Origin of the sequence: Actinomyces bovis (assembly GCF_900444995.1) — a bacterium.
Classification (GTDB): domain Bacteria; phylum Actinomycetota; class Actinomycetes; order Actinomycetales; family Actinomycetaceae; genus Actinomyces; species Actinomyces bovis.
Genome location: NZ_UAPQ01000001.1, coordinates 115,344 through 173,014, shown reverse-complemented (window position 1 = coordinate 173,014; position 57,671 = coordinate 115,344). Strand labels below are relative to the sequence as shown.

The window sequence follows — 57,671 nt, the reverse complement described above, 5'->3', positions numbered from 1 at the left end:
ACGTCTGGCAACTCGCCGTGATCTATCAGCCAGCGCACCACGCCCTCCCAGAAGTATCCGTTTGGCTCATGCCCCAGCGACTGAATAACCTCCTGGTTGAAGGCTTCAACATCAAAGAAGCAGGTTGTAAAGCTGCCGTCTGCGGCGTCTCGCAGCCGGATGCGGTTAGGGCCTGGAGGTGCCACAGTCGTCATCGCTAAGCCTCTCGTGGGTGCGTGAGCCGGATGGTGAATCTGGGGAAACTAACCACCGGAATGCGTAACTGCAACCAGATTGTAAGGACTCGTTAGGGTGTCGCAATATCCTCCGATCGGATGGGTGTGCAATCCGGATGCGCCCGGGACCTAGCTCTGTGCCGCTGTGCGAGCGTGAACTATTGCCTTCCAGGGCGCGATACTGGGGGCATGTCGATGGATGAGGCACTGTGAGCCCGCGTGGGCGCCGTCGTGCAGGGAGTCCGGATGCGCGCGAGGCCATATTGGTAGCTGCCCGAAAGGCTTTCGGACGCGATGGCTATGACACCTCCCTGCGGGGTGTGGCGCGAGATGCTGGTGTAGATCCGGCTTTGGTGCACCACTATTTCCCGGAGCGCGCCAAGCTCTTTGTGGAGTCTGTATTGGGCTCTGCCCTGGGGGAGGGGATGGATCCCTCGCTCCTGGCAGGCCTGGATAAGCTGCCGCCCGAGCAACGCGGAGCGGAGTTGGTGCGCCTGTTCATTACCCAGTGGGACAAACTGGGGGCTGATCGCTTTGCCGCGGTGATTCGGGCAGCCTTGGGAAATTCGGTGGTGCTGGCGCGGGTGCGCACCTTGATTGTTGGTGCCCTGGTGATGCCAGTGGTGGCGCGCGTGGCCCCCGACCGGGCGCAATTGCGTGCGCATTTGGTGGTCAGTCAGCTCATTGGGCTTGGTCTGGCGCGTTGGGTGGCCAAGCTCGACGCCGTCGCCGGTGCTTCTGCGGAGGTGTTGGTGGCGGCGGTTGGTCCCACGATTCAGCGGTATATGACGGGGGAAATCGGTGGGCAGGCTGATGTGGAGGTAGGCGCTGCTGAGTGAGGCTGTTGCTCTTGCGTGAGCTGCGTCTCAGCGGTATATTCATCACATGATGAAAAATGCTGCTGGGGGTGAAGTCACCCACCAGGCCGAGCCTCACAGCCGACACGCGGCGCCCTCGCTCGCGCGAGCCGACAGTCTCGCGGCAGCGCCGCAAGTGCAGGATGGGACGCACGCCGTCAAAGTCCGCGCCTTGCGGGTGACCCGACGCCGCAACCAGATTCTGCACGGCATTGACTTGGAGCTGCCCACGGGCTCCATCACTGGCCTGCTGGGCCCCTCAGGCTGCGGCAAGACCACGCTCATGCGCACCATCGTTGGCGTGCAGCGCTACGAAGGCGAGGTAGAGGTGCTGGGCCAACGTCCCGGAGTCCCAGCAACGCGTGGGCGCGTCGGGTATGTCACCCAGGGGGCGGCGATCTACACCGACCTGAGCGCCCGGCAAAACCTCGCCTACTTTGCCCGCCTAGCCGGAAACCGCGCCCGCGACGTGGACGAGATCCTGAAAATTGTGGGCCTATCCGCCTTAGCTGACCGCCCCTTGCACACCTACTCCGGCGGCGAGGCTAGCCGCGCCTCACTGGCCTGCGCCCTTGTGGCAGGCCCGGATCTACTGGTACTCGATGAGCCCACCGTGGGTCTGGACCCAGTTACCCGTGAAGACCTGTGGCTTGCCTTCCGGGCCATCGCCGATACCGGCGCCACGCTCCTGATCTCCAGCCACGTCATGGACGAAGCCTTTCGCTGCGACCGGGTGCTGCTCATGCGCGCTGGCCGCCTGCTGGCCACCACAACAGCAGCTGAACTGCTCGCTGGCACAGGGGAGGCCACCCTGGATGCTGCCTTCCTGGCCGTTATCCGCGCCGACTCCACCGGCACCGCAGCCATTGACAGCTCTGCAAGGACGGAGCCAGCTGGCAAGCCCAGCACGATGTTGACGGAGGAAGCCCGATGAGCCCCCGCACCTACCTGGCAACGACCCAGCGCATACTCGCTCAGCTGGCTGCCGACCGACGAACCGTGGGACTCATCATCGTGGTTCCATCCCTGCTGGTAAGCCTGCTGTACTTCGTCTACCTGGACTATCCAAACGGAGTGCTGCTCTTCAACCGAGTGGCCGTCACCATGGTCGCCGTGCTGCCCATGCTCGTAATGTTCCTAGTAACCAGCGTGGCCATGCTCCGCGAACGCCGCTCAGGCACCCTCGAGCGCCTGTGGACTACACCCCTGCACCGTGCTGACCTACTGCTGGGCTATGGCACAGCCTTCACCCTGGCGGCCTGCGTCCAATCCCTAGTCCTTTCTGCCGTCTGCGCTTGGATGCTAGGAGTGGAGCTTGCCGGTTCCTGGGCCTGGCTGGTGCTCGTGGGCCTGCTTGACGCCTTCGTTGGCGTCGCCATGGGCCTGTTCACCTCCGCCTTCTCCCGGTCGGAGTTCCAGGCTGTCCAACTCATGCCGGTGGTGATCTCCCCACAAATCTTCCTATGCGGTCTGCTTGTCCCGCGCCCGCGATTGCCCAGTGTCCTGGAAGTTATAGGCAACTACCTGCCAATGAGCTGGGCCGCTGACACTGCTTCGCACCTGGCCATAGCCAATGACATGCCCTGGGAAGTGTCTCGCAATGTGCTGTGGCTCGCGCTCTTCGGATTGGCAGTGCTAGTGGTAGCCGCCATAACGGTTCCGCGTCAGAGTCGCTGAAAATACCGCCGGGATTCGCCGTCACAAGGGCAGTTAAGCGATTTGCGACGGCGTCTGGCGGACCGGATTTAGGCGGCAAATGCGACCGGCCTAGCGGGGCAGGCGCGGGCACTAAGTAGGATCAGCAGCGATGACGAATCCTCCCCGCACCGCAGCCGATGCCACACGGCAGCCCGAAGTCGTGACCCGCACCCTCGTGTTGCCCCCGGACCTGGCCCCCGTTGCCTTCCTAGGGGCCCGCGACGAGGTCCTGCGGGCGATGGAGCGTGGCTTTGCCGACGTGGATATCCATGTGCGAGGCGATTCCCTGGCCGCCACCGGCCCCAGCCAGCGCGTGGACATGGTTATCCAACTGGCCACTGAACTAGTCGACGTCGCCCGCGCGGGCACCCCCCTCAACGCCGACTCAGTGGAACGCGCCATCAGCCTCCTAGACGCCGCCACCCGCCCCACTGAAGTCTTTGGCGAAGATGTCTTCACCAGCCGCGGCAAGTCCATCCGTTCCAAGTCAATCGGGCAAAAGGCCTACGTCGACGCCATTGAGGCCTCCACTATCACCTTTGGCATCGGCCCTGCGGGAACCGGCAAGACCTACCTGGCCATGGCCAAAGCCGTGGCGGCTCTAGAACGCCGTCAAGTTTCCCGCATTATCCTGACCCGCCCCGCCGTTGAGGCCGGAGAAAACCTAGGTTTCCTGCCCGGCACTCTCACAGACAAGATCGACCCCTACCTACGGCCCCTCTACGACGCCCTACACGACATGCTTGAGCCCGAGGCCCTGCCTAAGCTCATGGCTGCCGGAACCATTGAGGTAGCGCCCCTGGCCTATATGCGCGGACGCACCCTCAACGACGCCTTCGTCATCCTGGACGAGGCCCAGAACACCAGCCCCGAGCAGATGAAAATGTTCCTCACTCGTCTGGGCTTCGGCTCCAAAATGGTGGTCACCGGGGACGTCTCCCAGATCGACCTGCCCGGTGGGCGCCCCTCCGGACTGCTGGTGGTCCGCCGCATCCTGGACGGGGTGGAAGGCATTAGTTTCTGTCAGCTGAGTAGTGAGGATGTGGTCCGCCACCGGCTGGTGGGGCGCATCATTGATGCCTACGCAGAATACGACGCCGCACAAGCCTCACTGCAGGCAGGGCCCGCCGGTGCCAGCGGCGCGCCCGACAGCCGCGGTGAGCTAGCAGGCCGCCGTTCCCATCGCAGCTCCGCCCGCATTGGCAACCGCCCAGGCCGCACCCCCCAGGAGTTCAGAGGAAGGAACCGCGTATGAGCATCGAGGTCAACAACGAGACCCAGGTGGAGATTGACGCCACCGAGTTTGTGGCCCTGGCCGAGCATGTCCTGGCCAATATGCACGTCAACCCCCGCGCGGACCTCAATATCTTGTTCATTGAGCCCGAGCCCATGGCCGAGCTCCACCTGCGCTGGCTGGACCTGCCGGGCCCCACCGACGTCATGAGCTTCCCCATGGACGAGCTGCGCCCAGGCACACCTGAGGCTGAGACGCCCGCCGGAACCCTGGGGGATGTGGTGCTTTGCCCGCAGGTCGCCGCCCAGCAGGCCCTGGCTGCCGGGCACTCCGCCGTGGAGGAAATGCTGCTGCTAACCACCCACGGCATCCTGCACCTGCTCGGCTATGACCACCAGGAGCCCGAGGACGAGAAGGAGATGTTCGCCCTCCAACGCCGCCTCCTATTGACCTTCTTGGCCAAGCGCTGAGGCTCGCCACACCGTGACCAACACACCCGTCGCACTCCTAGTCTTCCTAGCCTTGCTGGCCCTGGGACTGGGGGCCGTGCTCTCTGCCGCGGAGGCCGCCCTGTCGCGCACCACCCGGGCAGCCGCCGACGACCTGGTGGAGGCGGGACGGCGGGGCGCCCAGCAGGTGCGCGCTCTGGCTGAGCGGCGCGGCGAGGTACTAGGTGCCGTCTCTTCAGTGCGTGTGGCCATAGATATGTGCGCCGCCGTCTGCCTCACGCTTGCGGTGGCAGGCGTCGTGGAGAGCTGGTGGCTGATTCTGCTGCTTGCGCTGGCCCTCAACGCCCTCGTCCTGGGGGTGGTGGTGGGCCTGTCGCCACGCTCTATCGGCCGCCGTAACCCCGATGCCACGCTTCTTGTACTGGCCCCGCTGCTAGGCCGGATCGACGCCGTCGGCCGCCCTTGGCGTTGGCTGGAGTCCCACTACGGCCACGCCTCCACCCTGACTGACGCCGAGGCGCGCGCGGAAGTCACCGAGGACCTTCGCGAGATGATCGATGAGATCGGTGAAGCCGACTCCATTGAGGACGAAGACCGCGAGATGCTGCGCAGCGTCGTCGAACTGGGGCAGACCCTCGTACGCGAAGTGATGGTGCCGCGCACCGATATGGTCACCATTGACGCCACCAAGCCCGCCCGCAGTGCCCTGCGCCTGTTCATCCGCTCCGGCTACTCCCGCGTCCCCGTGGTGGGGGAGGATGCCGACGACGTGCGCGGCATCCTGTACCTCAAAGACGTGCTGCGGCGTCTAGAGGCCCACCCGGAGCATGCCGCCCTGCCCGTGTCCGCCTTTGTGCGTGAAGCCGCCTTCGTCCCTGAGATGAAGCTGGCTGATGACCTGCTGCGGGAGATGCAAAGCGGGCAGGTGCATATCGCCCTGGCTGTGGACGAGTACGGTGGCACCGCCGGGCTGGTCACCCTGGAGGACCTCCTTGAGGAAGTCGTCGGTGACCTCACTGACGAGCATGACCGCGCCCTGCCTGAGGTCGAGGACCTGGGCGGCGGGGTCTACCGCGTGCCCAGCCGCCTGCCCATTGATGAACTAGGCGAACTCTTTGACCTAGACATTGAGGACGACGACGTCGACTCTGCAGGCGGGCTGCTCACCAAAGCCATTGGGCGAGTGCCTCTGCCTGGCGCCGTGGGGGTAACCCAAGGGGTGCGCTTGGAGGCAGAAGAGAGCACCGGCAGGCGCCGCCAGGTGGCGAGCCTGCTGGCCTCGCGCGCCCAGAACCAAGAGGATGAGGACAATGACTAAACAAACTGCCCCCCAGCCCGAAGCAACCGACGCCGTCGCCGCGGAAGCGAGCAAGACTGGCGCCCCGCTGGTGGAGTTCGACGCCGACGGCTTCCCCATCATCCCCGAAGGCCCCATGCCTGCCAGCGGCTCGCAGACGCCGGGCGCTGAGGACAACTTCGCTGACACTGAGGACGACGACTGGGAGCCTGGTGACTGGGACTCCACCCGCGCCCAGGTGATTGTTCCGGCTATCCCCGAGGGGTATCGGGCCGGATTTGCCTGCCTGGTGGGACGCCCCAATGCCGGCAAGTCCACACTCACCAATGCCATGGTGGGGCAGAAGGTAGCTATTACCTCTGGCCGCCCTCAGACCACCCGCCACAATGTGCGCGGCATCATCCATCGAGAGAACGCCCAACTGGTTCTGGTGGACACCCCCGGCATGCACCGCCCCAAGACACTTCTTGGCAAGCGCCTCAATGACCTGGTCCGCGAGACCCTCACCGAAGTGGACGTGGTCGCCTTCTGCATTCCCGCAAACGAGAAAATTGGCCCCGGAGACCGCTTCATTGCCCGCGACCTAGCTGATCTACGCCGTCCCGTGGTTGCCGTAGTCACCAAAGCGGACACCGTCTCCCATGAGGCCCTAGCCAAGCAACTGCTAGCTGTAGACGCCCTGGGGGACTGGGCCGATATCGTGCCCGTCTCCGCCAAGCGCGGCAAGCAGGTGGATGTGCTTGAGGAAGTGCTCATGAAGCATCTGCCACCCTCACCGCCGCTGTACCCCACCGGGGAGATTACCGACGAGCCCCAACAGGTCATGATCGGTGAGCTAGTCCGCGAGGCTGCGCTAGAAGGTGTACGCGATGAGCTGCCCCACTCCCTGGCCGTGGTGGTGGACGAATTGGTGGACCCTGCCGACAAGGAAACCGCCGGGCATATCAAGGGCGCCGGGCAGCGTCTGCAAGTGCGCGTCAGCCTCTATGTGGAGCGCGACTCCCAGAAAGCCATTGTGATCGGTCGTGGGGGCGCCCGTCTTAAGGAGGTGGGCGTGCGTGCGCGCCAAGGCATTGAGGAACTGTTGGGCCGCAAGGTCTACCTAGATCTGCATGTGCGCACCGCTAAAGACTGGCAGTCTGACCCTAAAGCCCTGGCCAAGCTGGGGTTCTAAGCGAGCATTCGGTCTGCCGTGAGCTCGCCGATGCTCGCCTGAGCCGGCGCACCATGCCAGTCGAGTAACTCACGGCACGTGCCGGTAAATAACTGCATTGCGTGCCAGGCTCGGGCAGACTTAGCTCATACCGCAGCGAGCGTCCAGGAGCCCCCATGCCGCACCCAGAGACCGAGTCAGCTTCGCGAGCGCACCCAGAGGCGGCGCACCGTTGCCCAGATGAGATGTGGCAAGCCGCGGGGAGGGCTCTGAAGCTGGCGGAGGGCTGGGCGCAGGAATGCGCCAAGCTTCCTGGCCGCCGTACCTATCGGCTGCTGGCCGAGCTGTTAGACGACCGAGAAGGCCTCATCTTCACAACCAGGTTTCTTGACCAGGTAATTGGGGCCTACGACGCCGAAGCCTCCGCCAAAGCCCTGTCCCGCCTGTCCGGCCAGCGCCCAGACGTCTTATCCTCACGACTGGCAGGCGCCCTAGGCCTAGGGAAGATGACCTCCCGTTTTGCGCCCAAAACCGCGCATATCCTGGCCCGCAGAGGAGTCCAGGAGCTCATTGGCGACTCCATCATCGTGGATCCCGCCAATGCCCCGCGCGCCCTTGCTCGCGCTCGTGGGGCAGGTAAGACGCCGGATTTAGTGCTGTTGGCTGGCGCCGCCCTAGGTAGCAAACAGGCCGCCACCCGCCGGGAAGCAGTTAGCTCCCTGCTTGAGCTGGAGGGTATGGAATGCCTGACGGTGCCGCTGACTGCCATCATTCGCCCCGCAGCCAAGTGGGGTATGACTAGCGCCAAAGCTGAGGCCCATCGTGTGCTGACCCCGCTGCTGCGCCACGCCCAGACGCTGTCTAAGCGGCTCAGTTTTGAGGCCGGACAGGCCGACGTGGCCCTAGTGGCAGACGCCCTCATGGCGGCGCTTGACCAACAGGAACTCTCAGCCTGCCCAGCTGGGCTAGCACTGCCAGCCTCCGCGCCGGGCGCTTTGGCTGCCCTGCGGCGACTTTCAGACTGGTCTGACCAACGGGCCGCAGCAGGTGGAGAACCGCTGCGCCTGCGCCTGCTGCTAGATCTGCCAACGATTGGGGACACCAACCAAGGGTTGCAGCCCCATCCCGCAGATGACGACCACGCGGAAGCTGAGACCCTCAGCAGTGCGCGGCCACGCGTGTGCATGGGCCGCGAAGGACTGCGGGTATTGGATTGGGCGCTCAGCCAGCAACGCAGCAGCGCGCTGTTGCTGTCACTGGCAACCGGCACGCTCTCCGCCACCGCCTTTGTGCATGAACTAGCTGCCTCACGCAACCTGCCAACCGGACTGCTGCCGCGTCAAGAACTTATGGCGGGGACACCCGCAGGCGTGGCAGAGATTCTGCGCCTAGACCTAGGTGACCTTGGCTGGCTCCAGCCGATTGCGGTCCCCGGTGAGCCCGAAACCCTGGTCCCACATGTCATTGGTTGGCTCCACGCTGCCCCCGAAGGGGTCCTCGGCGGCTCCACCGCCCCCACCCGTTTGCCGCAAGCCGTCACTCGCAACGGTGCCCGGCTGCTGGAAGACCTAGCCGGGCTGGACCTTGAGGCTAAGCCGCAGTCCGCCCCCGCAGGCGCCATTCGCCCAGAGGCCCCCAGCCCCGAGGTCCTGCAGGCCAGTCAACTCGCCTCCGGCAGTGAGCGCGGTGTAGCGGAGGTGGATAAAAACCGGGCGGAGCTGGCGGCCCCCGGCGCCGTCGAGAAGCTCCTTGGCGGCCTAGCGCGCAGCGCCCCATTTTGGCGGGTCCGCCCTGCCCCGGAGCGCGCAGCAATCCTTGAGCAGGCGGCTATGCTCATCGATTCCCGCCGCGCTGAGTTGCTGGAAGTGCTGGCCTCCGAGACCGGCATGGTGCTCAGCTGGGCTGAGCGGGAGGTGAACCGGGCCACCGTCATGTGCAGGTACCAGGCCCAGTTGGCGCGGGAATTAGAACAGGGCGCCTGCAGCCCCATGAGCCAGTTCCAGATGGCGGCACTGACCGCAATCGCTACCTCAAGCCACTCGCCATTGTCTGTGCCGGCGGCGGAAGTAGCGGGCGTGCTAGCCGCTGGAGGCGCTGCCGTCCTCAAACCCTCTCCGGCGGCACGCCGCTGCGCCGCAGAGCTACTGCGAGCCTTCTACGACGCCGGAGTGCCCCAGGAGGTCCTAGCCCTCGCCGCCGTCGACGACGCCGCCTCGCGCGCAGTTCTGACCAACCGGCACGTAGAGCGCGTGCTGCTGATTGGCTCGGCCCGTACCGCCAAGCTCCTGCGTTCCTGGAAACCGGACCTGGACCTGCGCGCTCGGCTGCGGGGGCGCAATAGCTTTGTGGTCACCGCCTCCGCTGACCCCGCCCGAGCGGTGCGCGACGTCGTCGCCTCGGCCTTTGCTCATGCGGGCCAGGCGGGCTGCGCCACCAGCCTGCTGGTACTGGTAGGCAAAGCTGGCTCCAACCCACGCATCGCCAAGGACGTGGTGGACGCGACAGCCTCCCTGTGGGTAGGCAAAGCCGAACAGCCCGGCACTGAGCTCGGCCCCTTGACTGCAGCGGAACCGCTCCCGGCAGCCCTGACTGAGCTCGCTGAAGGTGAGCACTGGGTTTTGCGCCCAGAAGATCTAGGCGGTGGCCTGTGGCGGCCTGGTGTACGCGCCCAGGTCAAAGCTGGCAGCGAGTTCCACCTCTCAGAGCACAGCGCCCCCGTGCTAGGCGTTATGCGAGTGGAAACCCTGGCTGAAGCGATTGCGGCCGTCAACGCGCCGGGGGCAGGGCCACTGGCGGTGCTGCACAGTCTGGACCCGACCGAACACGAGCTGTGGCTTAAAGAGGTCAAAGCCCCGAGCCTGTACATCAACCGCAGTGCGGCCGCCACCACCGTCGGCAGACAGCCTTTTGGTGGCGGCCTGCCAGCGATCGGCGGGTTGGCTAAGGCAGATGGCCCCAACCACCTGTTGAGTCTGGGCGAGGTGATCCCGGCGGATACCAAGCCCGAGCGCCGCGGTGGGGGAGAGGGCCTGCGCTCGCGCCTGGACACGCGCGTCTCGCGCATCTACGACGCCGTCCGCTCCCGCCTCAGCCACGACGACACGCTCTTCCTACACGAGGCACTGGCGGCTGACGCTGAAGCCTGGGACGAGCGCTACGGCGTCGAGGCGCCACTGCCAACTGCTGCCGGTGAGCGGGCAGTGCTGCGCTATCAGCCAGCGGGACCAGCACTGGTGCGTGCCTCTTGCGGCACCAATGAGGCTGACCTGGTGCGAATTATCTGCGCCGCTGCCCTTGCGGGCACCGCGATCGAACTGGTGGCAGAGGATTCGCTGCATCCATTACTGCGTGCAGCCCTGACCGCAGCGGGATTGCCAGTGACGGTCCAGCATGGTGACCTGCAAACCTGGGGGATTGTCTGCAAGAGTGGCGCAGCAGTGTCAGTGTTCCGAGCCCCCGAGTGCGCGTGCTTGGGCCGCGTGATGAGAGTCCCCGAGCCCGTTGGGACCAGGTCTGGCGGGTCCTTGGTGCCGAAGCTGAGCTAACTGTCCACGCTGGCGCGGTCACCGCCTGCCCACACAGTGAACTCGCCTTCTTGCTGCGCGAGCAGACCATCTGCGTGCGCAGCCATCGCTACGGCGTCGCCGTCTTCTGAGCGCCTCAGGCAGGTAGTGCTGGCAGCTAGCTATCCGTCCACACTGCGAACCACCTGACACGACGTCGTGATTCACGATACGGTCACTGTTATGCGAGCGACGGCGAGCCTGCTGCTTAGTCGCCGCGGCGGGGCCTGACAGGCTGGCACCCCGACCGCGGCTGACTCGTCGTGCCGGCCACACCCGGCCCGTCCTGCGGCATAGCTGCCACAGCGGGCCTGGAGCCAAAGTCAGCAGCCACAGGAGAACCCTATGCGTACCGCCCTCCCCGCCCCCCAGCAGCCCTCAGGCATGCCCTTTGCCAAATACCGGCCTTTCCGGGATACCGTCACCACCGACCTGCCCGACCGCACTTGGCCCAACAAGCACCTCAGCAAGGCACCCCGTTGGCTGTCCACCGACCTGCGCGATGGCAACCAGTCCCTGATTGAGCCCATGGATGCCGCTGCCAAGCGGGCCATCTTTGACCTACTAGTGCGCATCGGCTTCAAGGAGATCGAGGTTGGCTTTCCCGCCGCCTCCCAGACCGACTACGACTTTGTGCGCTCCCTAATCGACGACGGGGCCATCCCCGAGGACGTCACTATCTCCGTGCTCACCCAGTCCCGTGAGGACCTGATCGACCGCACCATGGATGCCCTGGTGGGCGCCCACCGCGCCACCGTGCACCTGTACAACGCCCTGTCTCCGCTGTTCCGGGACGTGGTCTTCCGCATGGATCAAGCCCAGATCCGTGACCTGGCCGCCGACGGCACCCGCATGGTCATGGCCCGCGCGGAAAAGATCCTGGGGGATGACACGATCTTCGGCTACGAGTACTCCCCGGAGATCTTCGTGGATACGGAGCGGGAGTACGCCCTAGAGGTCTGCGAGGCGGTTATGGCTGCCTGGCAGCCCGAGGCAGGCCGCGAGATCATTTTGAACCTACCCGCCACCGTGGAGCGCGCTACCCCCAATGTTTACGCCGACCAGATCGAATGGATGAGCCGCAACCTCTCACACCGCGAGCACGTCTGCCTATCCCTGCACAACCACAATGACCGGGGTTCCGGTGTGGCCGCCGCCGAGCTGGGACTGCTGGCCGGTGGAGACCGCGTGGAAGGCTGCCTCTTTGGGCACGGTGAACGCACAGGCAATGTGGACCTGGTGACTCTGGCACTAAACCTCATGAGCCAGGGCGTGGACCCGATGCTAGACCTGTCCGACCTAGATGAGTTGCGCCGCGTGGTGGAGCGGGCCACCCAGATGGATGTGCCCCCACGCACCCCCTACTCCGGCGAACTCGTCTACACCTCCTTTTCCGGCTCCCACCAGGACGCCATCAAGAAGGGCTTCGTAGCCCGCGCTGCCGCCGTAGAAGCTAAGAAGGCGCAGGGTCTGGACGCCGCTGCTGCAGAGTTAGCCGTGCCTTGGCAGATGCCCTATCTGCCCATCGACCCGCATGACGTTGGCCGCTCCTACGAGGCCGTGGTGCGCGTCAACTCCCAGTCCGGCAAAGGCGGGGTCTCCTACCTGCTCAAGCAGTCCCACAACCTGGACCTGCCGCGCCGCCTGCAAATCGAGTTCTCCCGCATTATCCAGCGCCACACAGACACCTACGGCGGGGAGGTTGCAGCAGACCAGCTGTGGACCATCTTCACGGACGAGTACTTGCCCGCCAAGGCCGCGCCGGAGGCTGGGCTGGGGACCTGGGGGCGCTTTGCCCTCAAGGGAGCTACCCTCACTTCCGCAGGCGACGGCGAAGAATCAGTGCTCACCGTTACTTTGACCGATAACGGCGAGAAGAAGCTCCTCACCGCCTTAGGCTCTGGTCCACTTGACGCCTTTGTCACCGCCTTGGAGACCCTGGGCTTAAGCCTGCGCGTGCTGGACTACGCAGAGCACGCCCTGAGCACCGGCCGGGACGCCCGCGCGGCTGCCTACGTGGAATGTGAAGTCGGCGGGCAGATCCTGTGGGGCGTGGGCATCGATCCCTCCATCACCACGGCCTCTTTCAAAGCGGTAATCTCAGCCGTCAACCGCGCCCTGCGCTGAGCCAGGGCATATGCCTGCTGGACCTGGGCGGTCAGCGGCCAGTACACCCCGCGCGTCAGGCTGCTGGCCGCCCGGCGTAGGTGAGAGGATCGGCCCGTGCCCATTCCCCTCTACCGTGACGAGGCGGTGGTGCTGCGCACCTACAAACTTGGTGAGGCCGACCGCATCATAGTGCTGCTGACCCGCGCCCACGGGCAGGTCCGCGCCGTCGCCAAAGGGGTGCGTCGCACGACTTCTCGCTTTGGTGCGCGCCTGGAGCCCTTCACCATGGTGGATGTGCAACTTCACCGGGGGCGCAGTTTGGACGTGGTCACCCAGGTGGAGACCATCACGCCCTTTGCCCGCGCCCTGACCTCCGATTACAGCGCCTTCACCTGTGCCTCCACCATGGTGGAGACCGCCGAACGCCTCACCGAGGACGACGCTGACTTAGACACCGCCGACACCTCGCAGCAGTTCCTGCTCCTCTACGGGGCCCTGCATGCTTTGGCCCGACGCCGTCACGCCCCAGGACTCGTGTTGGATTCCTACTTGCTGCGCGCGCTAGCTCTGGCTGGTTGGGCACCTTCTTGCTTTGACTGTGCGCGCTGTGGCGCCCCCGGCCCTCATACGAGTTTCCAGGTGCAGGTCGGTGGGGCCGTTTGTGCTGCCTGTCGGCCCGCAGGCAGCGTTGAGGTGGAGCCCGAAAGCATGGTTTTGCTGGGGGCCTTGCTCTCCGGTGACTGGGCGGTGGCCGATGTCTCTAGCATCCGTGCCCGCTCCCAAGCATCTAGCCTGGTCTCCGCCTACCTAACCTGGCATCTGGAGCGCCGCCTGCGCTCCTTAGCCCTAGTCGAAAGGTCCTGAGATGGACTTACACTCCGGTGCCCCGGCACCTGTCTACCAGGACCCACCGTCGCATCCCTCTGGTGCCCGTCCGCCAGCCCTGGACCCTGCGACCCTGCCCGCGCATGTGGCCGTGGTGATGGACGGCAATGGCCGCTGGGCCAACCGGCGGGGGCTACCGAGGACTGAGGGCCACAAGGTGGGGGAAGCCACTCTTATGGATGTGGCTGCTGGAGCTGTTGAGCTCGGCGTTAAGGAGCTGAGCGCCTACGCCTTCTCCACCGAGAACTGGAAGCGGTCACCTGCTGAGGTGCGTTTCATCATGGGCTTTACTCGCACCACCCTGCGCCGCCAACGCGACCAGCTCAACGATTGGGGGGTGCGCGTGCGCTGGGTGGGACGCACACCCCGACTGTGGAAGTCCGTTTTGTCTGAGTTGCGCGCCGCTGAGGAACTCACCGCAGGCAACACCCGCATGACCCTGAATATGTGCATTAACTATGGCGGCCGGGCGGAGATTGCCGATGCCACACGCGCCATCGCCGCCGACGTCGCCGCCGGACGCTTGAAGGCCTCAGCCGTCAACGAGGCCACAATCTCCCGCTACCTGTACGCCCCCAATATGCGCGATGTGGACCTGTTTATTCGCACCGGCGGGGAGCAGCGCAGCAGCAACTTCCTCATGTGGGAGTCTGCTTACGCCGAGTTCTACTTCTCAGACCTAGCCTGGCCCGACTTTGACCGCCGGGAGCTGTGGAAGGCCTGCGGCGCATACGCCAACCGGGAGCGGCGCTTTGGCGGCGCCGTCGATCAGGTAACCGGTAAGGGGTGACCCGCACGGGTCTCAGCCAGCAGCAGCTGCACCACCCTGGCAGTGCCACCTTGTGTAGCGACTGACCGCTGCCTGTGTGCACCTGAGCCCAGCTCCAGCACCTGCAGCACACCTGCCAGTTCCTCAACGCAGCCCAGGTCCGCCGCCACCGGCTCCAGACGACGCACCAGCTGCGTCAAGGACTCGCGCACCGGCACCGGATCCGCATCACGCCGCTCCACCAGCAAAGCCTCTAGGCCATAGCGGGCAGACCGCCACTTATTGGCCGCCAGCAACCAGTGCGGGAATCTGCGCAAGGACTCGCCCGCGTCCAGCAGGCGCAGCGCCTCCTCAACTAGACAGTGCGTAAGGGCCGCCACTGCCCCCACCTCTAGCAGGTTTGAGGAGGCATCGCAGGCACGGATCTCAATAGTGCCCAGACGGGGGGAAGGGCGCACATCCCAACGCAGTTCATTAAACTCACGCAGCGCACCGGCACGCACCAGGTCCGCCAACATCTGTTCCAGCTCGCCCCAGGAGTCCACCGGTTCCGGCAGCCCAGCAGTAGGCAGCTGTTGGAACATCATGGCGCGGTTATCCGCGTAACCCGTGTCCCGCCCGGCCCAGGAAGGTGACGCCGCAGCCAGTGCCTGGAGGTGTCCGATATAGCTGCACAGGTGGTTCAGCACAGGAATCACCCGGGTAGCGTCGTCAATCCCCACATGCACATGCGTGCCGAAGATCAACATCTGGCGTCCCCAGTCCTGAGTGCGTTCAACCAGCTCTCCGTAACGCTCACATTCGGTGACCGCCTGTTCAAGCGGATCAGCAAAGGGGTGCACTCCCGCGCTGGTGGCCGCTGCGCCCTGCGCCTCCAGCAGCGGCGCCAGCAGTTCAAAGCCTTCAGCCAGATCAGCTAGGCACTCAGCTACCCGTCGGCGGGGCCGTGATACCAATTCCAGCATGCACTGGTGCATCTCCGGGTGCACCAGCCCCCGGCTGCCGCCGCGCCACTCAAGCTCCTGCAGCACTGCGGGGGCCACCGGCAGTAGCTCACCAGTAGTAGGAGAGACCAGCTGCAATTCCCATTCCACGCCGATGCTGGCCCGGCTGGAGGCCGCAAATTCAAGCATCCTGCGCACCCCAAGTCGTCGATGAGTCCTGCCGGCACAGCTGAATGAAGCGGGCCACGAGGCTATTGGCCTCCGTGACAGCCGCGGCATCACAGCGCTCAATCACGGCGGCGCGTTCCTGCTCCGCATAGTAGGTGTCCCCGTAAGCTTCAATGCGCAAACGCATCCCGGCGGTGGTTATCTCCGGGTGGAACTGCGTGCCGTAGACCCGTTGGCCCCAGCGGGCCATCTGGATGGGGCAGCGCTCGCCTTGAACTAAGAGCACGCCACCCCCGGGCAAGCCAGACGCTGACTCTGAGTGCCCCACGTAGGCGCGGAAGCGCTCTGGTAGCCCGCCGGTGAGCGGGTCAAGGCGCCCTGCTTCCGTAAGGGTAAAGCTTGGGGCCTGCAATTCTTCACCGACGTCGTCGCGCAAGCTGCCACCAAGCGCCAGCACAATTGCCTGCAGGCCAAAGCACAAGCCCAGTGTGGGGATGTCCTCTTGTACGAGTCTGCGGCACAGGCGCAGGGCCCGACTGGTGAGGCGTTCCTGGTCCGGGGTGGTGGCAGCATGGCCGGCCAGGCTTAGCGGGGAGCCCGTAATGAGCACCCCGGCGTAGCTGCTGAGGTCAAGCTCTTCGGGCTCGGTGGCACTTGGGTCCAGCAGTTCCAGGCCCTCTAACTCGTCGTTGCGCAGTGGGCCTGAGGCGCGGATCATGGCTAATTCGTCGTCGGCGATGGCGCCGGGGTAGCGGCATACTGCCAGCAGGAAGGGCCGGCTGGCGGTAGCGGGTGGGACGGCAGGGACCGGGGCGATGCCTATCAGGACTCCTTGGCGCTGCATTCGGGGCACAGACCGAAGAACTCTGCAGTGTGCTCCAAGCCGGTGTATCCGGTCTCTGCGCTGATTTCAGCGATCCAGGCCTCTAGTGCTCCGCCAGAGACCTCCACGGTGCGCCCACAGTTATGGCACACCACATGGTGGTGGTGAGTTGCGGCCTCACAGCGCCGGTAGAGCGTCTCGCCGTCCGTGTTGCGAACCTGGTCTACTTCGCCAACCTCGGCCATGCCCGCGAGGGTGCGGTAGACGGTGGCTAGCCCCACCTTGGTGCCTTCTTCAGACAGTGCCGCGTGGATTTGCTGGGCGGAGCGGAACTCTTCTGTGCGGGAGAGGATATCGGCTACGGCGCTGCGCTGGCGGGTGGTGCGCGGTCGCGCCTGAGCCGACGCGGCTTCGTGGCTCTTGGCTGCGTGGTCGTGCGAGTGCGGCATAGGCGCCATCATGCCATCCGGGGGCGTTCTCGTGGCATTGGTTTTTGGTGTGGGGTCATTAGAAGGTCTTATTTTTCGCTCGCGCGGGCGCTGCGTGCCGCAGAAATCGCGGCCGTGGTGAGAGCTACCAGGGTGTATCCGCCAACCAAAAGCACCACGATCATGGCGCCAGGCGCAGCCCGCACGAAGTAGGTGATCGCTAGGCCGATGATGCATACGAGCACGCCGATGCCCATGGCTAGGTACATGGTGCGGGTGAAGGAGTGGGTGACCAGCTGCGCGATGGCCACCGGCACGATCATTACCGCCGAGACCAACAGGGCACCGACTACGCGCATGGATACGGAGACCGTCAGCGCTGCCACCACCGCCACCAGGATGTTGAGTGCGCCGGTGGAAAGCCCGATAGAGCGGGCGAATTCTTCATCATGAGACAGCGCGAAAAGTGGGCCCCGCAGGCCCAGCCCCACCACCAGGATGACGGCAGCCAGGCCAACGGTGAAAGCTACGTCTTCGGAGGAGACGGTGGAGATGGACCCAAAGAGGTAGGCGTTTAGGTTGGTGGTGGTGCCGCCCGCAAGCCCGATTAGGAGGACGCCGCCGGCGATGCCGCCGTAGAAGAGGATGGCTAGGGCTACGTCTCCGCGGGTGCGACCGCGCGCCCGGATTACCTCGATCAGCACTGCCCCTAGGACGGAGACCAGTATGGCTGCGGGCAGGGCTAGGGCGTCACGTGGGCTGATATTGGCGGCGCTGCCTGCCAGCCAGCCCAGGGCCACGCCGGTCAGGGCGATGTGCCCAATGCCGTCTCCCAGCAGGGCCAGGCCACGCTGTACCAGGTAGGTGCCTACGATCGGGGCGGTTAAGCCCACCAGGATCGCCACAATGAAGGCGCGCTGCATGAGCGGGCTGGACAGCATCTCAGCAATTGCGGCGCTCATGGCTCAGTTCTCCTGTTTACGGGTCTGGGTGGACAAGGTGGGGGCGTGGTGCGGCACAGGGGATGGGCTTTCGTGAGGGTGCTGACCGTTCAGGGCATCGGCAAGCGCTTGTTCGTGCTGGGCGGTTACCACCTCGCTTACGGGACCGTCTAGGAGCACCCGTCCCTCGCCGAGCAGCACGGCGCGGTCCACGACCTGGGCCAGCTCGCCCATCTCGTGCAGCACGGTGATGAGTGTCAGGCCCTGGCGGCGCAGGTCTCCCAGGATCTGAGCCAGCGACTCGCGGGAGGCGCGGTCGATCCCCGCCAGGGGCTCGTCCAGCAGCAGCAGTTCAGGCCTGCGCACCAGGGCCCTGGCAATGAGGACCCGCTGGGACTGCCCGCCGGAGAAGACCTGCACATGGTCCTTGGCGCGGTGCGCCAGGCCGACGGCGTCGAGTGCCTCCATGGCGCGAGCGGTGGCTTTGCGGCCCCGGTCTGCCAGTGGGCGGCGGGGGCCGAGCAGTCCGGAGCGCACGACCTCTAGGGCAGTCGCTGGTACTCCTGAACTGGCGCCGATGCGCTGGGGCACGTATCCGACCTGGTCCCAAGGCACTTGTGAGCGGTGCTTCAGGTCTACGCCAAAGAGCCGAGCCTGGCCCTCGCTGAGAGCCACGATTCCCAGGCAGGCGCGCACCAGGGTGGATTTTCCTGAGCCGTTGGCACCCAACAGGGCCACTGACTCCTGGCTTTCGACCTGTAGGTTCACGCCGGAGAGGATCAGGGTTGAGCCCAGGATGATGCTGGCGTCAGTCACTTGGACTGGGGGAGCGGGAGACGCCGTCTGGTCGGTGGGACTGGACGGCGTCTCCTGGGATGCTGGGCTCATGCCCACACCTGCCTGGCGGGGAGAGGCTCCCGTTTCTGGGCGTCTTGTGCGGCCATCACTTGCAGGAAAGAGCAGTTTTGAGGGCGGACAGGTTGGCTTCCATGCCAGCGGCATAATCTCCAGCCTCGGGCTTGGACTCCATGGGGGAGAGGACGGCGGTAGTGGCGCCGGTCTCCTGCGCCACCAACTCGGCAGTCTTCGGGTTGAGCAGCTCCTCGGTGAAGATCGTGGTGGTGCCAGTCTCCTGGACGACCTTCTTGACATTGGCCAGGTCGGCCAGGCTGGGCTCGGACTCCGGGTCCACACCGGTGATGGCGGTGCTGGACAGGCCGTAGCGGTCTGCGAGGTAACCGAAGGCGTTGTGGGAAGTCACGATGGTCTTGCGCTCGCAGGTGCCCAGGCTGGTGGTGTAGCTCTGGTCGATAGTGGTGAGCTTGTCTGTCAAGGTCTTGAGGTTGGCCTCATAGTCGGAGGCGTGCTGGGGGTCGGCCTTGGCTAGGGCTACTTCGATGGCTTTGGAGGCGGCGATCATGCGCTGCGGGTCTAGCCAGAAGTGCGGATCAGTGGCCTGGCCAGACTCGGCCTCGTGCTTGTGCTCGTCGCCCCCCTTGCCATGGTGGTGATGCCCGCCGATGCCTTCGTGGTGGACCAGTTCGACGTTGCTGGAAAGCTCGACCACGGTGGGGCCGGAAACCTTCTCCACGGCCTCATCGAGGGAGGTCTGAAAGCCCTTGACGTAGGTGATGACGTCGGCCTTGCCTAGATTGGCGACGTCGTTGGGGGAAAGCTCGTAGTCGTGAGGCTCCGTGTTTGCTGGGGTAACGGAAGTGACTTTCACATGGGAGCCGCCGATCGACTCAACCAGGTACTGCACCGGGTAGAAGGAGACAGAGACGCTCAGACCGTCCTTGGCGGCAGTGCCGGAGGTCTTAGAGCTACCGCAAGCGGCCAGGGATAGCGCCAGTGCGGTGGCGCCCAAGACGGCAACAGACCGGTTCAAGCGAAAGGCAATAGTGTTCATGGTAGTCATTCTCATGCATTGAGGTGCTCCGATCAATCGGCGCTGATGGTGTGTCTGTCGCACTCGTCTTAGGTAAGCCTCAGCCTGAAGGGGTGATCAAGCGGGTGCTGCGCGTTCTGTGTGCCGCTCGTTTTGGTGTCTGAGAAGCACGACCGCGCCGCGGATCAAAGGTGTTCCGGGCAATGCACGGGCAATGCAATAGTCTGCTGGCAGCCGGCGATGCTGGGGGGAGCGCTGCCGTGGCGATCCCCGAGGCGCTATCGGGTATCCCCAGTGCAGATACAACAATTACTGGAACTGCGAACAAGTAGGCGGAAGTGAATAGAGCTGAGATCGTGTCTCCCCGCTATATCCGAATAAAGGCATTCATGGCTTCTGGCCGTTCTAACCCTAGGTTGTGTGGGTGGTCTGTCACATAGCGGTCCTGATTGTCGCTCCAGGCCCTGGTGGAGGCACTCAGCTCCCCGGTCATCGGGAGTGGACCCAGTTAGGCGCATGCCGTCGGGCGGTTTTCGGCTGCGAGCTTAGGCCTCCTATGCTGAGGCCACTCGTTCCCGCCAACCAGGTGTGGACAACGACTAAAACAGGAGAATCACGGTGGCACAGACCCCCTCCAAGCTCGACAGCGTCATCAATCTCGCCAAGCGGCGCGGCTTCGTCTTCCCCTGCGGGGAGATCTACGGCGGTACCCGCTCTGCCTGGGACTACGGGCCCCTGGGCGTCGAGCTCAAGGAGAACATCAAGAAGCAGTGGTGGCAGCACATGGTCCGCTCCCGCGACGACGTCGTAGGCCTGGACTCCTCCGTCATCCTGCCGCGTGAGGTCTGGGTGGCCTCTGGGCACGTCGGCGCCTTCACCGACCCGCTGGTGGAGTCCCTGCACACCCACAAGCGCTACCGCGCCGACCAGCTCATTGAGGAGTACGCCGCGCGCAAGGGCCTGGACCCAGAGACTGTCAAACTCGCTGATGTCCCTGACCCGGTTACCGGTCAGCCCGGTTCTTGGACCGAGCCCCGCGAGTTCTCCGGCCTGCTCAAGACCTACCTGGGGCCCGTTGACGACGAGGCCGGCCTGCACTACCTGCGCCCCGAGACCGCCCAGGGCATCTTCGTGAACTTCGCTAATGTGATGAGTGCTGCCCGCAAGAAGCCGCCCTTCGGCATCGGCCAGGTGGGCAAATCCTTCCGCAACGAGATCACTCCCGGAAACTTCATTTTCCGCACCCGGGAGTTCGAACAGATGGAGCTGGAGTTCTTCTGCGAGCCGGGCACGGACGAGGAATGGCACCAGTACTGGATCGACTACCGCAAGGCCTGGTACGTAGGGCTCGGAATCGCAGAGGAAAACCTCCGCATGTACGAGCACCCGCAGGAGAAGCTCTCCCACTACTCCAAGCGCACCGTGGACCTGGAGTACCGCTTCGGCTTCCAGGGCTCGGAGTGGGGTGAGCTTGAGGGTATTGCCAACCGGACTGACTTTGACCTGTCAACGCACGCAGAACACTCCGGCAAGGACCTGTCCTACTTCGACCAGACCAAGAACGAACGCTGGGTGCCCTACGTAATTGAGCCTTCCGCTGGCCTCACCCGCTCTCTCATGGCCTTCCTGGTTGAGGCCTACACCGAGGATGAAGCCCCCAACACCAAGGGCGGAACTGACACCCGCGTGCTGCTCAAACTGGACCCGCGCCTAGCTCCCGTTAAGGCCGCCGTCCTACCGCTGAGCCGCAAGGAAGAGCTGACTGGCCCAGCCAAGGAGTTGGCTGCCCGCCTACGCCGCAACTGGAACGTGGATTACGACGACGCCGGCGCCGTCGGCCGCCGTTACCGCCGTCAGGACGAGATCGGCACCCCCCTGTGCATCACCTACGACTTTGAGTCGCCGGAAGATGGGGCCGTGACCGTGCGTGAACGCGACACCATGGCCCAGGAGCGCATCCCGCTGGAGCATGTGGAGCGCTACCTTGCGGAGCGGCTAATCGGCTGCTGACTTGCAGTTGCTGGCAAAGCTAGGCAAACGGACCCGGCCTAGTGAAGCACTCGCTCTGAGCGCGCACGAATATTGCCTTGCCAGCGTGAGCGCGGTCCGCTGACTGCGCAAATACGCGACACCGGGTGCCCCACCGTCGAAAATCGGTGGGGCACCCGGGCATGATGAAGCCGTGAGCACCCCAGCGGAACCACCACAGCACGATGAGTCAGCCCCCACCAGGCGCAGCAGGCGTGACCTTCAAGGGGCCGCCGAGCATGCGGTCCTCGCTGCGGACGAGCACTGGGAGCACGGAGGGCATTCACACTCCCACTCAGCTCCGCTGAAGCTTGGCCCCACCGAGCGGCGGCGCGTGCGCATCATCTTGGCTGCCATCGTGGTTCCGTTGATCCTGGCCACCCTCCTCGGCTTGGCAGTGCTGTGGCCAGGCAGTCGCTCGCTGATCGGCTCCCAGCCATTCGTGGGCAAAGATTCCTCGCTCGCCACTGCCACCATCACCTCCTTGCAGGTAAACGACTGCAAGCAATCCGTGGCGCAGCTAGGCGCCGTCGTCAATGAGGCCCTGCTGGCAGACGCCGTCTGCGCGCAGATTGACTCAGGCGATTTCAAAGGCCTGAATATGCCAGTCCATATCCCCGCTGAGTCCCGCGGGGCCGCGAAGGTGGGGGCCCCGCTGCGCGTTGCTTACTCGCCAGCCGCACTGGCTTCCGGCACTCCGTACGTGTTTATTGACTATGACCGGCAGACGCCGGTGCTGGCGCTGGCGATTGTCTACCTACTGCTGGTGGTTGCAGTGGCGGGCCGAAAGGGGGCTGCATCAGTCTTGGGACTGCTGCTGTCCTCCGGGGTGCTGGTTGGCTTCATGATTCCTGCTCTCTTGGCAGCACATTCACCCTTAGCCGTGACCCTGGTGGGCTCCAGCGCCATGATGCTTCTGGCCGTCTACGTGGCCCATGGCATCTCCGTGCGCACTACGACGGCGCTGCTGGGCACCCTCGTAGGGGTCGCAGTCACCGTGCTGCTGGCACTGTGGGGGGTGGAAGCTGCGAACCTGACCGGTGCGAATGAAGAGTCCGCACTGGTTTTGAACAGCTTGGTCAAGGGACTAGACCTGCGCGCCCTGCTGACCTGCGGCATGGTGGTAGCAGGCCTGGGAGTGCTTAACGACGTCACCATCACCCAAGCCTCCTCAGTATGGGAGCTGCACGCAGCCAACCCAGCCTTGGGTTGGGGACGGCTCTTTGCTGGCGGCATGCGCATTGGTCGCGACCACATCGCCTCCACCGTCTACACCCTGGCTTTCGCCTATGCCGGCACCGCCCTGCCCCTGATCCTGGCTGCTGCCGTCATTGACCGGGCCGTGGTGGACACCATGATGTCTGGTGAGATCGCGGAGGAGATTGTGCGCACTCTCGTCTCCTCAATCGGCCTAGTGCTGGCGATCCCAGCGACGACGGCGATTGCCGCCATGCTTTGCCGCACCACACCGGTCGATTATGAGGACGATGAAGAACTCTGGGACGAGAACGAGCTGGCGCCCGCCGTCGGCAATAACTCAGCCCCCAGAGACGTCTGATTCAGCGTCGAGCAACAGCACCCGCTGTTCCGCGCTGAGCACAGGGGAGTCCAGCCAGCCGTCGGGCAGATGCGTCCGCTTAGGGCTGCCTGCGCGTCCACGCGGTCCTTCCACCCGCTCACCGGGATAGGGCACCTGTTCGGGCAGTCTGGCGCGCATAGAAGTCAGCGCGCAGTGCAGGCCCTCCAGGCTATCAACATGCATGAGCTCGTCCCGAGCCCGGCCACTCACCGGGTAGCCCTTGAGGTACCAGCCGATGTGTTTGCGTAGGTCCCGCACGCCCCGGCTTTCACCCAGTTCTGCAGCCAGGAGCCGGCCATGCGCTGCAATCACTGCGATTACCTGGTCTAAATCCGGGTGAGTGCGCTGCGCTGAGCCGTGGAAGGCAGAGACGATATCCGCGAAAAGCCAAGGGCGTCCTTGGCAACCGCGCCCAATTACGACGCCGTCGGCACCGGTCTGCTCCATCATGCGCAAGGCATCACTGCCGGTCCAGATATCGCCATTGCCCAGCACCGGTAGACGAGTGGAATCCTTAAGTCGAGCGATAGCCTGCCAGTCTGCATTGCCTGCATAGTGCTGCTTAGCGGTGCGCCCATGCAGGGCAATCGCTGAGATACCAGCGTTCTCTGCGGCCCGAGCGACGTCTAGATAAGTCTGGTGGTCCTCATCAATGCCTAGCCGCGTCTTGACCGTAACTGGCACCGGGACTGGACGCTGGACGGCAGCACAAGCGGTTTCTGCTGCGTTTACGGTCTCCCGTAGGATCGCTGCCATAAGGTCCCGCTTCCAAGGTAGGGCGGCACCTCCACCTTTGCGAGTAACTTTGGGGGCCGGGCAGCCGAAGTTCAGGTCAATGTGATCAGCCATATCCTGTTCAATCAGGATGCGGACGGCCTTGGCCGCGATGCCTGGATCTACCCCGTAGAGCTGGATCGAGCGGACCCGCTCTGCTGGGTCCGTGCGCACCATCGCCAGTGTCTTTTCGTTGCCTTCCACTAGGGCGCGAGTGGTGACCATCTCAGTTACGTAGATTCCGGCCGGGGCACTCAACTCGGTCCCAACTTGAAGGGGACCTGGCTGGGATGGCCGTAGTGCAGCCGGTAGCGCGGCCTCGCCGTAATCGCGGCACAGGCGCCGGAATGAGGCATTGGTTACTCCCGCCATTGGTGCCAGTTCCACCGGCGTGCCGACCTTGATCGGTCCGATCCACAATGGCGGAAACAGGCATGGTGGGGCCGCTTCAGGCGCTTGTGGGGGAGCGCTTGATACGTGATTTGCTGGAGAAGTTGGCACCCGCAAATGCTGGCATATGGACCCGGATGGAGTTCTCTGCTCTGGATTGAAGCTATCAGTGGTTTGAGACACGTAGGCTGCGTCCATGCCTTCCTGGTCCCTGCCTGACGCCGTCCCTGCCCGCGCCTCGGTACGTCACTCCGGGCGCAGCCCTGAGCTGTCCGACGAGCCGACAGTTGAGATGCCTGCACTCGTGTGGGCACCGCTGAGGCCTGAGTCACCGCTGGAGTCCGATTCGCTGCAGGACGCTGAGGTCCCTGACGACACCACTCTGGATCAAGTGACCCGCATTGAGGGCTTGGATGCAGCTGTGGTGGAGGAAGGCTCCTCCGCTGAGCTGGTGGAAGCAGAGCTAGCCCCGGCACTGCCGCGGGAGGACGAGGCCGTTGCCGACGCGGCCAGCAAACTGCCGCCAGCACCGCCTCCACCGCCTAGCGCTGAAGATGAGCAGGCGCGTGCGGCTGCAGTGCGCGAGGGCTTCCCAGGAGGTCTGTTTGGTGAGGACGACCTGGATGAAGCTTTGGTGGAAGCGCAATCTGAGCGTGGCGACACGATTCCCGTATTAGTGGTGATACCTCCGGAGGTGCTCGCCTATCAGGCGGAGACCGAGGAGAAGCTGGGGGAGGCGCCCTCCTGGTCGGCGGGAGGCTGGCATGTGGCGCCTTCGCCAGTAGGCAGCCCGGAGGTATCAGGCTATCCAGAGGAATGGGTCTTCCAGGCTGGGGCGGTTACAGCAGACGAGCCGGTCGAGGAGGATGAGCCTCAGGAGACGGTTGTGCCCGAGCCAAGCCTTCAAGCTGAGGCGTCTTTCGAGCTAGAGCCGGTAGTTGAGTCGCCGGATGATGCGGCGGTGGATGAGCAGAGCGACCTGACTGACCAGGGTGAGCCAGCAACGGTTCTGGCTGAAGCGGAACCCCCAGCCCGGGCGGCACTGGTACTGGTTGATTCCCCCCTGTCAGCTCCATCAGCCCCGTCAGGCGAATCCGCTGAAGAGGCGGAGGCTGAGGACGAGCCTGAGCCTGAATCTGAGGACCAGCCGGAGCCCGAGAGCGAGCTTGAAGAAGCATCGGAGCCTGCTCCTGTGGAAGAACCCGAGATCGAAGCAGCTCCGGAGTATGAGCGCGCAACTGAAGCTGAGGTGGCTGGGGCGGTTGAGGACACTCCTGTGAAGGCGCAGTCCGCCGACGCCGCCGTCGAGCTGGGTGAGATGCCAGCAACTGAGGCTGCTGCGCTTGTTGAGCTGAGCGGTGCTGACCACGCTCCTGAGGTAAAGCGCCTAGTCTGCAGTGACTACGGCTTCATCCCTGGTGAGGAACTAAGGGATGAGGAGGAGGCCGAGATGGAGCCTGCGGAAGAGCCCGAGATTGAAGCGGCGCCGGAGCTGGAGCCTGAGCCCGCCGCAGTGCTTGAAACTGAAACAGAGCCGGAGCTGGAACCTGAGCCCGCCCCAGTACCAGAGCCAGACTTGGACGCTGGTGTTGTAGACGACCAATTGGAAGAACTAAGCGAAGCCGCGGAGCCGGAAACACCAGTTTTGGCAGTGCAGGAGGTTGCTTACGAGGAAACTGACAGCTCCATAGAACACCTCGCAAGCACGTCTGAAGAACCCCAAGAGGCTGCAGCAGAGCCGGTTGAGGAGGAGCCCGTGCCCGCGACCCAGACCCCGGCGCCAGAGCCCGCTGCAGCGGCACCAGTCGTGGCAGCAGCCGCAATACCAGCAGGCGCTGCACCTAAATCGCCCAAGCCTAAAGATCGTCCCCGGTCTGTCCTAGTCACCGGCGCATCGCGGGGAATTGGGAGGGCAGTGGCCCAGACCATGCTGGACGCTGGCGAGCAGGTCGTCGGGATATCTCGCAGCGGAGAGGCCCCGGAGGGCGCACTGGGCCTAGCTGCTGACGTCACAGATGAGGCTGCCATCGACGAGGCCGTCGCTAAGGCAGAGGCGGAGAACGGGCCGATTGAGGTGCTGGTGGCATGTGCCGGCATTGCCCGTGACTCTCTGGCCGCCCGCACCTCGGACGCCACCTGGGAGTCGATGCTGAAGACCGACCTCACCGGCGTATTCCGGACCGTTCGAGCTGTTCTGCCACAGATGATGCGCGCCCGCTCTGGCCGGATCATCCTGGTCTCCTCTGTGGTGGCTTCGCGCGGCGGGGTCGGACAGGTCGCCTACGGTGCGGCCAAAGCCGGAGTCGAAGGCCTAGTGCGTTCCCTGGCCCGTGAACTAGCTCCACGCGGAATCACCGTCAATGCCGTGGCCCCGGGCTTCGTGGCCACGGATATGACCAACTCTCTGCCCAGCGTGGTGCGTGAGGCGCATGTGGCTGCCACCCCCATTGGTCGCATGGCCACCCCCCAGGAAGTAGCCGCCCCGGTGGTCTTCCTGGCTTCACCCCAGGCTTCCTATATCACCGGTGCCGTCCTGCCGGTCGACGGGGGCCTGGGCATGGGACGCTAAGGGCATGAGTCCACAGGACGCCGTCAAGCAGCCCCTAAACACTTCCAGCAACAGCAGTTCGCATTGCTACCTGGTAACTGGTGTCCTGCGCCCTAGCTCAGTTGCCACCGCCGTGGCGCGGGAGGCTCTGGCCCAGGGCGCACGCGTGATTCTGACGGCGCCTGCCGCAACCGCGGCCCTAACGGCGGCCCAGGCGCGTCGCCTTGGTGTCACCGCCCCGGTCCTGCAGTGGGACGCCACAGACCCAGCCAGTGGTGCCAAGCTTGCCAATGACCTGGCTGCGCTGGGAGTTAAGCGCCTGGATGGTGTGCTGCACGCCGTCGCTCATGCTGACAGCGGGCTCCTGGGCACTCTCCTGCCTAAGGGGCTGGATACCGACCTGGTGCAGCGAAGCAATAGCCTGGAACGAGCCTTCACCGTCTCCGTCACCAGCCTGTCCTCACTTACAGCCGCGCTTAAACCCCTGCTGCACCCCGGCGCCAGCCTGCTGAGCCTGTCCTTTGACACCAGCCACGTGCACCCCGGTTACGGCTGGATGGGACCCTTAAAAGCCGCCCTAGAAGCTGTTGTTCGAGGACTGGCGGTGGAACTTGGTCCCGACGGCGTGCAGGTCAACGCTCTGAGCTTGGGCCCCCTGCAGAGTCCTGCGGCCCAAGCCATTCCGGGATTCAGCCAGCTCGCTGAGGCCTGGAGTGAGCGGGCCGCCATCGGATGGGACCCGGCCCAGCCCGAAGCCGCCGCACGCACCGCCCTGATGCTGTTGGCTGGAGCGCTGCCAGCCACCACTGGTCAGGTGCTGCGCTGTGACGGTGGCGCAGCCCTTGCCAGCAGGTGAATCGTGACGCTCGACCTCCTTGCCGTAAAGTGAGCACGTGAGCCAACGAACCCTCGTCCTTGTGCGCCATTCCAAGGCCTCGCACGATGCCCCAAGTGACATTGAGCGACCTCTGACCAAGCGGGGCAAGGACATGGCTGAGGCGCTTGCCAAGGAGCTGGCTCATAGAGTCGGGCCGGTGGACCTGCTGCTGGTCTCGCCCGCCGCTCGCGCCAGTCAGACCGCCCGCCCACTCATAAACCGCCTGAGCCCCGGCGAGGTCCGCGTAGAAGCTGCAATCTATGAGACCGGCCCCTCGGGCGTGCTAGACCTAATCAACACCGTCCCGGAGACAGCAGCCTCAATCGTGGTCGTGGGGCACGAACCCACGATCTCCTCCTTGGCCCGCCTCCTGCACGACGCCGATGACGCCCAGGCCGCCGAAATCTCCTTTGGTGTGCCCACCGCCACCGCCGTCGTCATTAGTGTGGAGGGCGATTGGACCGGGCTCGCTGCTCGTTCAGCCCGCATTCGCGAGGTCTTCACCGCCCGCCGCTGAGCCCGGTGGCGGATAAGCCGCTTACTCAGAGTAGGCCGCTTAGACCAGCTCTAACACTGCGCGCAGATCGCGCACGTTCACGCTGGCAGGAGCTTGCTGGCGCACCACAGGCTTAGCGCAGAAGGCAATGCCCAGGCCAGCCACGGCGATCATGCCCAAGTCGTTGGCGCCATCGCCCACGGCCACAGTCCGCTCCAGGGGCACCTTCCGCTCAGTGGCCCAGGCGCGCAGACAACGCACCTTTTCCTCCCGGTCCACGATCCGTCCCAGAACTCGGCCAGTCAGCTTCCCAGCCACTACCTCTAGGCGGTTGGCAGCCACATAGTCGATGCGCATGCGCTTGGCCAGGGGTACCACCACCTCCGCAAAGCCCCCGGAGACCACCCCGACGGCGCAGCCGCGCGCATGCAGAGCATCAATCAACTCCTGCGCACCACAGGTAGGAGTTACCTCCGCAAGCACCTCCGGGAAAACGCTTGCACTTACGCCCTGCAAGGTGGCCACACGCTCACGCAGAGAAGCCGCAAAGTCCAACTCGCCGCGCATGGCGCGAGCGGTCACCTCCGCCACTAATGCGCGGGTGCCGGCACGCTCGGCGAGCAACTCAATGACCTCTTGCTCAATGAGCGTGGAGTCCACGTCCATCACCAGCAGACCCGGCCCCCCCACCGCTAGCGGCCCGCCGCTAATGCCTCCAGAAACGCGTGGTGCAGTGTGCTCATAGTGCATGGGCTGAGCCTAACCGCGCGCCACGCAGAGCAGGCGAGCAGATCTGAGGTCGCAAAGGCGTGATTGCTGAAGCCTCAGCGGTTAACCGTCTGGCCCTTGGCCACAACCGTGATGCCAGATTCGGTGACGGTGAAGCCCCGCTCCCGGTCATGGTCGTGGTCAATACCCACCATCGCGCCTTCTTCCACGCGGACGTACTTGTCCAGGATCGCCCGGTTGACCACAGTGTTGCGGCCCACCATTACGCCGTCCATCAGCACGGATTCACGCACCGAGGACCACGAGTTGACGCGCACCTGTGGGGACAAAACGGAGGAGATCACTTCACCACCGGAGACGATCACACCGGGGGAGACAATCGAGTCGATCGCGTGCCCCAGACGCTCGTGGTACCCGTACACGAACTTGGCCGGCGGCATGGCATTGGTGTACCCGGCGAACAGCGGCCAGTGACTGTTGTACAGGTTGAAAACAGGATTGACGCTAATGAGGTCTTGGTGGGCCTCGTAGAAGGCGTCCACGGTACCCACGTCACGCCAGTAGTCGCGGTCACGCTCGGAGGCCCCCGGAATCTCGTTGTCCTTGAAGTCGTAGACCCCAGCCTCACCGCGGTCCACGAACCAGGGCACGATATTGCCGCCCATATCGTGTTTGGAGGTCTCGTCCTTGGAGTCCACCGTGACGGCCTCTAGGAGGGCGTCAGCGTTCATAATGTAGTTGCCCATTGAGGCCAGCACCTCGTCCGGGGAGTCAGGCAGGCCCGGAGTCTCCTTGGGCTTTTCCACGAAGGCCTTGATGCGCTTGGGGTCCTGAGGATCGGTCTCAATGACACCGAACTGGTCTGCCAAGGAACGCGGTTGGCGGATACCAGCGACCGTCAGTGGCAGGTTCGAGGCAATGTGCTGGTCCAGCATCTGTGAGAAGTCCATGCGGTAGATGTTGTCCGCGCCGGTGATGACGACGTATTCCGGTCGCTCGTCGTCGAGCAGGTTCAGGGACTGGAAGATCGCGTCGGCGCTGCCCAGGAACCAGTGCTTGCCCACGCGCTGCTGAGCGGGCACCGGGGCGATGTAGTTGCCCAGCATGTCTGACATACGCCAGGTCTTGGAGATATGCCGGTCCAGGGAGTGCGACTTGTACTGCGTGAGCACGACTACCTTGAAGAAGCCCGAGTTGATCATATTTGACAGGGAGAAGTCGATCAGCCGGTAGATGCCGCCGAAGGGCACGGCGGGCTTGGCGCGGTCAACCGTCAGGGGCATGAGCCGCTTGCCCTCACCGCCCGCGAGGATGATTGCGAGTACACGTGGAGAAGCCATGGCCCCACCCTACGTGTTGCCGCTGCTCTAGGTAGGCAAAACGGCCAAGGCTTTGAGAGCAGTTCACCAATCCGCAGATCCCCAGCGGCAACAGCATGAAACGCTCACCTGCGCGAGCCCCTTGAGATACCTTCAGAGGTGGCGGCGCAAGGGTGCCGCCCAGTTAGCGGGCTCCCTGAGACCACCCGCGTGCTGAGTCCCAGCGAGGCGTGCCGCGCACGCAGTGAGGAGCCATCCATGAGGGTCGACCTGCTCACCAAGGAGTACCCGCCCTTCATCTACGGTGGGGCCGGGGTGCACGTCGAAGAGTTGGCCAAGGTGCTGCGGCCGCTGGCTGATGTGCGTGTCCACGCCTTCGGAGGGACCCGCCAGAACGCGGATCCGGGCGTGACCGGCTACCCGGAGGTGGCTGAGCTCGAGGGCGCCAACGCTGCTCTGCGTACCTTCGGAGTGGACTTGGAAATCGCTGCGGGCTGTGAGGGAGCGGACATCGTTCACTCCCACACCTGGTACGCAAACCTCGCCGGGCACCTGGCCTCCCTGTTGCACGGTGCGCCCCATGTGCTCTCCGCCCACTCTTTGGAGCCCCTGCGTCCTTGGAAGGCTGAGCAGCTCGGAGGCGGTTATGCCCTGTCCTCCTGGGCTGAGCGCACCGCCTACGAGTTCGCAACCGGGATCATCGCGGTATCCAACGGCATGCGCGCTGACATTCTGCGCTGCTACCCCAAGGTTGATCCGGAGCGCGTGAAAGTAGTTCATAACGGCATCGACCTGTCCTCCTGGAGCCGGCCCGAAGATGAGGAGACACAGGCTGCTGCTGCCGCCACCATGGCTCGCTTAGGCATCGACGCTGACCGTCCTACCGTCGTCTTTGTCGGTCGCATAACCCGGCAAAAAGGCCTGCCGCACCTGCTGCGCGCCGTGGAGCAATTACCTGCTGAGGTCCAGGTGATTCTGTGTGTCGGCGCCCCCGACACCCAGGAGATCAAGGTTGAGGTGGAGGGGCTGGTGGTCGGCCTGCGTGAGAAGCGCACGGGTGTGGTCTGGATCGAGGAGATGCTGTCGCGCCCCGAACTGATCGCTGTGCTGGCCGCCTCTGATGTCTTCGTCTGCCCATCTGTCTACGAGCCCCTGGGCATTGTGAACCTGGAGGCCATGGCCGTGGGTCTGCCCGTTGTCGGATCGGCTACCGGCGGCATCCCAGATGTTATCGTCGACGGTGAGACCGGCTACCTCGTGCCCCTAGAGCAGCTGCAGGACGGCACCGGTACTCCACTCTACCCGGAGCAGTTCGCTGCGGACCTTGCTGCGCGCCTGACAGACCTGGTGATCAACCCTGGCGTAGCCCGGCGCATGGGTGCTGCCGCCCGCCGCAGGGTAGAAGACCACTTCTCCTGGTCCGCCGTCGCACAGCAGACTATGGAGGTCTACCGTTGGGCACTGGACAACCCGCGCTGAGGAGTCCAGATGCGTTGCCCCTTCGACACTTCCATCCAACCCCGCGTGGGGGCGCACAACAAAGATCGCCCTCGTCGTTGCCAGCTTTCTTAAGCACGACGAGGGAGAGTTAGTTGACGACGATACCATGATACGGCAACTGCGAGTTATCGGCGTGAGTGTGGTGCTTAAGATCGGGGTTTTGGTTGGTGTGGTGGGGGAAGGTCGGGGTGATTGTGGTCTGGTGGGTTAACTCGGTGTGGTGCTTGACGTCCGCGAGTAGATGTGCAGGCCGTGAGAACACGGTTCCCGCGGGCCAGGCTGTGACCGATCTGCCAGACCCCGATGAAGAAGTCCGGCCGTACCGCCGCCGGCGCCCAGCGGTGGAAGTGCACCGCCTGGCGTGCCTCGACCACCGCACCCAGACCACAGGCCCCGCCCGTACCCGGCCCGAACGTGCCTACGGCCGGGCAGGTGGAGGACTTGCACGACCCGCTGGAACGCACCACCAACCCCGTGGAGTCCGTCAACGCCCAGGTCCGCGACCGGCTACGCCACCACCGCGGCACCACCACCGACCACCAGGCCGCCATCGCCGAGTCGACCCTGCACACCTACACCCAAGCCCCCGCCACACCAGCCGCCCTCCTAGCCCACTGGACCGCACAGGACCGCCCCCAACGCACCCGCACACCCAAGCCCACAACCAGCCACCCCAACACCCACCCCGCCGGACCAGGCACCACCCCCACACCCGAAGAAGGCCTATGGGCACGCAAAGGCTGGGCAGGACGAACCAGCTAGCACCACACGACACGCCGACCTAAAGCACCACGTTCACGCCGATAACCCGCAACTGCGGCGGTGACCGCGATCTTACTAACGTTGCGCGAGGCTGACTATGACTGTCGCTCCTGCACTGGTGGTGGTGCGGTGCGCCCTATGAGTCGCCGGGGGCAAGTTAGGATGTCACCGTCATGAGGAACACTTCCCGCCCGTCCTCTGTGGTGCGACGGGCACTTGTGCGTCCGGATACTGTCTCGCCAGTCAGCTTGAGCACACCGTCCTCGTAGGTGTACTTCCCCGCCTCGAGAGGTATGTTGTAGCCTGTCGTTGCGTCAGCGCCACGCAGTGTCGTTGCGCCGACTACGCTCACTTCCCCGTCCTGTGAGCGCAAGTTGAGGATAGTGTTGACCAGGACTGTTAGACCCTTGTAGGTGTAGGAATTCTCGTAGGAAACCTGAGGACGACCCTCGTAGCGCAGGTAGGGCACGGAGGTGTTAGCCGTTACACGGTCGACCTCCTCCATGGCTGGCTTTACTCGCGCGTCCTCCTCGGCAATGAGTTTCTCGATCTCTTGGCGTACGTTACCGCCTGTGTCGTCCGCCACCGGGGTCACCCCCTCTAGGAGGAGTTCTGCGGGCGCTTTGCCCGTAGAGTAGAAGTCGTCCTTCCATGTGGGACGCAACTCGTCAAGCAGGATGCCCGAGACGAAGCCGAGCATATACGATTCCTGGTCTACGCTGGTGCTCCTCTTGGTGTGGAGGCCAGCCACCTGCGCCTTGTGCAACTCCTCACCGGTAAGCTTGGAGCCCACATAGTCGCCACGACGCTCGATGTAGACAGCTGTGCCCTCACGCACGTCGTACTCGCGGATAGAGTCGACCTCCTCCCGGAAGCCGCTAACCCACTGGTCGTACCAGGAACGGGCGTGGGACAGGTGAGTGTCGCGGTTGGCAGGGTCTGTCACCGCCAGGTTAAGTCTGTCGTGGAGGAGGGCGCGCAGCACCCTAGGCTCGGACTGTAAGGGGTATACAGTGTCGCGGTTAGAGGAGGCCGAGCGCACGGCCTCGCTCTGATGGTAGAAGTGCACCAACTCGTGAGTAGCCAGCCGGTACAGGGTGCGCACCCTTGCTTCGACGCCACTAGCGGCAGGGCCGTTCTCGTTCTGGTCGGTCGCTATGTCGGAGGCGATCTCTCCGCCGCCGAACGACGGGTTGAGCAGCAAAGAGATTGCTGGACGGCCCTCGTGCTTTAGCTCATCGTAGCTGGGGGGCACGGTGATTCCAGCGTACTCTTTGGAATCCATCGTGCGTACCGATTCGGGTGTGATGAGCCATGCCGCCTGTGCTGATAACTGCTCGTTCGCCTTGAGTAGAACAATGCTGTGACGTGTGTAGTCCGCTCCAGGCCACACCTGCGACATGTGGGGCCAGTGCGTGCGTACCTGCTCGGCTAAGCCGTCGACGACGCTCTGGTCGTCGTTGTCCGTAGCAGTAGAGGAGGCTGTCGGGGATGTCGCCGTCGAGGCCGAGGTGCTCTTTTCACCCTTCCCGCTACAGGCTCCTAGGACGAGTACCGCCACGAGGCTGGTGCCCGCCGCATTTGCGGCAGTGATGAGCTGTCGTCGTGAGAGAAGAGACGGGGTTGAGGTGACAGTCGAGGTCACGGTGTTGTCCTCCTTCGAGAGCAGTACATATTGCGGCTTAAATTCTAGCCCCTGCTTGGCTCACGTACATGGATCCCTGGGGTGAGACGAGCAGCTGGGTTGCCTTGGACCTTAGGAGGATATATCTCGTACCTCAGGAGGATATCCTGGCCTTGCTTTGGACGCTCCTGAAGTAGGGGATGCCTGGTCGGTGCAACAGAGTGTTCTGCTCTAGCCCGTGCAGTTTTCAAGTGTCCTGGTGCGGGGGTACAGCTAGTGCTAACGCGCTAGGGTGGGCTCATGATCAGCGTTCTGAAACTCGACGATGTCTGCCTGTACCGCGGAGACACGCAGATCCTGTCCCACGTGAGTTGGAAGGTAGACGAGGGGGAGCACTGGGTGGTTCTAGGACCCAATGGAGTGGGCAAGACCACAATCTTGCGCATCGCGGCTGCCCGCTTGTTCCCCTCCTCGGGCACCGTAGACATTCTGGGGGAACGCCTGGGACGCGTAGATCTGGGGGAGTTGCGCCCACGTATCGGCATGGCTTCCTCAGCCCTAGCGGCCCAGGTTAGTGGTGGGTCCAAGGTCGTGGATCTAGTGCTTTCGGCCTCCTACGGCACGATTGACGTATGGCGCCAGGAGTTTGAACCATTGGATACGGACCGCGCCGAGGCTCTGCTAGGAGCCTTGGGGATCTCCCACCTGGCTGACCGACGCTGGAGCCAGCTTTCCTCAGGTGAACGCAAACGGGTTGAGATTGCCCGGGCACTGATGCCTGACCCGGAGCTGCTGGTCCTTGATGAACCGGCTTCTGGGCTGGACGTGGCGGGGCGTGAAGAGTTACTGGCTGCAATTACAGAGATCCTGGGCGGCAAGGGAGCTCCCACCATCGTCTTGGTAACCCATCACCTAGAGGAGATTCCCACCGGCTTCACGCACGCTCTGGCGCTGCGCGAGGGCAAAGCTGTGGCTGCCGGTCCGGTGGGTGAAGTGGTCACCTCTGCCGTTATGTCTGAGACCTTCGGGGTGCCTTTGGAGGTCCGTTTAGACCGGGGCCGCTTCTCGGCACGCCTAGCCTGATACTCGCAAGAATCGGTGGAAATCCGGGCAGGACTCCACCTTGAGTAGGAGAGCAGCGACGCAGCGCGGTTGGTAGGATCGCCTTGTTGGCGCGTCAAGACGACGGGCCCGTTAGGAAGGATCCTGATGGCTTGGCTTTTGTGGCTTGGTGGGGCGCTGCTCTTGGCGGTGGTAGAGACCCTGACCGTCGACTTCACATTCCTGATGCTCGCCGGTGGCGCACTAGGTGGCGCGTTGACGGCTTTGCTCGGTGGGCCGTTCTGGTTGCAGGTGCTCGTCTCCGTCGTCATCGCTACGCTTTTGCTGATCGCCGTGCGGCCCTGGGCACGTCGTCGTATTCAGGCCACCGCACCCGATATGAAAACCAACGCTGAGGCACTGGTGGGGCGTGCGGCCACCGCTCTGACTGCGGTCGATGCGCGCGGCGGGCGCGTGCAGATTAGCGGTGCGGAGTGGAGTGCCCGGCTGGCACCTGCTGCTGTGGGCAGCACGCCTTCGGTCTCACCTGGCTCCGAGATGCAGGTAGTTGCCATTGAAGGCGCCACTGCGGTGGTCGCCCCCAAAATGCCCAATTTAGCTGGGGCTCAGGCTCCGCAGGGATGCTGATTCTCACAGATTTAGACGGCCTCTCTGGCCTGCAGCTGATCCAAAGGCCAGGGAATCAATTAGAAAGGCAGCCAGATGTCCACAATCCCGGTCGAGATGATCTTCATGGTCGTCCTCGTGCTCTTGGTCCTGTTCGTGGTTATCGCCCTGCTGCGCGCTGTACGGATCGTGCCGCAGAGTTACGCGATCATCGTGGAGCGCCTAGGCAAGTTCCAGGCGGAGTACGGCGCCGGCATGCATATCCTCATGCCTTTCGTGGACCGCGTACGCGCCACCGTAGACCTGCGCGAGCAGGTGGTCTCCTTCCCACCACAGCCAGTGATCACCTCCGACAACCTGGTGGTCTCCATCGACTCAGTCATCTACTACCAGGTCACTGAGCCCAAGCGCGCCACCTACGAGATTTCCAACTACTTGCAAGCCATTGAGCAGCTCACTATCACCACGCTGCGTAACGTCATCGGCTCCATGGAGCTGGAGGAAACCCTGACCAGCCGCGACCAGATCAACGGCCAACTCCGTGGCGTGCTGGATCAGGCAACCGGTCGCTGGGGCATTCGCGTCAGCAATGTGGAACTCAAGTCGATCGACCCGCCGGCCTCTATTCAGGGCGCCATGGAGCAGCAGATGCGCGCCGAGCGTGACAAGCGCGCTGCCGTGCTGACCGCTGAGGGTGTTAAGCAGTCCCAGATCCTCACCGCCGAGGGCGACAAGCAGTCTGCGATTTTGCGCGCAGAAGGCCAGGCCCAGTCCTCCATCCTCAAAGCCCAAGGTGAATCCAAAGCCATCCTCGCGGTCTTCGACGCCATTCACCGTGGCAACGCCGACCCCAAGTTGCTGGCCTACCAGTACTTGCAGACCCTGCCCAAGATCGCCAACGGTTCGTCTTCCAAGATTTGGATTGTGCCCACGGAGTTCACCGCCGCGCTCGACGGTATTGCCGGAGCCCTGGGCGGCAACGGCGCCAAGGCCCCGGGCGGTTCGGCAGCTTTCACCGGTGAGGCTGAGAATGTGCGCGTTGACTTTTCAGGCATGGACGCCGCCAGCCTGGCCATGCCCGCCGACCTAGCGGAAACGAGCCTGCCTAACCCCAGTGAAGCCCTGGCCCAGGCCCGCCATGAGGCCGACGCTGCCTCCGATGAGGCCGAGACTGCTCCGAGCGGCTACCATTCGGCCAGCACCCAGGCACTGCCGCCCTCAGTGCCACCGCAGAACTGAGCTCAGCCCAGGCTGACAGCGAACCGCGCCCCGAATAACCGGGGCGCGGTTCTAGTATCAGCCGGTGCTTGCAAAGACACTGCGTCAGTATCTGGGGCCATACCGAGCCTCGCTTATAGCGGTCCTGCTCCTAAAACTCGTGGAGACCACCGCCGCCCTGACCCTGCCAACCCTGAATGCCAAGATCATCAACGAGGGCGTGGTAGCTGGAAACTCGGCCCAAATCTGGCGCGTCGGCGGCTTCATGCTGTTGGTCACCGCCTTACAAGGGGCGGTCGCCATCGCCGGTACCTACCTGGCGGCCCGCGCCTCCATGGGGATGGGACGAGCCCTACGCAAAGACGTGTTTGACCAGGTGCAGCGCTTCAGCGTGGAGGAAGTCTCACGTTTCGGGGCACCGTCCCTGATTACTCGCTCTACCAATGACGTCCAGCAGATCCAGATGGTCATCTTCATGGTCTTCTCCCTGATGCTGATGGCCCCGATCATGCTGGTGGGCGGCACCTTTATGGCATTGCGGGTGGATGTGCCTCTCTCCGGGCTGCTGCTAGTGCTGATCCCCCTGCTGCTGGTGGTCGTGGGGCTGCTCATGCGCAGACTCTTGCCACATTTCAAGGCCATGCAGTCGCGCATTGACCGGATCAACCTAGTGATGCGTGAACAGATTCAAGGTGTGCGCGTGATCCGCGCATTTGTGCGCCAAGACCATCGGCGCGCCGTCTTCTCTCAAGCTAATGAGGAGCTGACCGCAACCTCCCTGTCAATCGGCTACTTGTTTGCGCTGCTCATGCCTTCCGTCATGCTCATCATGAACCTGGCTTCCCTGGGAGTCATGTGGTTTGGGGGACAGAGGATCGAATCTGGTGCCATGGAGGTTGGTGACTTAACGGCCTTCTTGAACTACATCATGCAGATCCTCTTCTCCGTGATGATCGCCGTCATGATCGTTACGATGCTGCCGCGCGCACAGGTGGCCGCCGAGCGTATTCAAGAGGTCCTGGAAGTAGACCCGGCTATCAAAGTCTCCTCCAGCCCCACCCACCTACCGCCGCTAGCAGCTGCCAACCGTGGTCGTACAGTGCGCTTTGAGGATGTGACTTTCCGCTTTCCTGGAGCTCAGGCGGCAGCCCTAAGCCAGGTGAACCTGACCCTTAAACCGGGCACCACCACTGCGGTTATCGGCTCTACTGGCTCAGGCAAAAGCACCCTGGTCAACCTCCTGCCGCGCCTGCTGGATGTCAGCAGCGGCAAGGTGAGCATCGACGGCGTAGACGTGCGCGACCTTGAGCTCTCGGAACTGCGCGGCGCTGTGGCCACCGTGCCACAGAAGGCCTACCTCTTCTCCGGCAGCATCCGCTCCACCCTCCAGCACGGCAAATCTGACGCCAGCGACGCCGAACTCTGGGACGCCCTGGAGACTGCGCAAGCCAGTGGATTTGTGCAGGCTCTTGACGAGGGCTTGGACCACAAAGTGGACCAAGGCGGGGTCAACTTCTCCGGTGGGCAGCGCCAACGCCTGGCTATTGCTCGCGCTTTAGTGCGGCCCGCGGGCGTCTACATCTTTGACGATTCCTTCTCCGCTCTGGACTACGCCACTGACGCCCGCCTACGCGCGGCCCTGCCCGCGGCAACCGACGGCGCCACCATCCTGGTGGTTGCTCAGCGGGTGGCTACGGTGCGGGGCGCAGAGCAAATCGTCGTGCTGGAGGAAGGCCGCGTGGTCGGCACCGGCACCCACGAGGAACTGATGGAGAGCTGCCAGACCTACCAGGAGATCGTCCTGTCCCAGATCAGCGCGGAGGAGGCGGCATGAGCCACGGACCCGGACCGCGTCATGACAATCCCAACGAGAAGGCCAAGGACTTCAAAGGCACCTGGCGGCGCCTGCTTAAGGAACTCGCCCCCGAGCGTGTCCGCATCACTGTGGTGGTAGCCCTAACCGTCATCTCGGTGGTGCTTAGCGTCCTCGCCCCCAAGGTGCTGGCGCGCGCCACCAACATTATTTTCTCCGGCGTCATCTCCAACCGGCTGGCTGCAATGGGGGCGCCTAGGGGCACCAGTGGGGCAGAACTGACCCGGCTGTTGGAGGCGGCAGGCCAGGGAGAGTACGCCTCCATGGTCTCCGCCTACGACATCGTGGTGGGCCGGGGCATGGACACCCCCGCCCTGCTGACGGTGCTGGCCCAAGTGCTGGCACTTTACGGTGTCTCAGCAGTGTTCTTATGGATTCAGGGACGCATTCTGGCGGGTGTCATTCAGCGCACCGGCAAGCGCCTGCGAGCTGAGGTGGAAGACAAGCTCACTCGCGTGCCGCTGTCATACATCGACCAGGGCAGCCGAGGAGACATGCTCTCGCGCGTCACCAACGACGTCGACAACGTCACCCAGACCCTCCAACAGACCCTCTCCCAAGCAGTTAACGCCGTCATCACGGTGGTGGGCGTGCTGGCGATGATGCTGACCGTTTCCATTGGCCTGTCCCTGGTCTCCCTGGCCACAGTGCCCGTAGCTTTTATTGTCACCGTGCTGATCGCCAAGCGTGCGCAGCCGCATTTCACCGAGCAGTGGGCAGCTACCGGCGACGTCGGTGGCGTGGTGGAGGAAGCCTTCAGCGGGCATGAGGTGGTTACCCTGTTCTCCTCCGAGAAGCAGTTCGCCCAGCTCTTCGACCAGGACAACCAGCGTCTTTACGAAGGCTCCTACCAGGCGCAGTGGATCTCAGGGACCATCCAGCCAGCCATGCGCGTGGTCTCCAACCTGAACTTCGTGGTTATCGCGGTATTTGGTGGGCTGCGCATTACCCAGGGCGCCATGACCTTGGGGGATGTTCAGGCCTTTATCCAGTACTCCCAGCAGTTCACCCAACCCATCACCCAGTTGGCCTCCATGGCGAGCCTGCTCCAGTCAGGCGCCGCAAGTGCCGAGCGGCTCTTTGAGGTCATGGACGCGCCCGAAGAGGAGCTGCCTAGCAGCACTGAGCAGCTAGCGCCGCGCGTGGCAGGCCGGATCGTCTTTGACCATGTGCGCTTCTCTTACAGCCCAGAAACTGAGCTGATTAAGGATCTAAACCTAGTGGTGGAGCCGGGCCAAACCGTCGCCATTGTGGGCCCCACCGGGGCCGGTAAGACCACCCTGGTGAACCTGCTGTTGCGTTTCTACGACCCACAGGAAGGCCGGATTCTCATCGACGGCGTGGACACTCGCCGAGTGTCGCGCGACGAGCTGCGCCGCCAGATCGGCATGGTTTTGCAGGACACCTGGCTATTTGAGGGAAGCATCGCGGAAAACATTGCCTTCGGGGCTCCCGGCGCGGGGTCAGAGCAGGTGCTGGCGGCGGCTAAGGCCGCCAGCGTGGACCATGTGGTTTCCGCTCTGCCCAAGGGCTATGAGACGGTGATCGACGACTCCGGTGCTGGCGTTTCAGCCGGTGAGAAGCAGTTAATCACCATCGCCCGCGCTTTCTTAGCCGACCGCCAGATTCTGGTGCTGGACGAAGCCACCAGTTCTGTGGACACTCGCACGGAGCTGCTGGTGCAGCAGGCCATGGTGGGTTTGCGTCACGGACGCACCAGCTTTGTGATCGCCCACCGCCTGTCCACCATCCGTGACGCCGACGTCATCCTGGTTATGGAGGATGGTGACATCGTGGAGCAGGGCAGCCATGAGCAACTAATCGCTAAGCGGGGCGCCTACTGGGAGCTCTACCAGAGCCAGTTCAATGGGCCCGCGGATGAGGCGGAGCCCGCCGCGTCGGATAGCGGCCTGGCGTTGACTCAGGGCAAGCGCAGCTCTGCAAGCAGGAGGCAGTCTTGATCATTAGCTTGGAAAGCCTGGGGGAGCCAGGTATTGCGGCACTGTTGGAGGACTACACCCGCCTGACCGATGTGGCTTTGCGCCGGCGCTTGGAAACTGAGCGGGGGCTTTATATGGCGGAGTCCTCCAAAGTGATTGCCCGGGCGGTGGAGGCTGGGCACGCGCCCCGATCCTTCCTTATGGCGGAGCGGTACCTGGAGGAGTCTGGCCCGATGATCGCCGCCGCCCCGGGCACCGCTGGGAGGGCCGACGGCGGGGAGGTGCCGGTGCTGGTGGCCCCTGAGCCGGTGCTGGAACAAATCACAGGCTTCCACCTGCACCGGGGGGCATTGGCAGCTATGCACCGGCCCGAGCTGCCTACAGTGGCCCAGGTCTTGGCTGGTGCGCGCGGTGGGGCTGGCGCCCGGCGGGTGGCGATCCTGGAGGATCTGGTGGATCACACGAATGTGGGCGCCGCCTTCCGCTCAGCGGCCGCCTTAGGCATCGACGCCGTGCTGGTCACCCCGCACTGCGCGGACCCGCTGTACCGGCGCAGTGTGCGGGTTTCCATGGGCACGGTCTTCCAGGTGCCGTGGACGCGAATTGAGCGGTGGCCCGCTATGGATGAGTTGCACGCCGCTGGTTTCACCGTGGCGGCTTTGGCGCTGTCTGCGGACTCGGTGAGCCTGGATGAATTTGTGGCCTCACCGGCCTGCACAGGTGAGGAGTCGCGGGTGGCAGTAGTGCTGGGCACGGAGGGGGACGGGTTGGCGCGCCAGACCATCACAGCTGCCGACGCCGTCGTGCGGATCCCTATGGCTGGGGGAGTTGATTCGCTAAACGTGGCTGCGGCTGCCGCCGTCGCCTTTTGGGCTTTGCGCCTGCCAGCCTAGGACTTGCTGGGGCGTGTTGCGGATCGGCGGGAAACTAAACGCGGCGATCCAACACCTGCGGCTGTGATCAGTGCGACACTCAGGTATGGCCAAAAAACACCCCAAGATGGACCGCGCCCTCTATGAGGCTGAACTGCTGCGCCTGCAGGCGGAGCTTGTGGAGATGCAGGAGTGGGTGAAAAGTACTGGAGCCCGCGTCGTCATTATCTTTGAAGGGCGTGACGCTGCAGGTAAGGGCGGCGCCATTAAGCGCGTCACCGAGTACCTCAACCCTCGCATCGCCAAGGTGGTGGCACTGCCAGCGCCCACCGAGCGAGAACGCAGCCAGTGGTATTTCCAGCGCTACATTCCACATCTGCCTGCCGCAGGTGAGATCTGTCTGTTTGACCGCTCCTGGTACAACCGCGGGGGAGTCGAGCACGTTATGGGCTACTGCACCCCGGAGGAACACCGCCGCTTCTTGCAACAGTGCCCTGTCTTTGAACGGATGCTGGTGGATGACGGCATCCTCTTGCGCAAGTACTGGTTCTCTGTTTCTGAAAAAGAGCAGTACAAGCGCTTCAAGTCCCGGGTTACGGACCCCATGCGCCGTTGGAAGCTCTCACCAACTGACCTGGAGTCCATCACTCGCTGGGAGGACTACTCCCGCGCCAAGGACGAGATGTTCGTGCACACCGACCTCGATGTGGCGCCCTGGAACGTGGTGGAGTCTGAGGACAAGCGCAAGGCGCGCATCAATATGATCGATCATCTGCTCAAGTCCATCCCTTACCAGCACATCCAGCGTGAGGAATTGAAGTTCCCCAAGCGCCCGGATACCAATGGCTACCAGCGCACTGACCGTTCGCTGCAGCGAGAAGTGCCCGATCACGCCGCCACCGTTACGGCCGATGGGGCTGGTTCCGGTTATGTGGATGTGGAGGACGAAGGCGTGCATTGACCGGTGCCATGACGGTGGTCGGCCCGTTCCCTGCTGGAGGGAACGGGCCGACCACCGTTTGGGGTGAGATGCCGCGCTCAGGCAGTAACGCGGATCAGCGGCGCACCGGGCGTGATGCTGCCGGAAGCCACCAGCTCCACCTTGGAGAAAGCCACAGTGTTGGTGACGATCACCGGGGTAGTGAGCTTGTAACCAGCGGCCTCGACGACGGCGCGGTCAACGCGCACGAGCTCCTGGCCAGCAGTGACCCGGTCACCTTGCTTGACCATCATGTTGAAGCCCTTGCCCTCAAGGTTCACAGTGTCCAGACCCACGTGGATGAGCAACTCCACCCCGGAGTCCAGGTTCAGACCAAAGGCGTGGCCAGAACCCATGGCGGCCACTACGGTGCCGTCAGCCGGGGCGGTGACGAGGATGTCTCCGCTGGGCTCCACGGCAGCGCCGTCGCCAACCACACCGGTGGAGAACACCGGGTCCTCTACCTCGGCCAGCGGCAAAGCGGTGCCGCGCACCGGGGCAGCGATCTCTGTGACCGCGCCCGGAGCCAGGGCCGGCTTGGCACTGGCGGCAGCAGCCACAGGAGCGGCAGCCAGAGCCATATCGGCTGCGGTCTCAGCCGGGTCGGCCTCGACGTAGCCCTTGGCAGCGGCCAGAGCCTCCGCCCTCTCCTCCTTAGTGCGGTAGTCCGAAACGATGATGAGGAACATCGAGGTGGCGAAGGCTGCCGCGATCGCGACAGCATAGAGGCTGATGGGGGAGAACACTGGGATGGTCAGCAGGGAGGTGAATACGAAGGTGGAAGCCTTGATACCACCGAAGATGCCGACGATCAGACCACCGACGGCACAACCAACCAGCATGCGCGGGTAAATGCGCTTGTAACGCAGGTGGATACCGTAGAGGCTCGGCTCGGAAATACCACCCAGCAGACCTGCTGCCAGAGCACCGGTGGCGGTCTGACGCATCTCCTTGTCCTTGTCGCGGATAGCTAGCACCAGCACACCTGCGGTGGCACCAAAGCAGGCAAAGTTCCAGGTACCCATGGGGCCCTGGATGAAGTCGTAGCCCAGGGTCTTGATGTTGAGCAGCATCAGGGCGTTGAGCGGCCAGTGCAGGCCCAGCGGAACCAAGAAGGGGTAGAGCAGCGGGATGAAGATTGCGAAGACGATGGGCGCATTCGTGTTAAGCCAAGCCAATCCTGCACCGATGCCAGTACCGGCCCACACCGCGATCGGACCGAGCGCGAAGGCGGTCACCGGGATCATGATCAGGAAGGACAAGAACGGTACGAAGACCATCTGCAAGTTGGTGGGGATGAGCTTCTGCAGGAGCTTGTAGACCGGTGCCAGCACGGCTACCATCAGCAGCGGCACGAAGACCTGGCCGCCGTAGTCATGCAGCTGCATGGGCAGGCCGAAGATGTGGGCGACGCAGGAGTCGGTACCCAGGGTCTGGTTGGTGGTGCAGGTGACCTGGTCGGCGAACTTCAGGGCGCTGTGGAACATGCCAGAGCCCTTGGCGGTCTCGGTGTAGGCGGTGGAACTCAGGCTGATGAAGTTCGGGGTCATGATCGCCGCCATAATGGCGGTGCCTACCCACGGGTCGATCTTGAGCTTCTTGGAGGCGTTGTAGGCCACCATGATGGGCAGGAAGTAGAAGACCGAGCGCCACATTGAGTCTACGAAGACCCAGCTGGCACCCTTCTTGACGTCATCGCGGAAGTCGACGAGGCCTAAGGCGTCGAGCATGGCCTCTGCGGCGATGATCAGGGAAGCTCCCAGCAGCACTGGCAGAAGTGGGCGGAAGGAGTCAGATAGGTACTCGAAGAAGGCGTCCACGATGGCGTTCTTGCCCCGCGCCTTGGCCCTGGCCTGGGCCTTGACGTCGGCGTCTGACAGGCTGCCTGCGGACTTCATGGAGGGCAGTTCCATGATCTGGGTGTAGATGCCCTGTACGGCCCCACCAATGACGATCTGGTAGCGGTCCCCTGACTGGGGAACTGCGCCCATGACCCCGGGGATCTTCTCCACGGTGCCTTTGTCCACCACGGAGGCGTCTTTGAGTTCGAAGCGCAGGCGGGTGGCGCAGTGTGTGAGGTGAATGATGTTGGAGGCGCCGCCGACTGCGTCGACGATCGCCTCCGGTGTACTTGTGGTTGTTGCCATGCTGCAAACCTTTCAGTTGTGTTCAATGCACAAAACGGCGCCCGATTACGGGACCTGCGCATTGATGTCTCGGCTGTGTGAATGGCTTGAAACAGAACGGTAGCTGCTTTCAGCGCGTCCTTCACCGGACCGGCCCATGCACCTCGGAGATCTGACGTCAGTCTTTCCGGTGATTGAGGGGCTTCTGGGACCTCAGGCTGGTTGCTGACCGGAAACCGCAACTCCTCTAGGAGGCTCCCATGTGTTCTGCCTTTAGTCCTACCGCTCCCACTGCCAACAAGCTGCTCCCAGAGCATGACGACCAACCACTACTAGAGGACGGCATGTACGGTCCGCGCGGCTGGAGCGTTGAGGCAGGAGTGTGGAAAGTGCTGAATCACTGGCCTGACCAGCTGCGTGACCTATCTGAGCTACTCGGGCAGGCGCCAGGACCGGCACAGAAAGGTTGCCTGGAGGCCTCTGGTTGGCCGCAAGAGGACTATGTGCCCTTTGCTGGTCTTGATGCCCGTGGCGCGGCAGCCCTGCTCGATGCCCTACCAGCCCGCGCTTTGGCAGACCGTCAGAATCTCGCGCCAAGCCTCAGAACGCTGTTGCACGCCTGTGCCTCAGGTAAAGGACGTGTGCGGCTTTCTGGGTACGCGATCGGGCCTCAGCGCCGCGATGAACGGGTGAGCGTCGAGGCGATCTGGGTGAGTGACCCTGCTCTAGCGGGATTCGCGGTGAGCACCTCGCATACGCCCGGTTGCGACTGTCATGCCCTGTGGGAGGAGGTCAGGGTGCGCTACCAGCTGGACGCCGAGGACATGCCTGATGAGATCCTGCGCCTGGCTCCGGCCTGGGCGAAGGGCCAAGAAGGCTGGTGGTTCTGGTGGGACTGATGGGTTAGCCGAATCTGCTCTGCACCTAGCCGTGACGTCGCGGAGCCCTACCTACCTTTACGATGTGCGCCGTGATCAACGTCCAAGACCTGACCATGCGCATCGGCGCCCGCCAACTGGTGGGGGGCGCAAACTTCCGCGTAGACAAAGGCATGCGCATCGGCCTGGTAGGGCGCAATGGCGCCGGCAAAACCACCATGACCAAGCTCCTGGCCGCCGCATCTGTGGCGCAGCGCACTAGCCAGCCGGTGGCTGACGCGGATGAGCGCCACGGCCTGGAGGCCGTGGACTACGAAGGCACCATCCACTGCAATGGCTCCGTTGGTTACCTGCCCCAGGACACCAAAGTTGGCGACCTGACAGAGATCGCACGGGATCGCATCCTGTCAGCCCGCGGCATCGACGCACTTTTGGCCCGGATCCGCAAGGCTGAGGCCAAGATCGCCACCACAGAAGGTGACGCTCAGGCCAAGGCTTTAGACCGCTACACCCGCCTGGACCATGAGTTCACGATGGCTGGCGGTTATGCAGCTGCATCGGAAGCGGCTCGTATCAGCGCCTCTTTGGGGCTGCCCGAGCGAGTTTTGGAGCAGCCCATTGGCACTCTTTCCGGTGGGCAGCGCCGCCGCGTAGAACTCGCGCGCGTGCTCTTTCAGCAGCCAGACACTCTGCTGCTTGACGAGCCCACCAACCACCTAGACCACGATTCGATCATCTGGCTGCGGGACCACCTGCGCACCTACTCCGGCGGCTTCATCGTCATCAGTCACGACGTCGAGCTACTGCGCGACACCGTCAACCAGGTCATGCACTTGGACGCCAACCGGGGGGGCCTGGACGTCTACCACCTGGGCTGGGACGCCTACCTTAAGCAGCGCGCCGACGATGAGCACCGTCGCCGTCGTGAGCGTGCCAATGCTGAGAAGAAGGCCGCCGCGCTGCGCGCCCAGGGGGAGAAGATGCGGGCCAAAGCCACTAAAGCTGTGGCCGCACAACAGATGCTCAAGCGCGCCGAACGCCTGATGGAAGGACTTGAGGCGGAGCAACAGGCGGATAAGGTCGCCCACCTGCGCTTCCCCGACCCTGCCCCCTGCGGTAAGACCCCACTGCGGGCAATGGGCTTGTCAAAGGCCTACGGTTCCCTGGAGGTTTTCGCTGGCGTGGATTTGGCCATTGACCGTGGCAGCCGAGTGGTGGTGCTAGGGCTCAACGGCGCGGGCAAGACCACCCTGCTGCGCTTGCTCGGCGGTGTAGAGTCACCCGACTCCGGTGAGGTAGTGCCAGGGCATGGCTTAAAGATCGGCTATTACGCGCAGGAGCACGAGACAATCGACAACCAGCGCACCGTGGTGGAAAACCTGCGCAGCGCCGCCCCAGATATGGACGACACGCAAGTGCGCTCCGTGCTGGGCTCTTTCCTGTTCTCCGGTGCCGACGCCGATAAACCCGCCCGTGTGCTCTCCGGAGGTGAGAAGACTCGCCTGGCTCTGGCTCTGCTGGTTGTCTCCTCAGCCAATGTGCTGCTCCTGGACGAACCCACCAACAACCTTGACCCCGCCAGTCGTGAGGAGGTGCTGCGTGCGCTGGGCACCTTCGCTGGCGCCGTCGTGCTGGTAACCCACGATGAGGGTGCGGTGGCGGCCCTGCAACCAGACCGCGTGTTGCTACTGCCTGATGGGGACGAAGACCTTTGGAATGACTCCTATATGGAGCTCGTTACCCTCGCCTAAGCCCTGTAAGCAACCATGGTGAGACCCGTCACTGTGTGGCTCACATGGCAGATACGTAGCCCATGGAAGTAGGGTGTCAGTAGAAGCACGCGCGCCCCGCTGCACGTGCCTTGAAAACCTCAGCCCAACCGGGCTGACCAGACACAGGAGTCCCGCAAATGGCAGAGCCCACCGCGACCACCGCGTCCACCACCACAACCACCGAGACCCCCACCCACGAGGTTTCCCTGACTGAGGTGGCTGCCGCCAAGGTCGCGAGCCTGCTAGCCCAAGAGGGCCGCGACGACCTGCGCCTGCGCGTGGCAGTCCAGCCCGGGGGCTGCTCCGGCTTGGTCTACCAGCTCTACTTTGACGAGCGCTTGCTCGATGGCGATGCCCTGCGCTCCTTCCCGACGGGCAGCGCGGATATGGAAAGCGTCGAGGTAGTGGTGGACCGCATGAGCGTGCCCTACCTATCTGGCGCCACGATTGACTTCGCAGACACCATCGAGAAGCAGGGCTTCACCATTGACAACCCCAACGCGGTTGGCACCTGCGCCTGCGGCGAGTCCTTCCACTGAGCTGCCGCTTAACTACACCCTTCCAAACCCCACCCAACACAACTCTGAGGAGTATCTGTGCGCCGCACGCCAAAAGTCCTGGCCGTCTTGGCCCTAGCCGCCACGCTTGGCCTGACAGGCTGCTCAAAGGATAAGAAGGAGGAGCCCAAGTCGATCCCGGTTGCTAAGAATGTCGACTGTTCAACCCTGACGATTGACAAGGACTCTTCTGCTCTCCCGACCATCACTGGTGACTACGGTGCGGAGCCGACTATCAAGTGGTCTGGTGAGAAGGCGCCCGAGAATCTCACTGTTAAGACGCTTAAGACCGGTGATGGTGCGGAGGTCGCTAAGGGCTCCTCTATCACCGTGAACTACGTCGGCTGGCAGTGGGATGGGGCTAAGCCCTTCGAGTCTTCTTTCTCCTTCAAGAAGACAGCCAGTTTCTCGGTTGATGGCGTCATTACTGGCTGGCGTTGTGGCCTGCCCGGCACTCACGTGGGTGACCGCCTATTAATGTCTATCCCTGCCCAGTACGCCTACGGCACCGATGCCGCCAGTGGCTTCCCCACCGGCTCGCTCGTCTTTGTGGTTGACGTCGTAGGAACCGAGTCGATTACTGACATTAACTCCGGCACCAAGAATGCTGTGATGGAAGGCGCCCAGCAGATTGCCGACCGCGGCCTAACTGTCAGCGGAGACCTGGGAGGTCCCGCCAAGATCTCCGTCAACGAAGGCGCTGCCGAGCCAACTCAGAACGAGTTCTTCGTGCTGGCACGTGGCACCGGTGAGGCCATCACCGAGACCTCCAATGTAGTCGTCCAGAACTATGGCACCAGCTGGGACAACAAGGAGACCTACTCCACCTGGGATGAGAACCACCCGCTGACCATCTTGGCAGGCACTGACGAGATCATTAAGGGCTTTGTGGGGGTGCCGGTGGGTTCCCGCGTAGTGGCCCTGATTCCCGGTGATGCCAACTCGGGTACGCCGTCAATGGCTCGTGTGATCGATCTGGAGCGTCTGGGCTAAGAACTCACGACTCGCAACTTGCTAAAGCTGTGGCCCCGGAACTTGCTGGTTCCGGGGCCACAGCCTTAGCGCTAGGAGATCAGCGCAGGATCAGGCCCTGCGTGCGGGCGACGGCGTCGGCCAGGCGCGCAGAAACATCCGCCCAGTTGGCGATGTTCCAGATGGCCTTGACGTAGTCGGCCTTGACGTTGAGGTAATCCAGATAGAAAGCGTGCTCCCACATATCCACCATGAACAGCGGAATGGTGCCTACCGGTACGTTGCCCTGCTGATCGAAGAGCTGGAAAATAACCAGCTTGTTGGAGAGCGAGTCGTAGGCCAGGACGGCCCAACCGGAGCCCTGGATTCCCATGGCGGTTGCGGTGAAGTGGGCCTTGAAGCGCGCAAAGTCACCGAAGGAGTCCTTGATAGCCTCGGCCAACTCACCCTCAGGCTCGCCGCCGCCGTTGGGGCTCAGGTTCTTCCAGAACACGGAGTGGTTGGTGTGACCACCCAGGTTGAAGGCCAGGTTCTTCTCCCACAGGTTCACTGTAGCCAGGTCACCGGACTCACGGGCAGCGGCCAGGGCCTCAAGTGCAGCGTTGGCGCCAGCCACGTAGGCGGCGTGGTGCTTGTCGTGGTGCAGCTCCATGATGCGGCCGGAGATATGCGGCTCTAGGGCGGTGTAGTCGTAGGGGAGCTCGGGAAGGGTGTAGACGGTCATAGCGGTTGCCTTATCTGATGACTAGTGGAACGCTTCCAGGATATCGGGCTAGCTGGGACCTAGTGCCTATGGAATGGCTCTGCTTAGAGCGTGACGTGGGCCGCTACACTGTCCTCAGTCGCCGCCCTACGCCGTATGGAGGAACCATGACCGACCAGGCCGCCGAGAGCCTTGAGTTGCTCGTCTTCGCTGACGACTCGAATGTGCGCCAGCAGGTGATTAATGGCATCGGTCGCCGCCCGGCCAAGGGGCTACCCCTGGTGAACTGGACTGAATGCGCCACCGCTGATGGTGTCCGCCTGGCCATTGCTGACCGTGAGAAGGCCGGCAAGCCGCCTTTTGCTGCCCTGGTCCTAGACGCGGAAGCCAAGAAGCTTGGCGGCATGGGTCTGGCTCATGAACTGATGACCACCGTGGGCAAAGGACCTGCCGTGGTCCTGCTGACCGCGCGCCCGCAGGACGCCTGGCTGGCCACTTGGGCTAAGGCAGATGCGATTGTCTCCCGCCCCCTGGACCCCATGACCTTGCAGGAGACCTTGGCCAAGGTCCTGCGCAGCGCCGCCTGAGCCGCCCTAGGTCCCCAGTCGCGACGACGTAGCTCTCTGGCATTTGCTGGGCGCTGCGGCGTCTTTGCGCTGGTCCGGGCAGCTGTGGGGCGTTTAACGGTCTGAGCGGAGCACGTCTTGGTGTCGGGCAGCACCTGCCACCGGGCTAGATAGCACGGCAGGGTCATCGTCTGGAGGGTCTACTTCCACTAGGCGGGCGCCTTCACTTAACACCCAGTCCGCTAGCAGCAGTGTCTCCTCCACACTGGTGGTGCCGCCGATCCGCTCGGGCCGCTCAACCACCTGCGCGGTGGCTCGCAGCGCCTCAACGATGGGCCGGGGGTCCGCGCCGGGTGGCGAGGTAGCTGAGCCTGCCAAGCGCCCCCAGCGCACGCAGACGAGTTCCCAACCGCCCACGTCGCGTCGTCGACCGGCGATTAGGTGCGGGCAGGCCAGGAGCGGCCGGACCCGTTGGGCGCGTTCAGCGGCGCGAAGAAAGGAGCGCAGCCGCGCCGTCCACAAGCCCGCCTCCTCATAGCGTTCCGCCGTGGCAAGCTCCCTAATGCGCTCTAACAGGGGCATAGCCACCAGATCGGGCTCGTTGCTGAGTGCTCGGCGGGCCTGAGACAGGCGTTGCGCTGCTGTTAGTTCCGGCGGCGAGCTGGCCTTCTGGCCGGGGGCGGGCAGGGAAGTATTGGCGCCATCCCAGCTCTCTAGCCGCAGCACCGACTCGGCGGCACGCACGGCAGCGGCACCGGAGGAACGGGAAGAGAAGGGACCGATCACCTCATGGCAGGCTCTGGTGTCCGGCACGGTGCTTAGGCTCAGACGCGGGTGCGGGTGGGTGACTAGGCACATCCAGGGGCGCCGTTTGGGGGCGCGGGAGCGCCGGTTGGCGGGCGGGTCCAATTCTTCAATCAGACGCAGTTCACGAATGCGGGCCTCAATCAAGGTGGCGCATTCGATCACCCGCACGTGATTGGCGATTTTGAGCATGCGGCGCACATGGGCGCGAGTTTCTGCAGCGTTGAAATAGGAGCGGACGCGACGTCGTAAGTCCACTGCGCTACCGACATATAGCACCTGGTCGGCGGGGGAGAGGAAGAGGTAGACACCAGGCGTGCTGGGCAGTCCGTCAGCTAAGCGGGTCTTGGCGCGCAGCTCGGCTGGCACCTGGTCTTGTGCGGTGGCGAGATCCTCCATATGGGTCAGGCCCAGGCTCGCCAGGACTTCTAAGGCTGCGTGCAGCACGTCTACGGTGGCGCGGGCGTCATCCAGAGCGCGGTGGGTGGGGGAGGTGCTGGCGCCTACGAAGGTGGCCAAAGTGGAGAGCTTGTGGTTGGGGACTTCGGTGCGATTCCAAGCGCGCCGAGACAGCGCCAGGGTGTCCAGTACGCGTGGGGCGGGCCAGTCAAGCTGAAATGCCTGGGCGGCGGCCTTTAGGTGACTGACGTCGAAGCGAGCATTGTGTGCCACCAGCACGGTGCTCTCTTCATGCAGGCGTGCCCACTCCAAGAAGGTGCTTAGGGCGATGCGGGGTGGGGGAGCGGTGGCCACCATGGCGTTGGTGATTCCGGTGAGCAGGGTGATCTGCGCGGGGATCGGGGCGCCGGGGTTGACCAGGGTTCCGAGTTCTCCCAGCACTTCACCGCCTTTGACCCGTAGGGCGCCGATCTCTGTGATGGCCTTGGCGCCGGGCGCCCCACCGGTGGTTTCCAGGTCCACCACCACGAAGGTGACTTCAGACAGAGGAGTGCCCATGTCTGCGAAGGACGGCTGGAAGGACACAGTGGAAGGCTAGACTGAGAGGCGCGTCTGAAGGGTCAGGCGCAGTCCCGAGCAGGAGGACCCGTGGCATACCGTGCAATGAAGGTTGTGGCCGGTCCGGGCATGGAGCTTCTATACCAGCCCTGGATCCGCGGCGAGGAGAATATCCCCGCCACCGGCGCCGCCATACTGGCCTCCAACCACTTGGCGGTTATCGATTCCTTCTTCCTCCCGCTCCTGATCGACCGGGAGGTCGCCTTCATCGGCAAGTCGGACTACTTCACCGGCAAGGGAGTCAAGGGCTGGGCCGTGAAGCGCTTCATGACAGCCGTGGGCACGATCCCGGTGGACCGCTCCGGTGGCAAGGCCTCCCAGGCGGCTTTGCAGGCGGGGATTGATCGCCTGCGCTCGGGGGAGCTTTTTGGTATCTACCCGGAGGGCACGCGCAGCCCTGACGGACGCTTGTACCGGGGTAAGACCGGGGTGGCGCGCATTGCGTTGGCCACGGGGGCGCCGGTGATTCCGGTGGCGATGATTGGCTCCAACCTGGCTCAGCCGATTGGGCAGGTGTTGCCCTCCACACGGCACCGGGTGGGGATTGTGGTGGGCAAGCCCTTGGACTTCTCCCGCTACCAGGGCTTGGAGAATGACCGCTTTGTGCTGCGCTCCATCACGGACGAGATCATGTACTCCCTGATGTCCCTGTCCGGGCAGGAGTACGTGGACTTGTATGCCGCTGATGTGAAGAAGGCGATGGACGCTGAGCATAAGAGCGCCCTGGAGGTCACCGAGGAGATGCTGGCCGAGCAGCGCTTGCGGCGCCCAGCCGCGCCAGTGATGGATGCTCCCGGTGGACGCCCGGTCCCCGACGTCGAGGTGCCCGAACCGCCCCAGGAGCCGGAGGCTGAGACTGACTCTGGGGAGCCTGAGGGGGACGAAGGCTAGGAGCCTGTAGAACTGTCTGAGTGCCATGAGGGGCCCCGCGACCGTATCGATCGCGGGGCCCACATAGCGCCTGAGCCTGAAGCTAAGGTCTGGCGTGTTGAAGCTCAGGAAGTCTTGAGAATCTCAGAGCGCTTGGAGACAGCCAGGCTGAGGGTCTCGGAGACGTTTTGCCAGTTGGCGATGTTCCAGATGGCCTTGACGTAGTCGGCCTTGACATTGAGATAGTCCAGGTAGAAGGCGTGCTCCCACATATCTACGAGGAAAAGGGGGAGCGTGCCCGCGGGGAGATTGGACTGGTGGTCGAAGAGCTGGAGGACGACGAGCTTGCCGGACAATACGTCGAAGGCGAGCATCGCCCAGCCTGAGCCCTGGATACCCAGGGCGGCAGCTGTGAACTGAGCCTGGAACTGCTTGAAAGAGCCAAAGGAATCCTTGATGGCCTCAGCCAACTCACCCTCGGGCTCGCCGCCAGCCTTCGGGGCAAGGTTCTTCCAGAAGAGGGTGTGGTTGGTGTGACCGGCCAGGTTAAAAGCGAGGTTCTTCTCCCACAGGTTGATGGCGGCAAAGTCGTTTGACTCCCGGGCTGCGGCCAAGGCTTCGAGCGCGGCATTGGCGCCGCTGACGTAGGCCGCGTGGTGCTTGTCGTGGTGGAGTTCCATGATGCGCCCGGAAATGTGGGGCTCTAGGGCGGCGTAGTCGTAGGGGAGAGCGGGCAGAGTGTAAGTAGCCATGGTTGCGTCTTTCAGATTGATGGATTGATTGGTTGACTCCAGTCCCAAGCGAGAAGCGCCAGGGCAGGTCTAGTCCCTCAAGGAAGCTGGGCTTTAGGAACTGTTAGCGCCTAGAAAAGGTGCCGAGGGAAGCAGGCGGTCCTTAAGCGGCCATTGTTAGCGACGCTCCCCAGCTTGCCAGGATGGCAAAGCTCCGGGTGTCGTCGCTCCCCTGTGAGGGGGCACTGGGAGACGCCGTTGCAATGCCAGCTGATGATGACTTATTGGGTGAGCAAGCAGCGAGGAAGGTGGCAACTGGAAGCGCCGCTGCTCCCAGCAATGCCGTCCGGCGAGTCAGGGAGCGCGGAGCAGGAGGGGGGCGAGTGGTTTGGGAAGGCATAAGACCCACTTTCAAAAATAGAGGTTGTAGCAATGAATGGCGCCGTAAATAAATCTTACTCTTATCTATCGTCTTGAGGGGCGATGATTTCGCTCTGAGGTGAGGCCGGGAATCGGAATGCAGGGCTTAGGGGCGTGCGAGCGCCTCCAGCCCGCCCAGCTAGGATGGGGCCCGTTACACCTGTCCAACACCGAAAGGTTCACGATGTCGATCCGTCGCGTCGCACTCCTCACCGCGGGCGGTTTCGCCCCCTGCCTGTCCGCCGCCGTCGGCGACCTCATTGAGCGTTACACCGAGGTGGCCCCAGAGGTTGAGATCATCGCCTACCAGTACGGCTACCACGGCCTGCTCACCGGCAACTACCGGGTCATCGACCAGGAAGCCCGCAAGAACGCTGGCCTACTGCGCGACTTCGGCGGCTCCCCAATTGGCAACTCCCGCGTCAAGCTCACCAACGCCAAGAACCTCGTGGAGCGCGGCCTGGTAGAAGAGGGCGTCAACCCCCTCGAATTCGCTGCCGAGCAGCTCCGCAAGGACGGCGTCGACGTCCTGCACACCATCGGTGGCGACGACACCAACACCACCGCCGCTGACCTAGCCGCTTACCTGCACGAAAACGACTACGAGCTCACCGTCGTCGGCCTACCCAAGACCATCGACAACGACGTCGTGCCGATCCGCCAGTCCCTGGGCGCCTGGACCGCTGCCGAACAGGGCGCCGGATTCGCCTTCAACGTCATCGGTGAGCACCGCTCCAACCCCCGCATGCTGATCGTCCACGAATGCATGGGCCGCAACTGTGGCTACCTCACCGCCGAGACCGCCCGCCGCTACCACCAGCTGCTCGACACCAAGCAGTGGGCCCCCTCCCTGGGCCTGACCAAAGAGCGCTGGGACGTGCACGCCGTCTTCCTGCCCGAAATGAAGCTGGACCTGGCTGCCGAAGCCAAGCGCCTCAAAGCCATCATGGACCAGCAGGGCAATGTCAACATTTTCCTGTCTGAGGGCGCCGGCGTGCCAGAAATCATCGCGGAGATGGAAGCTGCCGGCCAGGAAGTCCAGCGGGACCCCTTCGGCCACGTCAAACTAGACACCATCAACCCCGGCCAGTGGTTCGCCAAGCAGTTCGCTGAGCTGATTGGCGCCGAGAAAGTCATGGTCCAGAAGTCCGGCTACTACTCGCGCGCCGCCGCCGCCAACCAGGAGGACCTAGACCTCATCAAGCAGATGTGCGACCTAGCCGTCGACTGCGCCCTGCGCGGCGAGCCCGGCGTCATCGGCCACGACGAGGAAAACGGTGACACCCTCACCGCCATCCCCTTCCCGCGCATCGCCGGAGGCAAGCCCTTCGACATCACCCAGGACTGGTTCACCAAGCTCATGGCCGAGCTAGGCCAGGACGTCGCCCCCGCCGAGCCCGCCCCCGAGCACTGAGGCACGCAACCCAGCGTTGAACACCGGAGCCCCTGCCGTCCGCATACTGCGCAATGGCGGGGGCTCCGCCACACCCCGGCCTATGCTGCTGCCGTGATGAACGAGCTCTCCACGCCCCAGACCGCCCCCAGTTGGCGGGCGTGCAAAGCCGCCCAACAGCCCGGATACCCCGACGCCGAGGCGCTCGCCGCCGTCGCCGCAGACCTGCGCACCCGCCCACCACTCGTCTTTGCCGGAGAAGTAGACGCCCTACGCCAAGCCATGGCCAAAGTAGAACGCGGAGAAGCCTTCGCCCTAATGGGCGGAGACTGCGCCGAATCCTTCATAGACAACACCGCCAACAACATCCGCCTCAAACTCCAAACCATCCTGCAGATGGCCGCCGTACTCACCTACGGCGCCTCCATGCCCATCGTCAAAATCGGCCGCATGGCAGGCCAATACGCCAAGCCCCGCAGCAGCGACACAGAAACCCGCGACGGCCTAACCCTGCCCGCCTACCGAGGCGACTCCGTAAATGACCACGCCTTCACCCCCGAAGCCCGCACCCCCGACCCTGCGCGCATGCTCGACGCCTACCTGCGCAGCGGCACCACCCTCAACCTCATCCGCTCCTTCACCATGGGCGGCTACGCCGACCTACGCGAAGTCCACTCCTGGAACCGTGGATTCACCGCCAACCCCGCCTACAAACGCTTCGAAGCCTTCGCCGACGAGATCGACCGCGCCATGCGCTTTATGGCCGCTGCCGGAGTGGACTTTGACGCGCTGCGCCAAGTGGACTTCTACGCCGCCCACGAGGCCCTACTCCTGGAATACGAAGACGCCATGATCCGGGAGGACTCCCGCTCCGGGCGCCTATACAACACCTCGGCTCACCTGCTGTGGGCCGGGGAACGCACCCGCGGACCTCAGGATGCCCACGTGGCCCTACTCGCTGGAGTGCACAATCCCGTAGGCGTGAAGATCGGCCCCAACACCACAGGCAGAGAAGTACTGGAACTCGTGGAGCGCCTCAACCCCCAGGGAGAAGCCGGCCGTCTAACCCTCATCACCCGCATGGGCGCCGACCGCATCCGGGAGGCCCTCCCGCCCTTGATTGAAGCCATCCAGGCGGACGGACGCCCCGTCTCCTGGGTCACCGACCCCATGCACGGCAACACCATCACCACCGCCAACGGCTATAAAACCCGCCGCTTCGACACCATCATGGACGAAGTCCGCGGCTTCTTTGAGGTACACCGGGCAGCTGGCACCCACCCGGGTGGCATCCATGTGGAACTCACCGGCGACGACGTCACCGAATGCCTAGGCGGCGGTGAACAAATTGACGAGGCCGCCCTGGCTCAGCGCTACGAAACCCTGGTGGACCCGCGCCTCAACCACCAGCAGTCCCTAGAGATGGCCTTTGAAGTGGCGGAGATGCTGCGCGGCTAAACGCCAAACTCAGTCGTAGACCTTAAGTGTCACATTCGAGCCGTATTTCACGCTGGAACCCGCCGCCGGGTCAGTGTCGGCAACGTCACGGAAAGACAAGAGCGGACGACGCACCTTCTGCACCTGCACGATGAAGCCGGCCTGCTCAAGGGTGGTCTTGGCTTCCTCCTCATCCATTGAGGAGACATCCGGAACAGTCACCATCTGCTGCCCCTTTGAAACCACAAGGTCAACGGCGTCACCCGCAAAGACATTTGCCGTGTTGGCTGAAGGATTCGAGGAAATCACCTTCCCAGACTCCACAGTGTCAGAAGCTGTCTCCTGCACCGTGCCCACCTTCAGACCCGCATCCTTAATGGCCTTCTCAGCCTCGGCCTTCGTCATCCCGACGACGTCGGGCACCGTCACTGGGCGCTTGCCTTTAGAGACTGCCACCGCCACCGCCGAGGAGTGGTTAACAGTGGCACCAGCTTCCGGAGTGCAAGACACGATCTGCCCGGAGGCCACCGAGGCCGAATACTCCTCAGTAACCGCACCCAGCCGCAGCTTCGCGGCGCTCAAAAGCTTGGTGGCTTCCTCCTTAGTCTTCCCTACGATTTCAGGCACAGTCACCTGTTCAATGCCTTTGGAGACCACCACCGTCAGCTCAGTACCCGGCGCCAGCCGTCGGCCAGGCTCCGGAGTCGTGGAGATAACCACACCCGCAGCCACCGTGTCAGAGAAAGCATCCTCTGCGCGCTTCCACTTGAGTTCGGCGTCAGCAACCCGCTGCTCCGCCTCCACGGCAGACATCCCCGTGATGTCAGG

The 57,671-nt window shown here is 63.8% G+C and carries 49 protein-coding genes (2 of these 49 cut by a window edge); 33 read left to right on the top strand and 16 right to left on the bottom strand.

What is annotated here, in order from left to right; all coding sequences use genetic code 11:
* Positions 1-194 carry the 5' portion of an Imm51 family immunity protein gene (locus DR039_RS00740; RefSeq protein WP_111835499.1) on the bottom strand. It extends 166 nt beyond the left edge of the window, so 194 of the gene's 360 nt are visible here — the first part of the coding sequence; its start codon is at positions 192-194; its stop codon lies beyond the left edge, outside the window.
* Positions 195-424: 230 nt separating this feature from the next.
* On the opposite strand from DR039_RS00740, the gene DR039_RS00735 reads away from it, so the two are divergent.
* From DR039_RS00735 to DR039_RS00685, 11 genes are all read left to right on the top strand, one after another.
* Complete coding sequence (locus DR039_RS00735) at positions 425-1,054, top strand: TetR/AcrR family transcriptional regulator (RefSeq protein WP_111835498.1); 630 nt, start codon at positions 425-427, stop codon at positions 1,052-1,054.
* A gap of 46 nt (positions 1,055-1,100) precedes the next feature.
* Entirely contained in the window at positions 1,101-2,006 is a 906-nt protein-coding gene (locus tag DR039_RS00730; protein ID WP_229116720.1) for an ABC transporter ATP-binding protein, read from the top strand.
* Complete coding sequence (locus tag DR039_RS00725) at positions 2,003-2,749, top strand: ABC transporter permease (RefSeq protein ID WP_111835496.1); 747 nt, start codon at positions 2,003-2,005, stop codon at positions 2,747-2,749. Before DR039_RS00730 ends, DR039_RS00725 begins: the two co-directional genes overlap by 4 nt.
* A gap of 130 nt (positions 2,750-2,879) precedes the next feature.
* Positions 2,880-4,025 carry a PhoH family protein gene (locus DR039_RS00720; RefSeq protein ID WP_172458337.1) on the top strand — a complete coding sequence of 382 codons (1,146 nt, stop codon included), beginning with the start codon at positions 2,880-2,882 and terminating at the stop codon, positions 4,023-4,025.
* Positions 4,022-4,474, top strand: coding sequence for an rRNA maturation RNase YbeY (gene ybeY / locus DR039_RS00715; RefSeq protein WP_111835495.1), 453 nt, complete (start codon positions 4,022-4,024; stop codon positions 4,472-4,474). The genes DR039_RS00720 and ybeY overlap by 4 nt, the downstream gene beginning before the upstream one ends.
* 13 nt (positions 4,475-4,487) lie before the next feature.
* Positions 4,488-5,771 carry a hemolysin family protein gene (locus DR039_RS00710; protein ID WP_111835494.1) on the top strand — a complete coding sequence of 428 codons (1,284 nt, stop codon included), beginning with the start codon at positions 4,488-4,490 and terminating at the stop codon, positions 5,769-5,771.
* Positions 5,755-6,924, top strand: a complete 1,170-nt coding sequence (era, locus tag DR039_RS00705; RefSeq protein WP_407641256.1) for a GTPase Era — start codon at positions 5,755-5,757, stop codon at positions 6,922-6,924. The genes DR039_RS00710 and era overlap by 17 nt, the downstream gene beginning before the upstream one ends.
* Positions 6,925-7,079: 155 nt before the next feature.
* Positions 7,080-10,448, top strand: coding sequence for an aldehyde dehydrogenase family protein (locus DR039_RS00700; RefSeq protein WP_111835493.1), 3,369 nt, complete (start codon positions 7,080-7,082; stop codon positions 10,446-10,448).
* A gap of 363 nt (positions 10,449-10,811) precedes the next feature.
* Positions 10,812-12,593 carry a 2-isopropylmalate synthase gene (gene leuA / locus DR039_RS00695; RefSeq protein WP_111835492.1) on the top strand — a complete coding sequence of 594 codons (1,782 nt, stop codon included), beginning with the start codon at positions 10,812-10,814 and terminating at the stop codon, positions 12,591-12,593.
* 96 nt (positions 12,594-12,689) lie between these two features.
* Entirely contained in the window at positions 12,690-13,439 is a 750-nt protein-coding gene (gene recO, locus DR039_RS00690) for a DNA repair protein RecO (protein WP_111835491.1), read from the top strand.
* 1 nt (position 13,440) lies between these two features.
* Positions 13,441-14,250: an isoprenyl transferase gene (locus DR039_RS00685; RefSeq protein ID WP_111835490.1), complete on the top strand. Its 810-nt coding sequence runs from the start codon at positions 13,441-13,443 to the stop codon at positions 14,248-14,250.
* Here DR039_RS00685 and DR039_RS00680 read toward each other — a convergent pair.
* From DR039_RS00680 to DR039_RS00655, 6 genes are all read right to left on the bottom strand, one after another.
* Positions 14,229-15,362: a carboxylate-amine ligase gene (locus tag DR039_RS00680; RefSeq protein ID WP_172458336.1), complete on the bottom strand. Its 1,134-nt coding sequence runs from the start codon at positions 15,360-15,362 to the stop codon at positions 14,229-14,231. The two genes, DR039_RS00685 and DR039_RS00680, sit on opposite strands and share 22 nt — an antisense overlap.
* Positions 15,355-16,185, bottom strand: a complete 831-nt coding sequence (locus DR039_RS00675) for a glutamine amidotransferase-related protein (RefSeq protein ID WP_111835488.1) — start codon at positions 16,183-16,185, stop codon at positions 15,355-15,357. Before DR039_RS00675 ends, DR039_RS00680 begins: the two co-directional genes overlap by 8 nt.
* Positions 16,164-16,613, bottom strand: a complete 450-nt coding sequence (locus DR039_RS00670) for a Fur family transcriptional regulator (protein WP_111835487.1) — start codon at positions 16,611-16,613, stop codon at positions 16,164-16,166. Before DR039_RS00670 ends, DR039_RS00675 begins: the two co-directional genes overlap by 22 nt.
* 68 nt (positions 16,614-16,681) lie before the next feature.
* The gene (locus DR039_RS00665; RefSeq protein ID WP_111835486.1) at positions 16,682-17,554 is read right to left on the bottom strand and encodes a metal ABC transporter permease; all 873 of its coding nucleotides are present in this window, start codon (positions 17,552-17,554) and stop codon (positions 16,682-16,684) included.
* Positions 17,555-17,557: 3 nt separating this feature from the next.
* Positions 17,558-18,421: a metal ABC transporter ATP-binding protein gene (locus DR039_RS00660; protein WP_111835485.1), complete on the bottom strand. Its 864-nt coding sequence runs from the start codon at positions 18,419-18,421 to the stop codon at positions 17,558-17,560.
* A 55-nt stretch (positions 18,422-18,476) separates the two neighbouring features.
* Positions 18,477-19,442 (bottom strand): metal ABC transporter substrate-binding protein, encoded by a 966-nt coding sequence (locus DR039_RS00655; RefSeq protein WP_111835484.1) that lies wholly within the window; start codon positions 19,440-19,442, stop codon positions 18,477-18,479.
* A gap of 597 nt (positions 19,443-20,039) precedes the next feature.
* Here DR039_RS00655 and DR039_RS00650 point away from each other — a divergent pair.
* The gene (locus DR039_RS00650; protein WP_111835483.1) at positions 20,040-21,431 is read left to right on the top strand and encodes a glycine--tRNA ligase; all 1,392 of its coding nucleotides are present in this window, start codon (positions 20,040-20,042) and stop codon (positions 21,429-21,431) included.
* A gap of 172 nt (positions 21,432-21,603) precedes the next feature.
* Entirely contained in the window at positions 21,604-23,007 is a 1,404-nt protein-coding gene (locus DR039_RS00645) for a YibE/F family protein (RefSeq protein ID WP_170166890.1), read from the top strand.
* On the opposite strand, the gene dusB is transcribed toward DR039_RS00645, so the two are convergent.
* On the bottom strand, positions 22,987-24,234 hold the full coding sequence (gene dusB, locus DR039_RS00640) for a tRNA dihydrouridine synthase DusB (RefSeq protein ID WP_267489819.1): 1,248 nt from the start codon (positions 24,232-24,234) through the stop codon (positions 22,987-22,989). The genes DR039_RS00645 and dusB overlap by 21 nt on opposite strands.
* 154 nt (positions 24,235-24,388) lie before the next feature.
* On the opposite strand from dusB, the gene fabG reads away from it, so the two are divergent.
* The 3 genes from fabG (at position 24,389) to DR039_RS00625 (ending at position 28,134) form a co-directional block, all read left to right on the top strand.
* Entirely contained in the window at positions 24,389-26,761 is a 2,373-nt protein-coding gene (fabG, locus tag DR039_RS11840) for a 3-oxoacyl-ACP reductase FabG (RefSeq protein ID WP_456318602.1), read from the top strand.
* Positions 26,762-26,765: 4 nt separating this feature from the next.
* Positions 26,766-27,596: an SDR family oxidoreductase gene (locus tag DR039_RS00630; protein ID WP_111835481.1), complete on the top strand. Its 831-nt coding sequence runs from the start codon at positions 26,766-26,768 to the stop codon at positions 27,594-27,596.
* A 61-nt stretch (positions 27,597-27,657) separates the two neighbouring features.
* Positions 27,658-28,134, top strand: a complete 477-nt coding sequence (locus DR039_RS00625) for a SixA phosphatase family protein (RefSeq protein WP_229116718.1) — start codon at positions 27,658-27,660, stop codon at positions 28,132-28,134.
* A gap of 39 nt (positions 28,135-28,173) precedes the next feature.
* On the opposite strand, the gene serB is transcribed toward DR039_RS00625, so the two are convergent.
* Together serB and glgC are read right to left on the bottom strand one after the other, a co-directional pair.
* Entirely contained in the window at positions 28,174-28,863 is a 690-nt protein-coding gene (gene serB / locus DR039_RS00620; RefSeq protein WP_111835479.1) for a phosphoserine phosphatase SerB, read from the bottom strand.
* Positions 28,864-28,937: 74 nt separating this feature from the next.
* On the bottom strand, positions 28,938-30,182 hold the full coding sequence (glgC, locus tag DR039_RS00615; RefSeq protein ID WP_111835478.1) for a glucose-1-phosphate adenylyltransferase: 1,245 nt from the start codon (positions 30,180-30,182) through the stop codon (positions 28,938-28,940).
* Between the two features lie 237 nt (positions 30,183-30,419).
* Between glgC and glgA the strand changes: the two genes are divergently transcribed.
* Both glgA and DR039_RS11170 read left to right on the top strand, forming a co-directional pair.
* Positions 30,420-31,640 carry a glycogen synthase gene (gene glgA / locus DR039_RS00610; RefSeq protein ID WP_111835477.1) on the top strand — a complete coding sequence of 407 codons (1,221 nt, stop codon included), beginning with the start codon at positions 30,420-30,422 and terminating at the stop codon, positions 31,638-31,640.
* Between the two features lie 324 nt (positions 31,641-31,964).
* On the top strand, positions 31,965-32,423 hold the full coding sequence (locus DR039_RS11170) for a hypothetical protein (protein WP_170166889.1): 459 nt from the start codon (positions 31,965-31,967) through the stop codon (positions 32,421-32,423).
* 157 nt (positions 32,424-32,580) lie between these two features.
* Here the strand turns inward: DR039_RS11170 and DR039_RS00600 are convergent, their stop codons facing one another.
* A complete protein-coding gene (locus DR039_RS00600; RefSeq protein WP_111835475.1) occupies positions 32,581-33,708 on the bottom strand; it encodes a hypothetical protein in 1,128 nt (375 codons plus the stop codon).
* Positions 33,709-34,347: 639 nt separating this feature from the next.
* Between DR039_RS00600 and DR039_RS00595 the strand changes: the two genes are divergently transcribed.
* The 7 genes from DR039_RS00595 to ppk2 all read left to right on the top strand — a co-directional run bounded on the left by DR039_RS00595 (position 34,348) and on the right by ppk2 (position 42,579).
* Positions 34,348-35,130 (top strand): ABC transporter ATP-binding protein, encoded by a 783-nt coding sequence (locus DR039_RS00595; RefSeq protein WP_111835474.1) that lies wholly within the window; start codon positions 34,348-34,350, stop codon positions 35,128-35,130.
* A gap of 126 nt (positions 35,131-35,256) precedes the next feature.
* On the top strand, positions 35,257-35,736 hold the full coding sequence (locus DR039_RS00590) for an NfeD family protein (protein ID WP_111835473.1): 480 nt from the start codon (positions 35,257-35,259) through the stop codon (positions 35,734-35,736).
* A gap of 75 nt (positions 35,737-35,811) precedes the next feature.
* Entirely contained in the window at positions 35,812-36,954 is a 1,143-nt protein-coding gene (locus DR039_RS00585; RefSeq protein WP_407641255.1) for an SPFH domain-containing protein, read from the top strand.
* 64 nt (positions 36,955-37,018) lie between these two features.
* Positions 37,019-38,767 carry an ABC transporter ATP-binding protein gene (locus tag DR039_RS00580; protein WP_111835472.1) on the top strand — a complete coding sequence of 583 codons (1,749 nt, stop codon included), beginning with the start codon at positions 37,019-37,021 and terminating at the stop codon, positions 38,765-38,767.
* Positions 38,764-40,767: an ABC transporter ATP-binding protein gene (locus DR039_RS00575; protein WP_111835471.1), complete on the top strand. Its 2,004-nt coding sequence runs from the start codon at positions 38,764-38,766 to the stop codon at positions 40,765-40,767. Before DR039_RS00580 ends, DR039_RS00575 begins: the two co-directional genes overlap by 4 nt.
* Positions 40,764-41,639: a TrmH family RNA methyltransferase gene (locus DR039_RS00570; protein WP_172458335.1), complete on the top strand. Its 876-nt coding sequence runs from the start codon at positions 40,764-40,766 to the stop codon at positions 41,637-41,639. The genes DR039_RS00575 and DR039_RS00570 overlap by 4 nt, the downstream gene beginning before the upstream one ends.
* A gap of 106 nt (positions 41,640-41,745) precedes the next feature.
* Positions 41,746-42,579: a polyphosphate kinase 2 gene (ppk2, locus tag DR039_RS00565; RefSeq protein ID WP_111835971.1), complete on the top strand. Its 834-nt coding sequence runs from the start codon at positions 41,746-41,748 to the stop codon at positions 42,577-42,579.
* 77 nt (positions 42,580-42,656) lie between these two features.
* Here the strand turns inward: ppk2 and DR039_RS00560 are convergent, their stop codons facing one another.
* Positions 42,657-44,744 (bottom strand): glucose PTS transporter subunit IIA, encoded by a 2,088-nt coding sequence (locus tag DR039_RS00560; protein ID WP_111835470.1) that lies wholly within the window; start codon positions 44,742-44,744, stop codon positions 42,657-42,659.
* A 239-nt stretch (positions 44,745-44,983) separates the two neighbouring features.
* On the opposite strand from DR039_RS00560, the gene DR039_RS00555 reads away from it, so the two are divergent.
* The 4 genes from DR039_RS00555 to DR039_RS00540 all read left to right on the top strand — a co-directional run bounded on the left by DR039_RS00555 (position 44,984) and on the right by DR039_RS00540 (position 48,923).
* Positions 44,984-45,622: a hypothetical protein gene (locus DR039_RS00555; protein WP_229116717.1), complete on the top strand. Its 639-nt coding sequence runs from the start codon at positions 44,984-44,986 to the stop codon at positions 45,620-45,622.
* Between the two features lie 71 nt (positions 45,623-45,693).
* Positions 45,694-47,352 carry an ABC-F family ATP-binding cassette domain-containing protein gene (locus tag DR039_RS00550; RefSeq protein WP_172458334.1) on the top strand — a complete coding sequence of 553 codons (1,659 nt, stop codon included), beginning with the start codon at positions 45,694-45,696 and terminating at the stop codon, positions 47,350-47,352.
* Positions 47,353-47,510: 158 nt separating this feature from the next.
* A complete protein-coding gene (locus DR039_RS00545) occupies positions 47,511-47,912 on the top strand; it encodes a HesB/IscA family protein (protein ID WP_111835468.1) in 402 nt (133 codons plus the stop codon).
* 57 nt (positions 47,913-47,969) lie between these two features.
* Positions 47,970-48,923: an FKBP-type peptidyl-prolyl cis-trans isomerase gene (locus tag DR039_RS00540; RefSeq protein WP_111835467.1), complete on the top strand. Its 954-nt coding sequence runs from the start codon at positions 47,970-47,972 to the stop codon at positions 48,921-48,923.
* Positions 48,924-49,002: 79 nt separating this feature from the next.
* Here DR039_RS00540 and DR039_RS00535 read toward each other — a convergent pair whose 3' ends face one another.
* Positions 49,003-49,626 (bottom strand): superoxide dismutase, encoded by a 624-nt coding sequence (locus DR039_RS00535; RefSeq protein ID WP_111835466.1) that lies wholly within the window; start codon positions 49,624-49,626, stop codon positions 49,003-49,005.
* Positions 49,627-49,772: 146 nt separating this feature from the next.
* On the opposite strand from DR039_RS00535, the gene DR039_RS00530 reads away from it, so the two are divergent.
* On the top strand, positions 49,773-50,192 hold the full coding sequence (locus tag DR039_RS00530) for a hypothetical protein (protein WP_111835465.1): 420 nt from the start codon (positions 49,773-49,775) through the stop codon (positions 50,190-50,192).
* A gap of 93 nt (positions 50,193-50,285) precedes the next feature.
* On the opposite strand, the gene DR039_RS00525 is transcribed toward DR039_RS00530, so the two are convergent.
* Positions 50,286-51,932, bottom strand: coding sequence for a DEDD exonuclease domain-containing protein (locus DR039_RS00525; RefSeq protein ID WP_111835969.1), 1,647 nt, complete (start codon positions 51,930-51,932; stop codon positions 50,286-50,288).
* A gap of 105 nt (positions 51,933-52,037) precedes the next feature.
* On the opposite strand from DR039_RS00525, the gene DR039_RS00520 reads away from it, so the two are divergent.
* Positions 52,038-52,883, top strand: a complete 846-nt coding sequence (locus DR039_RS00520; RefSeq protein ID WP_172458346.1) for a lysophospholipid acyltransferase family protein — start codon at positions 52,038-52,040, stop codon at positions 52,881-52,883.
* Between the two features lie 104 nt (positions 52,884-52,987).
* Here the strand turns inward: DR039_RS00520 and DR039_RS00515 are convergent, their stop codons facing one another.
* Positions 52,988-53,614, bottom strand: coding sequence for a superoxide dismutase (locus DR039_RS00515; RefSeq protein WP_111835968.1), 627 nt, complete (start codon positions 53,612-53,614; stop codon positions 52,988-52,990).
* Positions 53,615-54,197: 583 nt separating this feature from the next.
* On the opposite strand from DR039_RS00515, the gene DR039_RS00510 reads away from it, so the two are divergent.
* Both DR039_RS00510 and DR039_RS00505 read left to right on the top strand, forming a co-directional pair.
* Positions 54,198-55,427, top strand: a complete 1,230-nt coding sequence (locus DR039_RS00510; protein WP_111835463.1) for a pyrophosphate--fructose-6-phosphate 1-phosphotransferase — start codon at positions 54,198-54,200, stop codon at positions 55,425-55,427.
* Between the two features lie 96 nt (positions 55,428-55,523).
* The gene (locus tag DR039_RS00505) at positions 55,524-56,864 is read left to right on the top strand and encodes a class II 3-deoxy-7-phosphoheptulonate synthase (RefSeq protein WP_111835462.1); all 1,341 of its coding nucleotides are present in this window, start codon (positions 55,524-55,526) and stop codon (positions 56,862-56,864) included.
* Between the two features lie 9 nt (positions 56,865-56,873).
* On the opposite strand, the gene DR039_RS00500 is transcribed toward DR039_RS00505, so the two are convergent.
* On the bottom strand, positions 56,874-57,671 hold the end of the coding sequence (locus DR039_RS00500) for a Stk1 family PASTA domain-containing Ser/Thr kinase (RefSeq protein WP_111835461.1). It continues 1,353 nt past the right edge of the window; 798 of the gene's 2,151 nt are visible here — the last part of the coding sequence; its start codon lies off the right edge, out of view; it ends in the stop codon at positions 56,874-56,876.

Excerpts from the sequence above, each read along its gene's own strand:
- DR039_RS00730 (WP_229116720.1), top strand. The coding sequence starts at position 1,101 with ATGATGAAAAATGCTGCTGGGGGTGAAGTCACCCACCAGGCCGAGCCT.
- DR039_RS00725 (WP_111835496.1), top strand. The coding sequence starts at position 2,003 with ATGAGCCCCCGCACCTACCTGGCAACGACCCAGCGCATACTCGCTCAG.
- DR039_RS00720 (WP_172458337.1), top strand. The coding sequence starts at position 2,880 with ATGACGAATCCTCCCCGCACCGCAGCCGATGCCACACGGCAGCCCGAA.
- ybeY (WP_111835495.1), top strand. The coding sequence starts at position 4,022 with ATGAGCATCGAGGTCAACAACGAGACCCAGGTGGAGATTGACGCCACC.
- era (WP_407641256.1), top strand. The coding sequence starts at position 5,755 with ATGAGGACAATGACTAAACAAACTGCCCCCCAGCCCGAAGCAACCGAC.
- DR039_RS00700 (WP_111835493.1), top strand. The coding sequence starts at position 7,080 with ATGCCGCACCCAGAGACCGAGTCAGCTTCGCGAGCGCACCCAGAGGCG.
- leuA (WP_111835492.1), top strand. The coding sequence starts at position 10,812 with ATGCGTACCGCCCTCCCCGCCCCCCAGCAGCCCTCAGGCATGCCCTTT.
- DR039_RS00685 (WP_111835490.1), top strand. The coding sequence starts at position 13,441 with ATGGACTTACACTCCGGTGCCCCGGCACCTGTCTACCAGGACCCACCG.
- DR039_RS00680 (WP_172458336.1), bottom strand. The coding sequence starts at position 15,362 with ATGCTTGAATTTGCGGCCTCCAGCCGGGCCAGCATCGGCGTGGAATGG.
- DR039_RS00675 (WP_111835488.1), bottom strand. The coding sequence starts at position 16,185 with ATGCAGCGCCAAGGAGTCCTGATAGGCATCGCCCCGGTCCCTGCCGTC.
- DR039_RS00670 (WP_111835487.1), bottom strand. The coding sequence starts at position 16,613 with ATGCCGCACTCGCACGACCACGCAGCCAAGAGCCACGAAGCCGCGTCG.
- DR039_RS00665 (WP_111835486.1), bottom strand. The coding sequence starts at position 17,554 with ATGAGCGCCGCAATTGCTGAGATGCTGTCCAGCCCGCTCATGCAGCGC.
- DR039_RS00660 (WP_111835485.1), bottom strand. The coding sequence starts at position 18,421 with ATGAGCCCAGCATCCCAGGAGACGCCGTCCAGTCCCACCGACCAGACG.
- DR039_RS00655 (WP_111835484.1), bottom strand. The coding sequence starts at position 19,442 with ATGAACACTATTGCCTTTCGCTTGAACCGGTCTGTTGCCGTCTTGGGC.
- fabG (WP_456318602.1), top strand. The coding sequence starts at position 24,389 with ATGCCTTCCTGGTCCCTGCCTGACGCCGTCCCTGCCCGCGCCTCGGTA.
- DR039_RS00630 (WP_111835481.1), top strand. The coding sequence starts at position 26,766 with ATGAGTCCACAGGACGCCGTCAAGCAGCCCCTAAACACTTCCAGCAAC.
- serB (WP_111835479.1), bottom strand. The coding sequence starts at position 28,863 with ATGCACTATGAGCACACTGCACCACGCGTTTCTGGAGGCATTAGCGGC.
- glgC (WP_111835478.1), bottom strand. The coding sequence starts at position 30,182 with ATGGCTTCTCCACGTGTACTCGCAATCATCCTCGCGGGCGGTGAGGGC.
- glgA (WP_111835477.1), top strand. The coding sequence starts at position 30,420 with ATGAGGGTCGACCTGCTCACCAAGGAGTACCCGCCCTTCATCTACGGT.
- DR039_RS11170 (WP_170166889.1), top strand. The coding sequence starts at position 31,965 with ATGAAGAAGTCCGGCCGTACCGCCGCCGGCGCCCAGCGGTGGAAGTGC.
- DR039_RS00600 (WP_111835475.1), bottom strand. The coding sequence starts at position 33,708 with ATGGATTCCAAAGAGTACGCTGGAATCACCGTGCCCCCCAGCTACGAT.
- DR039_RS00595 (WP_111835474.1), top strand. The coding sequence starts at position 34,348 with ATGATCAGCGTTCTGAAACTCGACGATGTCTGCCTGTACCGCGGAGAC.
- DR039_RS00590 (WP_111835473.1), top strand. The coding sequence starts at position 35,257 with ATGGCTTGGCTTTTGTGGCTTGGTGGGGCGCTGCTCTTGGCGGTGGTA.
- DR039_RS00585 (WP_407641255.1), top strand. The coding sequence starts at position 35,812 with ATGTCCACAATCCCGGTCGAGATGATCTTCATGGTCGTCCTCGTGCTC.
- DR039_RS00575 (WP_111835471.1), top strand. The coding sequence starts at position 38,764 with ATGAGCCACGGACCCGGACCGCGTCATGACAATCCCAACGAGAAGGCC.
- ppk2 (WP_111835971.1), top strand. The coding sequence starts at position 41,746 with ATGGACCGCGCCCTCTATGAGGCTGAACTGCTGCGCCTGCAGGCGGAG.
- DR039_RS00560 (WP_111835470.1), bottom strand. The coding sequence starts at position 44,744 with ATGGCAACAACCACAAGTACACCGGAGGCGATCGTCGACGCAGTCGGC.
- DR039_RS00555 (WP_229116717.1), top strand. The coding sequence starts at position 44,984 with ATGTGTTCTGCCTTTAGTCCTACCGCTCCCACTGCCAACAAGCTGCTC.
- DR039_RS00545 (WP_111835468.1), top strand. The coding sequence starts at position 47,511 with ATGGCAGAGCCCACCGCGACCACCGCGTCCACCACCACAACCACCGAG.
- DR039_RS00535 (WP_111835466.1), bottom strand. The coding sequence starts at position 49,626 with ATGACCGTCTACACCCTTCCCGAGCTCCCCTACGACTACACCGCCCTA.
- DR039_RS00530 (WP_111835465.1), top strand. The coding sequence starts at position 49,773 with ATGACCGACCAGGCCGCCGAGAGCCTTGAGTTGCTCGTCTTCGCTGAC.
- DR039_RS00525 (WP_111835969.1), bottom strand. The coding sequence starts at position 51,932 with ATGGGCACTCCTCTGTCTGAAGTCACCTTCGTGGTGGTGGACCTGGAA.
- DR039_RS00520 (WP_172458346.1), top strand. The coding sequence starts at position 52,038 with ATGAAGGTTGTGGCCGGTCCGGGCATGGAGCTTCTATACCAGCCCTGG.
- DR039_RS00515 (WP_111835968.1), bottom strand. The coding sequence starts at position 53,614 with ATGGCTACTTACACTCTGCCCGCTCTCCCCTACGACTACGCCGCCCTA.
- DR039_RS00510 (WP_111835463.1), top strand. The coding sequence starts at position 54,198 with ATGTCGATCCGTCGCGTCGCACTCCTCACCGCGGGCGGTTTCGCCCCC.
- DR039_RS00505 (WP_111835462.1), top strand. The coding sequence starts at position 55,524 with ATGAACGAGCTCTCCACGCCCCAGACCGCCCCCAGTTGGCGGGCGTGC.